The organism is Telluria sp. LT1R51-2, assembly GCF_059685775.1.
Genome location: NZ_JCASIM010000001.1, coordinates 4,009,212 through 4,065,078 on the forward strand (window position 1 = coordinate 4,009,212; position 55,867 = coordinate 4,065,078).

Genomic DNA, 55,867 nt, shown 5'->3' on the forward strand with positions numbered 1-55,867 from the left:
GTACTCGGTGATGCGCACGTAATACATCGGGATTTCGCGCTTTTCAATCAGCGCGCCCGAACGCCAGCCGCGGCCGTCGACGACCTGCTCGTTGGCCAGCACGGTCTGGTCGACCGGGTCCCAGTTCACGGTACCGGTCTTCTGGTAGATGATGCCCTTCTCGAGCATCTTGAGGAACATCCACTGGTTCCACTTGTAGTAGTCCGGCTTGCAGGCGGTCATCTCGCGCGACCAGTCGATTGCCAGGCCCATCGACTCCATCTGGCCACGCATGTGGGCGATGTTCGAGTAGGTCCATTCGGCGGGCGGCACGTTGTTGGCCATGGCCGCGTTTTCCGCCGGCATGCCGAATGCATCCCAGCCCATCGGCATCAACACGTTGTAGCCGTTCATCCGCAGGTAGCGGTACATCACGTCATTGATCGTATAGTTGCGCACGTGGCCCATGTGCAGCTTGCCCGATGGGTAAGGCAGCATCGAGCAGGCGTAATACTTGCCTTTAGGGAAACGCGGATCGTGTTCGACGGCTTTATAGGCGTCGATCGATTTCCAGTAGGCATGGGCGGCCTGTTCGACTTCGGCTGGACTATATTTTTCTTGCATGATTTCTGCAGACGTAATGTGGGAGATGGAACCGGTCATTATAACCTGTTGATTTTGCACTACGGCGTGGCGTGGTGCAGGAAGGATGGTGCGGTGAGACAGCGCTCGCTGAACGCTGCCCCGGGTAATTCAGCGCAGCACGAGTTTCAGTGCCGGCGTTTCGCCATAATCTTCATACCGCTCGTTGATGCCACCGATACAGAAGGCCAGCTCCTCGAACAGGTCCGGCACGGCGGCCTTCATGGCGGCAGCATCGACGATCACGACCTCGAGCACTTCGTCGGGCGCCAGCTGGAAGCGGGTCATGTTTTCGTCGTCGCGCAGGTAGCTCAGGCAATCCACCCAGGCGTCGATACTGTTCGCGTACGACGCCGGGAAACCGAACGCGGCCCGGCTTTGCGCATGAAACGACGCCTCGTCGACGATCGCAGCGCCGTTCAGTTGTGCAACGGCCATATCAAGCTTTCAGGCCCAGCACGTCCTGCATGTCGTACAGGCCGTGCGATTTGTCTGCCAGGAAGCGCGCGGCGCGCAGGGCGCCGTGGGCGTAGGTCACGCGGCTGCTGGATTTGTGGCTGATCTCGATGCGCTCGCCCGTGCCCAGGAACATGACGGTGTGGTCGCCCACGACGTCGCCACCGCGCACGGTGGCAAAGCCGATCGTCGACGGATCACGTTCGCCGGTGACGCCTTCGCGGCCGTACACGGCGCATTCCTTGAGGTCGCGGCCGATGGCGTCGGCAATGACTTCGCCCATCTTGAGCGCGGTGCCCGACGGTGCATCGACCTTGTGGCGGTGGTGCGCTTCGACGATTTCGATGTCGTAGCCTTCGGCGAAACTCTTGGCGGCCATTTCGAGCAGCTTGAGCGTGACGTTCACGCCCACGCTCATGTTCGGCGCGACCACCAGCCCGATTTTCTCGGCGGCGGCGGCGATCTCGGCCTTGCCGGCGTCATCGAAACCGGTGGTGCCGATCACCATCTGCTTGCCATTGGCGGCGCAGTACGCGAGGTGCGCCAGCGTGCCTTCCGGGCGGGTGAAATCGATCAGCACGTCGGCGTTATGCAGGCCGTGCCTGATACTGTCTTCGATCATCACGCCGGTGAGGAAACCGCCGAACGCGCCGGCATCCTGGCCGATGAACGGCGAACCGGGCATGTCGAGCGCGCCGGCCAGGCGGGCATCGGGTGCGTACTGGATGGCTTCGATCAGCATGCGGCCCATGCGGCCGCTGGCGCCGGCTACGGCGATATTCAACATCGTCATGGCAATCCTTACTGCTGGGTTGCCGGGGCGGTCACCGTGATCGGTGCGACGGGACGGCTTTCCGGCTTTTCTTTCTTGCTCGGCACCTTGGCGGGACCGGCGATACGGTCGATGTAATCGCGCTCGCTCGGCAGGTTGCCGCCTTCGAAACGCTCGACCACGTCATCCTTGAAGAACACGGTGACGCGGCTGGTGGTCAGTTCGCCATTGCCCCGGGCCAGGTAGAACGGGTAATCCCAGCGGCTGGCATGGAAGGCATCGACCAGCAGGGGCGAACCGAGCAGAAAACGTACCTGGTCACGCGTCTGGCCGACCTTCAACTGGTTCAACATCTCTTGCGAGACGAAGTTGCCCTGCTGGATGTCCGGGCGGTAAGGCGAAAAGATCCACAGGAACTTTTGCAGGCGCGAAGCCTGCACGGTCTGCGCGCCGGCATTGGCGATGGCGGCCGATTTGTCGGCGTCGGCCGCGGTGGCTGCCGTGTCCGTTGCCACCGGTGGCGCCGGACGGGTCTGGTTGCGCCAGGATGCGCAGCCGGACAACGTCAGCGTGCAGACGAGACCTGCCGCCAGCACCGCCTTGGCGGAAAATCGATGGGATACGGCTTGTTTGACGCGCATAGGTAACCTCAAATCGTTCGAGCGGGAGCTTTCAAAACGCTATATCATAAAGCACTCCGCCAATATGCGAGTAACAAACATGAGTAACAACCCGACCGACCTGAAGGCAAGCGGCCTCAAGGCCACGCTCCCGCGCCTGAAAATCCTGGAAATCTTCCAGAACAGCGCCGTGCGTCACCTCACCGCAGAAGATGTCTACAAGATCCTGTTGGCTGAAAACATGGACGTTGGCCTGGCCACCGTCTACCGCGTTCTGACGCAATTCGAGCAGGCCGGCCTGCTCAACCGTAACCACTTCGAAACCGGCAAGGCCATCTACGAGCTCAACGCCGGCTCGCACCATGACCACCTCGTCTGCGTCACCTGCGGCCGGGTCGAAGAATTCTACGACGAAGAAATCGAACAGCGCCAGAAGATGATCGCCGAAACCCACGGCTACACGATCGTCGACCACGCACTGGCGATCTACGGTAGTTGCCCGCAGTGCCAGGCGGCGCGTAAAGCAGGCTGAGTCATTTGTAGCCAACAAAAAGGGCGCACCGGAATTTCCCGTGCGCCCTTTTTGCGTCTGGTGAAAGGTAAAAAATCGTCAAGGCTGACTGAGCGCGTTCGACAGCAGTTTGGCGGTGATGTCGACGATGGGAATCACCCGCTCGTAGGCCATCCGGGTGGGGCCGATGACGCCGAGGGTGCCGACGATGCGGCCATCGACGGCATACGGCGCGGTGACCACGCTCATCTCGTCCATCGGCACCAGATTCGATTCGCCGCCGATGAAGATCTGCACGCCACCGGCCTTGCTCGACATGTCGAGCAATTGCATCAGGCCCGTCTTTTGCTCGAACATCTCGAACATCTGGCGCAGCGAACTCATATTCGAAGACAGGTCCGTCACCGACAACAGGTTGCGCTCGCCGGAAATGACGACGTCGTCGCTCTCGGCCATCGCCTCGCTGCCCGCCTCGACGGCCGCATGCATCAGGCGCCCCATGTCGTCGCTCAGTTGCCGCAGTTCGCCACTGAGGCGTTGGCGTACGCCGTCGAACGACTGGCCGGCAAAGTTCTGGTTCAGGTAATTGGCCGACTGCGACAATTGCGCCGGCGTGTAGTCGACATCGGTCAGCAGCAGGCGGTTCTGCACATCACCACGCGGATCGACGATCACGAGCAGGATGCGCTTTTCGGACAGACGCAGGAATTCGATCTGCTGGAACACCGATTCGCGGCGCGGGCTTTGCACCACCCCGGCAAACTGCGACAGCGACGAGAGCATCTGGGCCGCGTTGGCGATCAGCTTTTGCGGATGCTGCAGCGGCAGGCGCATGCGCTCGGCGCCGACCGTCGTTTCATCGAGCTGCTTGACGGTCAACAGGGTGTCGACGAACACGCGGTAGCCGCGCGGCGTCGGAATCCGGCCAGCGGAGGTATGCGGACTGGCGACGAACCCCATGTCCTCGAGGTCGGCCATGATGTTGCGGATCGTCGCGGGCGACAATTCCAGGCCCGACAGCTTCGACAGCGCGCGCGAACCGACCGGCTGGCCGTCGGCAATATAGCGTTCGACAAGCGCTTTGAGCAGGGTTTGGGCACGGTGATCGAGTTGCATGGTTCCGGGAAACGTCTTTTTCTGTGGTGCTGGGATGATCAGCAAATTGGGGCGCGACACGGCAGCGCAAGGGTTGCGGTCCGATCCCAGTGTTATACGCGCATCGGCGCGGATCCGTCTGGTGGCGCGTGTGGCGGCGCATGCGCGGCATCGAGCCAGTCGAGCAATGCATCGATGCTGTCCACCTCGACATCGGGCCGCACCTGATCAGCCAGATCGTTGATCTTGCCGCTGCGATTCATCCAGGCAGCGCGCATCCCCGCCTGCTGGGCGCCCTGGACGTCGAGCAGCAGATCATCGCCCACATACAGGGTATCGGCCGGCAGTACCCCGAGCGCGGCGCAGCCGGCCAGGAAAATCCCCGGATCGGGCTTGGCGCGGCCAAAGTCACGCGCTGCCACCGATGCCTGGAACTGGTCGGCCAGGCCGATCGTGGCCAGGTCGGCCACGCCATTGGTGACCGAGCCGAGCAACGCGCGCTGCCGGAGCCGCGCGAGGCCTGGCGCCACATCGTCATACAGTGTCACTGCATTGCGCGCGGCGACAAAGACGACCATGGCCTCGTCCACCCGCGCGACGTCTTCGCCCACCTGCTCGAACGCGGCAACCAGGCCGGCGTGGCGCAGCGCGCTCAGGTCGATCCCGTACCCGGGCTCGCGCGCCAGCAATTCCAGACGCGCCTGACGCAGGCTGTCGATCGTGAACTGGTCCGCCACCCGTGGTGCATGCTGCTGCAGCCACGCATACAAACGGGTTTCGGCGGCCCGGATCACGGGCACGATCGGCCACAGGGTATCGTCGAGGTCGAACAGTACGGCTTTGGGCCAGGGATGGCGGGTCATCGGCTTCCAGGAAACAGGCATGAAAAAACGCTACGCCAGCATAGCGATGCACACGGTCAAAAGCAAACCGCACGGCCTGCGCGTTGCTTATATGACATTGTGCTTACAACCTGATACACATGCAAATGGGACGCAAATGGACCGGTTGCCTAATAAATGAACTAAAATGTTGAGCGATTTTTTGATTCCAACCGCGCAGCCTGCGCTTTCCCGCTAGATTATTTGGAGAATATATGAAGAGTTCCTACCTGCGCGCGAGCGCAGCGCTGGCATGCGCGGCCGTGCTGACTGCTTGCGGTGGTGGCGATGGCCAACTGCTGCTGGGCGGCCAGATTTCCGGCGTGACCAAGCCGGGCATGGTCCTGACCAATAACGGCGGCTCCGACTATGAGATCCCGGTGCCATCCAATGGCACCGGCACGACCACGTTCTTCTTCCCGACCCGGATTTCGTCGGACGACAAGTATGACGTGCAGATCAAGAGCACGCCGACCAATGTCGATGCATCGACCTGCCAACTGCTCAACAACAAAGGCCGTGCAGGCTTCGACGTCACGACGATCCAGATCGCTTGCGCGTTCAAAACCCAGGCCCTGACGGGTACCGTCAGCAACCTCAAGAGCCAGCTGATCCTGGTCAACGGCGCTGACCGCGTGATCGTGCCGGCCGGCGCAACTGCTTTCAGCATGGCCCGCGTCGCACAGGATGCGCCTTATGGCGTGTCGATCCTGGCGAACCCTGCCGGCCAGAGCTGTACCATTGCCAATGGCGTGGGCACCATGGGCGCGGCCGATGTGAACAACGTGACTGTCACGTGCGAACCTTAATTTTTCCTGGAGTCAAACGCATGAAGTCTTCCCTGATCCGCCCAGCCATTGCGCTGGCGCTGGCTGCAAGCCTGGCCGCCTGTGGCGGCAGTGACAAAGCAGAGTTCACCGTTGCCGGTTCGGTCACCGGCATTGTTTATGATGGCCTGGTCCTGACCAATGCCGGCGTGCCATTGAAGGTCGCACCGCCCGCCACGGCTGGCACGCCGGCGCGCTTTGCTTTCCCGGACAAGCTGGAATACGGCGACACCTATGATGTCAAAGTCACCACGAACCCGGCGCACCAGAACTGCGCACCAGGCGTCCCGCAAGGCGGCATTTATGCCAACAACGCCGATACGGCAGGCCGCCTGAAGACGATCGACATCGCGATTGTCTGCGAGATCAACAAGTTCACCGTCGGTGGCACGATCACTGGCCTGACGGGTGCTGGCCTGGTGCTGGCCAACGGCAGCACCGGGGGCACCTATTCGGCCGCCACGCCGGCCACGCCGCCTTCCACGACCCCGATCGCCTACGAGCTGCCGGTCGTGCAATTTGGCACGACCTATGGCGTCACGGTCAGCAAGCAGCCGGCCGGTCAGGTCTGCACCGTCGCGAACCCGACAGGTACGATGGGTGATGAGCCGGTGAAAAACGTCAACGTGACCTGCGTCGCTGCATAGCATCGAACAGTTATACACAATTCTTATGTCGAGTATGCGAAAGGAAAATTGGACTTATATGCTGTAACGCAGCATACTGATCCTGTCTCCTCCAACTCTCCTCAGAAAAGAATTGGATTTCGGCCCGCTCTTGTAGCGGGCCTTTTTTTTGCCCGTCGCCAGCTGCCCCATGATGAAAACCGCGCCGTGGGGCACTTTGATGCAACCATGAAAAAAGCGCCTGTGAAGGCGCTTTGATCTGGGACCTGCTGACCGGACGGCCGCAGCAACTAAGCCTGGCTCGGCAGATTGGCCAGCGCCACATACTGCACCAGGCTCACCGCTTCGGGCCGCACGCTCGGGTCGATGCCCGCTTCCACCAGCTGTGCCTCGGTAAACATCCCGGCCACGCAATTGCGAATGACCTTGCGCCGCTGCGAGAAAGCCTTGGCCACCACGGCTTCGAGGCGCTTGGCGTCGCACGGCAACTGCTGTTTGACCGGCACCATGCGCACGATCGCCGATTCGACCTGCGGCGGCGGATCGAACGCGGTGGGCGGCACGATGAACATCAGCGACATGTCGTAGCGCCATTGCAGCATCACCGACAGGCGACCATAGGTCTTGCTGCCCGGCTCGGCCACCATGCGCTCGACCACTTCCTTTTGCAGCATGAAATGCTGGTCTTCGATCAGGTGCGCGAAGTCCGCCAGGTGGAACAGCAACGGGCTGGAAATGTTGTACGGCAGATTGCCCACCACGCGCAGCTTCTGTCCGTCGGCCACCGGGATCGCGCCGAAGTCGAACTTCAGGGCGTCGCCCGAATGCACAGTCAGGCGCTCGCGGGGATAGGCTTTTTCCAGGCGCGTGACCAGGTCACGGTCGAGCTCGACAACGTGCATGTGGTCGAGCTGCTTGAGCAGCAGCGCCGTCATCGCGGCCAGGCCCGGTCCGATTTCGACCATGGTTTCGCCCTGGCGCGGCGCGATGGCGTCGATGATGTCGGAAAGGACTTGCTTGTCGGTCAGGAAATTCTGACCGAAGCGCTTGCGTGCGACGTGTTTCATGAATGCTTTCTTAGATATTTGATGCGCCGGCTGCGCGCTGCGCCAGCACCATGTGCATGGCGGCGCGAATCGCTTCGATCATGCTCCCGCAATCGGCCAGGCCCAGACCCTGCGCGGCCAGATCGAGTGCGGTGCCATGGTCGACCGAGGTGCGGATCAGCGGCAGGCCGAGCGTGATATTGATGCCACGGCCGAAGGTTGCGTGCTTGAGCACCGGCAAACCCTGGTCGTGGTACATCGCCAGCACGCAATCGGCGTCTTTCAGGTACTTTGGCTGGAACAGCGTGTCGGCCGGATACGGACCACGTGCATCGATGCCGCGCGCACGCGCTGCTTCCAGCACGGGCGTGATGACGTCGATTTCTTCGCGACCCAGGTAACCGTTTTCGCCCGCATGCGGGTTCAGGCCCGTGACCAGGATGACGGGCGCGGCGATGCCGAACTTCGTGGTCAGATCGGCGTGCAGGATATCGAGCACCTGGGTCAGGTTCTCGCGCGTGAGCGCGCCCGGGACATCCTTCAGCGGCAGATGGGTCGTGGCCAGCGCGACACGCAGGTACGGCTGATCGCCGGCTGGCGCGCCGGCCAGCATCATCACTACCTTGGCGGTGCCGGTCTTCTCGGCCAGATATTCGGTGTGGCCGGAGAATGCGACACCGGCATCGTTGATCGTGCTTTTCTGTAGCGGCGCGGTGACGATGGCGTCAAACCAGCCCCGCTCGCAGCCTTCGATCGCCAGATCCAGCGTGGCCAGCACGGCGCGGCCGTTCTCGGGATCGAGCCGGCCCGGCACCACGTGGGCGTCGAGCGGCACGTCGATCACGGCCAGCCGCGCCGCGCCAAAGTGCGGCAGGCCGCCGTTGCGCAGCGCCTGGGTCGACAAGGCAGCCAGGCGGATGGCGGGATCGATCAGGCTGGCCGTGAGCGCCAGGAAGGCGGCGTCGCCCACCAGCACGCAGTTGGCCTCATCGCGCATGGCCCAGGCGGCGCGGATCGCGATCTCGGGGCCGATGCCGGCCGGTTCGCCGACCGTGATGGCCAGCGTAGGACGTTGGTGCGCCAGCGGCGCACTCATGGCTTACTGCTCCTCGCGGAATTCGACGTAGGCGCGGTCGCGCACCTGGCGCATCCAGTCTTCCATCGCTTCCTGCATCTTGCGGTCACGCAGGACCTGGCGTGCCACGTTGCGCTCTTTCTGCTGCGTCACGTCTTCGCTCTTGCGTTCGACGACCTGGATCAGGTGGAAGCCGAACGGCGACTGCACGATGTCGGACGTATCGCCCGGCTTGAGAGCGTTCATCGCGGTCTCGAATTCCGGCACGGTGTCACCCGGATACAGCCAGCCCAGATCGCCGCCCTTGCTGGCCGAACCATCCTGCGAGTACTGGCGCGCCAGCTCTTCGAAGGTGCCGGCGTTGTTGGCCATTTTTTCCTTGATTTCCAGCAGCTTGCGCTTGACCTCACCCTCGGTCATGGTCGGGGTGACCTTGAGCAGGATGTGGCGCGCGCGGGTCTGCTCGACCACGGCCTTGTCGGCCTCGCTGGCCAGTGAACGCTTGCCAGCCAGTTTCAGGATGTGAAAGCCAACGTTGGTCTTGAGGATCGGCGTGACCTGGCCGGATTCCAGCTTGCGCAGCTCGGTCGAGAAGTTCGGCGGCAGGCGGTCGGCATCGCGCCAGCCGATATCGCCGCCCTTGAGCGCGTCCGGCGCATCGGAATAGGTCGAGGCCATGCGCGCAAAGTCGGCGCCGGTGCGCAGCTGGCGCATCACTTCTTCGGCGCGCGCGGCGCGGGCGGCGATCTGCTCGGGCGACGCGTTCTCGGGCACACGCACCAGGATCTGGGCGATATTGACCTCGATACGGTCGGCAGCAGCGGCCTTGGCGGCAGCCATATAGGTATCGATCTCGGCTTCCGAGACCTGCACCTTGCTGTCGACTTCGTGCTCGCGCAGGCGCTGCATCATGATTTCGTTGCGGATGTCTTCGCGGAACTGCGAGAAGGGCATGCCTTCTTTTTCCATCTGGTTGCGCATGTCCTGCACCGACAGCTTCTGGTTCTCGGCGATGCGGCCGATCGTGGCGTCCAGGGTGCGGTCGTCGACCTTGACGCCCATCTCCTTGGCCAGCTGCAGCTGGGCGCGTTCGACGATCATCGCCTCGAGTACCTGACGTTCCATCGTGGCGGCGTCGGGCAACTGGGCGTTACGCGCCTTCATGTTTGCCGTCACCTGGACCATGCGGCCGGCCACTTCGTTGCGTGTGATGACTTCATCGTTGACGACGACCTGGATCGAGTCGACCACCTTGGCATTGGCCGAGGCGGGCGGCAGGAAGCCCGAGTTGGCGGCCGGCGTGGCGGCTGCCGGCGTCGTGGCGGCGGGCGCCCCGGCGGCCGGCGTACCGGCGGCAGGTGCTGCGGCCTGGGCCAGCGCCTGGCCGGCGCTGATCGCGCACAGCAGCGCGGCTGCCAACTGGAGAGACTGCAAACGGGTAGTACGCATCATCTGGAAAGCACTCATTTGAGGATTGTTCACGTCAGGTTGGACGACGAAGTATGGACACCGAGTCTGAAATTTGACTTAGGGGCGTCCAATGCCGGCATTCAGTCGCGTATAGCCCGGGACGCTCTTGTTGAACGACTCGAGCGGATTGCCCAGGCCCAGGCGCGACAAGCCATTGAGCTCGAGCTGGAAGAAGATCGGCGTCGACGTGGTCTGGGCTGCGGTCACGAAGCGCTGTGCGCCCATCCGGAACACCCAGCAATCGGCCTGGTATTCAAGGCCGATCAGACTCTCGATCAGCTTGCTGCCGGTGGACGGATTGACCGCCTGCCCCACGCCATACGAACGCAGCGCATAGCTGACGCGCGCCACGCCATACCAGCGCCGCGAGATCGGATACTGCGCCGACAGGTCGATATTGCGGAAGCTGTCACGCTGGTAACGATATTCGGCATTCACCGCCTTCATCTTGCCCGGACGCCATTGTGCGCTCACGTTCGAGCTGTACAAACTGCTTCCGGCCGCATCGTATTGTACGCCGCTATCGAAGGTCCAGGACTCGGAAATGGTGCCGCTGGCAGCCAGCAGCAGGTCGTACCGGCTTTGCTGCGCCGATTCGCCCGCGATGCGCACACGCGGCTCTTCGAAATACAGGCGCTGGCCGATCGCCAGGCGCAGGCGCTCGGAGCCGTCTTCCTGGATGAAGCGCGACACCACCGCCGCCGTCAGCTGATTGGCGTCGGACACGCGGTCCAGGCCAACGTAGCGGTTCTCGGAAAACAGCTGCGCATAATTGAAGCCAGAGCGCGCCGTATCGAACAGCGGGACATCGTCCTGGTTCTCGTACGGCGTGTACACATAGAACAGGCGCGGCTCGAGTGTCTGCGTGGTGGACTTGCCGAACAGTGACGTATCGCGCTCGAACACCAGGCCGCTGTCGAGCGACACCGTCGGAATCGTGCGCGTCAGCTTGGTGGGCTTGCCCGGGCGCGTGGCGTGAGCGTCGAGATCGTACTGGGCCGCGTTGTACATCAGTTTGGGTGTAACGAACCAGCCCGGACGCACGATCGGATAACTGACCTGGCCCTGGACCACGGCGCGCGAGCCCTCGACGTCCGTCGGGTGGGCGAAGCGGGTCGCTTCGGCGTCCACCGCCCAGTCGAAGCCGGCCACGTCGTAGCGCGCCGAGCGGAAATTAATCTGCGGCAGACGGTCGTATGGCCGCGGCACCGTCAGGCTTGGATTGGTGGCAGCAGCCGGATCTTGCAGCACCTGGTAATTCTGGGCGCGCGCAGACAGGCTCCAGTACTTGCCTGTGTAATTGGTACTCAGTTCGCGCAGCAGCTGGCGCTCGGCGCTGGCCGCCACGGTGCGCGAGAAGTCGGACGGGTATTCATCATCCGATGCGCCATGCAGGTTCCAGCCGTACGACCAGTTCGGCCTGATCACGCCGTTGTGCAGCGAGTCGGCGCGCCAGCGCGTGGTGCCCGTCTGGCGGTCGTCCGGCAGCACTTCGACGTGGGTTTCGCCTTTGTAGGTGCTGCCCAGATAGCGCCCGGTCGCCCCCATCTGGAAGCCGCGGTCAAACATCATGCGCGGGTACAGCGTCAGGTCGCGGTTCGGCGCGATGTTGACGTAGTACGGCACCATCACCTCGGCCTTGCCTTGCGAACCGAAGCCGACGGTCGGCGGCAGCCAGCCGGAACGGCGCTCGCCCGACAGCGAGAACGACATCGCCGGTGTGCCCAGGATCGGCACGTCCTTGAAATAGATGACCGTCTTGCCGGCAGTGCCGACATCGCGGCCCTTGTCCAGACGCAGCGTGCTCGACTTCAGGTACCAGTCGGGGTCCGGCCCTTCGCAGGTGCTGTAGGTACCATCGCGCACGACGGCCTGTTGTTCACCCAGGAAGTCGATCCGGCTCGCCTGGCCCTGGGCATTGTTCGCCGCCATGAAATAGGTCGGGTTGAGCAGGTAGCCCTTGCCGGTTTCGAGGTTCAGCTGCAGCTCGTCGCCCTTGTAGCGATCGCCAAAGCGCCACATGTCGACGTTGCCGGTGGCCGTGACCTGGTCTTCGACGATCAGGTAGCAGGCTGTGTCGGCGGTCATGCCGGTCTGGCCGCGCGTGATCTCGACATTGCGGGCGAGGTCAAGCCGGCGGTCGGGCCGGCCGGCGATATCCTCGGCCTTGACCGTGACGGGAAGCTCGTCTTCGGTCTGGACTGCTGGCGCCGGGGCGGTGACGTTGACGGTGGCGGGCGTCTGGGCGAACGCAGGCATCGCAGTGACCGAAGCCATTGCATACAGTGCGAGCACGTGTCGTGGTGGGAATGGTTGGGCCGAGGACCAGCTCATGGAAAATCGCAGCTCATGGAGAATCGACGTGCGCCATAAAGGGCGGTTTTTTTGGGATGAATCCCTTATTATAGGGGAATTAGTTCAACCAACCGGATTCATCAGGCTGCTTCATGTCATCTTTGTCTCAAAACCTTCCCGCCTCCGCCGACGCAGTGCCCGATACCCGGCTGTCGCAACTGAACGAATGGCTGGCCACGACCGGCCTGGTCGATGTCGCATCCGGCCGCCGCGCCTCCGTTGACGCCAGTTTCCGGCGCTATTTCCGCTACGACGTCGTCGCCAGCATGCAGGCCAAGCTGGGCGCGACGCTGGTCGCGATGGATGCCCCGCCAGAGCGCGAGAACGTGCCGGCCTTCATCCACGTGCAGGGCTTGCTGCTGGACGCCGGCGTGAGCGTGCCGGCGATCGCCGCGCGCAATGTCGAACAGGGCTTCCTGCTGCTGTCCGACCTGGGCAACACCACCTATCTGTCGCGCCTGTCGATTGACAACGCCGCCTTCATGTATTCGGACGCCGTCGACGCGCTGCTCAAGTTCCAGATGGCCAGCCAGCCGGACGTGCTGCCGGAATTCGACCGCGCCTTCATCATGCGCGAGCTGGGCATCTTCCCCGAGTGGTACTTGGGCAAGCACCTGGGCGTGACGCTCGACGACAAGCAGCAGGCGCAGCTCGACAAGGTCTTCGAAGCGATTGCCGCCAACGTGCTGGCGCAGCAGCAGGTGTTCATGCACCGCGATTTCCACTCGCGCAACCTGATGTTCCTCGACCAGCACAACCCGGGCGTGATCGACTTCCAGGATGCCGTGTATGGCCCGGTCACGTACGACCTGGCCTCGCTCCTGCGCGACGCCTACATCCAGTGGGACGAAGACATGGTGCTCGACTGGGTGGTGCGCTACTGGCAAAGCGCCAAGAGCGTCGGCCTGCCGGTCAATCCGGACATCGACGCGTTCTACCGCGACTTCGAATACATGGCCCTGCAGCGCCACCTGAAAATCCTCGGCATCTTCTGCCGTCTGAACTACCGCGACAACAAGGCCCACTACATGGGCGATCTGCCGACGGTGCTCGACTACGTGCGCAAGACCGCCAACCGCTACAACGAACTCAAGCCGCTGCTGCGCCTGCTCGACGCAATCGACGACAAGCCGCAACAGTTCGGCTACACCTTCTAAGGCAACCATCATGAAAGCGATGATTTTTGCCGCCGGCCGCGGCGAGCGCATGCGGCCACTGACCGACACCTGCCCGAAGCCCCTGCTCAAGGTGCGCGGCCGGCCCCTGATCACCTGGCACGTGCTGAACCTGGTGCGCGCCGGGATCGTCGACATCGTCATCAACCACTCGCACCTGGGTCACATGATCGAGGCCGAGCTGGGCGACGGCAGCCGCTACGGCGCGCGCATCGTCTATTCGCACGAACCGAGCCCGCTCGAGACGGCCGGCGGCGTGGCCAATGCGCTGCACCTGCTGGGCGACGAACCCTTCCTGGCCGTGTCGGGCGACATCTATGCGCCCTACTTCGACTTTACCGAGGCGCTCGACGCGCTCAAGGACAAAGATGCGGTGGGCCAGGTCTATGCGGTCGACCAGCGCGACATCGCCTGGCTGTGGCTCACGCCAAACCCATGGCACAACCCGGAAGGCGACTTCGCGCTCGACATGTACACGCTGCGTAACGAGGGTGAGACCAAGTTCAATTTCGCCGGCATCGGCGTGTACCGGCCCGAGATGTTCGATGGCATCCGCGCGGGCGAGTTCGTCAAGTTCGGGCCCCTGATGCGCCAGTACATCGAACAGGGTCGCATCGGCGGCGAGGTGTATCACGGCCAGTGGGTCAATGTCGGCACCGTCGGCCAGCTCGAAGAACTGAATGCGCCGCTGCGGCCGGCCAAGTCGGTGCCATGATGCCGGCCGGCGCCGCGCATGCGGATCGGCGCGCGCGCGTGCTGGCGCAGATGCAGCCGGGCGCAGTGGCGGTGCTCGGCACGGCGCCCGAGGTCATGCGCAATGGCGACAGCCCGTACCCGTACCGGCATGACAGCTACTTTTATTACCTGAGCGGATTCGCCGAGCCGGACAGCGTCCTCGTGCTGGTGGCAGCGCTGGGTGGGCGCGCTGCCCGCGCGATCCTGTTCTGCCGCGCGAAAGACCCCGACCATGAAATCTGGGACGGCTTTCGCTACGGGCCCGATGCGGCGCGTACGGCATTCGGGTTCGACGAGGCGTATCCGGTCGACGAACTCGATGCGCGCATGGTCGGCATCCTGTCGAATGCACCGGCGCTGTACTACACGCCGGGCCACAGCGCAGCACTCGATGCGCAGATCACCGGCTGGCTGAAGGGCGTGCGCGCGCTGGGCCGCACGGGCGTGACGGCGCCGGCAACGACGCATCACCTGCCAGCACTGCTGGACGAGATGCGGCTGTTGAAGGACGCGCACGAAGTGGACCTGATGGCGCGCGCTGGGGCCATCTCGGCTGCGGCGCATGCGCGCGCGATGCGCGCCACGCGGCCCGGCATGATCGAGTACGAGATCGAGGCCGAGCTGCTGCACGAGTTTCGCCGCAACGGCGCGCAGGCGCCGGCGTATTCGTCCATCGTCGCCTCGGGCCCGAATGCCTGCGTGCTGCACTACATTGCCAACGACCGCCGCATTCTGGACGGCGAACTGGTACTGATCGACGCCGGCTGCGAAGTCGATGGCTACGCGGGCGACATCACGCGCACCTATCCGGCCAATGGCCGCTTCACGGCGCCGCAGCGCACACTGTACGAACTGGTCCTGCACGCCCAGGCCGCAGCACTGGCGGCCATCCGGCCCGGGCAACCGTACAGCGGCATCCACGAGGCGGCGGTGCGGGTGCTGACCGAAGGCATGCTCGACCTGGGCCTGCTCGACAAACGCAAGGTCGGCTCGGTCGACGACGCGATCGACACACGCGCCTTCGCCCAGTTCTACATGCACGGCACCGGTCACTGGCTCGGGATGGACGTGCACGATGTGGGCGTGTACCGCGATCTGGCGCTGCCCGACAAGCCATCGCGCGCGCTGCAGCCGGGCATGGCGCTGACGGTGGAGCCGGGCATGTATGTGCGGCCGGCCGACGGCGTGCCCGAAGAATACTGGAACATCGGCATCCGGATCGAGGATGACGTCGTCGTCACCGGGATGGGCGCGCGCATCCTGACGGACGGCGTACCGAAAGACGTGGCGGAGATTGAAGCATGGATGAAGGCAGCGCGATGACGAACCAAACTTACGACGTCGATGTGGCGATCTGCGGCGCAGGCCCGGTGGGCCTGGCACTGGCAGGCTTCCTGGTCCGGCGCGGCATTGCCGGTGCGCGCATCGCGCTCATCGACGGCAAGTCGCTGGGCCAGGCGATTACAGATCCGCGCTCGATCGCGCTGTCGTGGGGCAGCGCGCAACTGCTGCAGGAGGTCGGCGCGTGGCCGCTGGCCGCCACGCCGATCCACGAGATCCACGTCTCGCGCCGCGGCCAGTTGGGCCGCAGCCTGATGCAGCGCGAAGACCACGACGTGCCGGCGCTGGGCTACGTGACGCGCTACGGCGCCGTCGTCGATGCGCTGGCGAAGGTGGGCGAGCAGGCCGGCGTCTTGACGCTGCGCCCGGCGCGCGTGGCGTCGCTCGATGAACAGACGGATGCAGCGCTGCTGCACCTGGACGACGGCAGCACGGTGCGTGCACGGGTGGCGGTGCAGGCCGAAGGCGGCCTGTTTGGCGCGCAGGACCAGCGCGCCCGCAGCCGCGACTACGAACAGAGTGCCGTCATCGCGCGCGTGACGACGGCGCTGCCGATCGCGCACCGCGCGTTCGAACGCTTCACCGACGAAGGCCCGCTGGCGCTGCTGCCCGAAGACGGCCTTGATGGCCACGGGTACGCGCTGGTCTGGTGCATGCGTCCGGAGCGCGCACAAGCGATCCTGGCACTGGACGACGCGCGTTTTCTGGCGCAGCTGGGCGAGGCCTTCGGCGCCCGTCTGGGCGCCTTCACGAAAGTATCGCCGCGCAGCGCGTTCCCGCTTGGCCTGAACGCCGAAGCGCGCGCCACGGCGCGCACGGTCGCCATCGGCAATGCCGCGCAAACGCTGCACCCGGTGGCCGGCCAGGGCCTGAACCTGGGCCTGCGCGACGCTGCCGTGCTGGCACGCCAGCTGGCGCGCGGGACGGACCCAGAGGCAATCGCCCGCTTCACAGAAGACCGCGCAGGCGACCGCCGCACGACCATCGGCCTGACCGACACGATGGCCCGCGCCTTCACCATCCCCGGTCCGCTGCAACCGCTGCTCGGCCTGGGCCTGGCCGCCCTCGACCTGACCCGCCCCGCCCGCACGCTGCTGGCCGACCTGATGATGTTCGGCCGCCGCTAACCCGGAGCAATTACCCAACAATTGGGGTCAGAGTCGAATTGTTTGACAACGTTTTGTTAAATGGCCGCCAATACATTGCCAACGGCAATTTATTGGCGGCCGCCATGTCAGTAGCGTAGCGCGGACGGCTACGTCATCCACGCGTTCAACTGAATCAATGCGAACGCGACAGCGCTTCCAGCAGCTTGGTGGCGGTGGCCGCCGACGAACCCGGATTCTGACCGGTGATCAGCAAGCCATCGGTGACCACATACGAACCCCAATCATCGGTGCGCGAATAGTTGCCGCCTTTTGCCTTGAGCTCGTCTTCCACCAGGAACGGCACGATGTCCGTCAGTTCGACAGCCGCTTCTTCGGTGTTGGTAAAGCCCGTGACGCGCTTGCCCTGCACGAGTGGCGTGCCGTCGGTATTCTTCACGTGGCGCAGCACGCCCGGTGCGTGGCACACCAGCGCCACCGGCTTGTTCGCGGCGATGAACGACTCGATCAGCGCGATCGAGTTGCGGTCTTCGGCCAGGTCCCACAGCGGGCCGTGGCCGCCCGGGTAGAACACGGCGTCGAAGTCAGCCTGCGAGACGGTGTCGAGACGTACGGTCGCGGCCAGTTGCGCGTTCGCAGCGGCATCGGCCTTGAAGCGGCGGGTGTCATCGGTCTGGGCCGATTCGTCATCACTCTTCGGGTCGAGTGGCGGCTGGCCGCCGGCAGGCGAGGCCAGCACGATGTTGGCGCCGGCTTCCTTCAGCGCGTAATACGGGGCGGCCAGCTCTTCGAGCCAGAAGCCGGTCTTGCGGCCGGTGTTGCCCAGTGTGTCGTGCGAAGTCAGTACGATCAGGATGTTCATGGTGTGGCTCCTTGTTGTTGATGTTAATAGACCAGTCGTCTAGATTGTGTGTCAAAAAAACGCTTCGTGTGAAGCGTTCGATATTCATGTTATTCGGGCAATTGCAACAGGCGCCGCGTGGTTGCCAGCGCCGCATCAAACGCCACCGCATCGCGCGCGATCTTGGCCATGAGGCTGGCGCCCAGCCAGAGCTGATACAGGCTCTGCGCCACCTGCCCTGCTTCGCCCTCCACATTCAGCGAACCGTCGGCGATACCGCCTTCAATGGCCTCGGCCAAACGGGCGACGATGCCGGCAGTACCTTGCTTGAGCGTCAAACGCATTGGCTCGGACAGATCGACCACTTCCGCGCCCAGCTTGACGGCCAGGCATTTGCCCTGGCAATCGTCAAACGACTGGTTCGTGCGCCATTGCCCGAAGTAGGTCAGCAATTTGCTGGCCATGGTCGCATCCGCGCTGCGCAGTGTGACGTCCATCTCTGCCAGATACGCCTCGAAATACCTGGCCAGCAGCGCTTCGCCAAAGGCATCTTTCGAACCGAAGTAATGGTAAAACGATCCCTTCGGCACACCAGCCGAGACCAGGATCTCGTTCAGCCCTACCGCCGAGAACCCTTTACCGGCCATGATGCGCTGCCCAACGTCGAGGATAGTGTCGCGAACGCCAGACGATTCAGAGGTCATTGCTTTTGCCATGAACCCACTATACAGCAAAATTAGACCAGTCGTCTAGAACTGTGCTCAAGCGGATCGCGAGGCTGGCTGACCAAGATTCCGCACGGCTATTAGCCAATAATTCGACTCTGACCCTAATTGTTGGGCTATTGCTTAGTCGACTGCTTTGACCATCGCTTCGATGACTTTTTTGGCGTCGCCGAAGACCATCATCGTGTTGGGTTGGTAGAACAGGTCGTTGTCCAGGCCGGCGTAGCCAGAGGCCATCGAGCGTTTGTTGACGATGATGCTTTTGGCCCGGTAGGCTTCCAGGATCGGCATACCGGCAATCGCCGATTTCGGGTCTTTCGCGGCCGGGTTCACCACGTCGTTGGCGCCCAGGACCAGCACCACGTCGGTCTGGCCGAATTCACCGTTGATGTCTTCCATTTCGGCCACCTGGTCGTACGGTACTTCGGCTTCCGCCAGCAGCACGTTCATGTGGCCCGGCATGCGCCCGGCCACCGGGTGGATCGCGTAGCGCACCGTCACGCCGTGCGCCGTCAGCTTGTCGACCAGTTCCTTGACCGTGTGCTGCGCGCGCGCCACGGCCAGGCCGTAGCCGGGGACGATGATCACCGACTCGGCATTCTGCAGGATGAACGCGGCGTCTTCGGCCGAGCCGGATTTGACGGGTCGCTGCTCCTTGGTACCGCCGGCATCGGCCACCGCTTCGCCGCCAAAGCCGCCCAGCAGCACATTGAAGAACGAGCGGTTCATCGCCTTGCACATGATGTACGACAGGATCGCGCCGCTCGAGCCGACCAGCGAGCCGGCGATGATCAGCATCGCGTTGTTCAGCGAGAAGCCGATGCCCGCCGCTGCCCAGCCCGAGTACGAGTTGAGCATCGAGACCACCACCGGCATGTCAGCCCCGCCGATCGGGATGATGATCAAGACGCCCAGCACGAACGCCAGCCCCGCCATCACGATGAACGCGCCCCATGCAGGCTCAAGACCGTCGGCGAAGCAGAAGACCAGCCCCAGCGCAACAATCGCGATGGCGACCAACAGATTCAGGATATGCTGGCCCGCAAAGCGCACCGGCGCACCCTGGAACAAGCGGAACTTGTACTTGCCCGACAGCTTGCCGAATGCGATCACCGAGCCCGAAAACGTCACCGCCCCGACAAACGTGCCGATGAACAGTTCGAGCCGGTTCCCGAACGGCAGCGGCGCGCCCCGCGTCGTGATGTTGAAGGCCCACGGCTCGGCCACCGCCGCGATCGCGATGCAGACAGCGGCCAGCCCGATCAGCGAGTGCATCGCCGCGACCAGCTCCGGCATCTTGGTCATCTCGACTTTTTTCGCGGCGGTCGCGCCGATCGCGCCGCCCACGACCACGCCCAGCAGCACCAGCGCAAATCCCAGTCCCCCGCCCTGCTGCAGCCGTTCCTGCAGCTTGAGCATCAGCGCGATGGTGGTGAGCACCGCGATCGCCATGCCGGCCATCCCGAATGTATTGCCCAGGCGCGCCGTCGATGGCGACGACAAGCCCTTGAGCGCCTGGATGAAGCACACCGAGGCCACCAGATAGAACAGCGTGACCAGATTCATGCTGATGGCGTTCATGCCGCGTCCTCCTGCTTGGGCGCTGCCTTGGGCGCCTTCTTGCGGAACATCTCCAGCATGCGCTGCGTGACCAGGAAGCCACCGAACACGTTTACGGCCGCCAGGGCGACGGCCAGCGTGCCGGCCACGCGCCCCGTCAAGCCTTCGGTCAGGCCCGCGGCCAGCATGGCGCCGACGATGACGATGGCCGAGATCGCGTTGGTGACCGCCATCAGGGGCGTGTGCAGCGCCGGGGTAACGGTCCAGACCACGTGGTAGCCGACGTAGATCGCCAGCACGAAGATGATCAGGTTGATGACGGTGTGGCTGATGTCCATGGTGTCTCCAGTCCGTTCTTGTCAACGATGCCAACGTCTTATTTGCCAACGTCTTACTTGCGCAGCAGTTCTCCGGCGCTGCACATCAGGGTCGCGCGCACGATCTCGTCGTCGCGGTCGATATGGAAATGGTCGTCGGCGTCGATCACCAGCTTGAGAAAATCGAGCACGTTGCGCGCATACAGGGCCGAGGCATCGGCCGGCACCAGCGTGGCCAGATCGGGTTCGCCGATGATATGCACGCCGTGCTTGAGGACAGTGGCGCCGATCTCGCTCAGGACGCAGTTGCCCCCCTGCGCCACGGCCATGTCGACGATCACGGATCCCGGCTTCATGGCCCGCACCGTGTCTTCGCCGATCAGCACCGGCGCGCGCCGGCCCGGAATCAGGGCCGTGGTAATGATGATGTCGGCCAGCTTCGCGCGCTCATGCACGAGCTGCGCCTGGCGCCGCATCCAGTCGGCCGGCATTGCGCGCGCATAGCCACCGCTGCCGGCCGCGATCTCGCGCTCTTCGTCGGTTTCATACGGCACGTCGATGAATTTTGCGCCCAGCGACTCCACCTGCTCTTTCACTGGCGGGCGCACGTCGGATGCTTCGATCACGGCGCCCAGCCGCTTGGCGGTGGCGACTGCCTGCAGGCCGGCCACGCCCACGCCCATGATCAGTACGCGCGCGGCCTTGACGGTGCCGGCCGCCGTCATCAGCATCGGCATGAAGCGCCCGTAGGTATTGGCGGCCAGCAGGATGGCCTTGTAACCGGCGATGTTCGCCTGCGACGACAGCACGTCGAGCGACTGCGCACGCGTGATGCGTAGCGCGGCTTCCAGGGCAAAGGCGGTGATGCCAGCGGCGGTCAGCGCAGCGAGATTCTCACCATCGAAGGGATCGAGCATCCCGACCAGCACCGCATCGCGGCGCATCATCGCCAGTTCGCCGGCGGCGGGACTGCGCACCTTGAGCACCAGGTCGGCGCCGAAGGCGCCAGGGGCATCGACGATGACGGCGCCGGCGGCTTCGAACGCGGCATCCGGCGCCGCCGCATGCAGGCCGGCGCCAGCCTGCACCATGACCTCATGGCGCGCGGCCAGCTTTTTCACGGTCTCGGGGGTGGCTGCAACACGGGTTTCGCCCGGCCGGGTTTCGGCCGGAATACCAATTCTCATGGATCCCTCCATTCGTTGAACTGCCGCGCCAGCAAATCTATCACGTCTTTACAGTGATTGTTCAAATATTAAATTTGCGTGGCCGATTTGATCCCTGGTAGACGCGGTGCAGGGCGCACCAGGCCATGATGGTTGTTTTTGCGACAGATCAAGCCCGATTAACCACATGCCAACGTTGCAGGAAGCGACCGGCTGAGCAAACACGGGCCTTGTCAAGGTAGAATACCGGCTCATTTTCAAGGACAGGCATGAGCGATATCTTCAAACCATCGGTTACCGTGGCAGCGATCATCGAGCACGAGGGCCGGTTCCTGCTGATCGAAGAAGAGACGAGCGAAGGTATCAAGCTGAACCAGCCCGCCGGCCATCTCGACCCGCACGAATCGCTGGAACAGGCGGTGGTGCGCGAAGCGCTCGAAGAAACGGCGCACGAGTTCATCCCGCGCTCGCTGGTGGGCATGTACATGTCGCGCTACCACTCGAAGTCGCGCAATGCCGACGTCACCTACCTGCGTTTTACCTTTGCCGGCAGCGTCGGGCGCCAGTTCGACCAGCCACTCGACGAAGGCATCCTGCGCACCATGTGGATGACGCGCGACGAAATCGCCGCCACCGTCGACCGCCACCGCAGCCCGATCGTGCTGCGCTGCGTGGACGATTACCTGGCCGGCCAGAGCACGCCGCTCTCGCTGCTGCACACCCACCCTTCGGTCTTCGAAGGCGGGATCTGAAGAATTCACTACGGACGTAACATGCGCAAGAAAAAAGTCGTGATCGGGATGTCGGGCGGAGTCGACTCCTCGGTCGCGGCCTGGATGCTCAAGGAACAAGGCTACGACGTGGTCGGCCTGTTCATGAAAAACTGGGAAGACGACGACGATTCCGAATACTGCTCGACGCGCCAGGACTGGATCGACGCGGCCAGCGTGGCCGACGTGGTCGGTGTGGACATCGAGGCGGTCAACTTCGCCGCCGAATACAAGGACCGCGTGTTCGCCGAGTTCCTGCGCGAATACCAGGCCGGCCGCACCCCGAACCCGGACGTGCTGTGCAACGCCGAAATCAAGTTCAAGGCCTTTCTCGACCATGCGATGAAGCTGGGCGCCGACCTGATCGCCACCGGTCACTATGCGCGCGTGCGCGAAAACACGGCCAGCGGCAGCTTCGAGCTGCTCAAGGCCTTCGACGCCACCAAGGACCAGAGTTATTTTCTGCATCGCCTGAGCCAGGCGCAGTTGTCCAAGTCGCTGTTCCCGCTGGGCGAAATCCCGAAAACCGAGGTGCGCAAGATCGCCGAAAAACTCCAGCTGCCCAACGCGGCCAAGAAGGATTCGACCGGTATCTGCTTCATCGGCGAGCGTCCGTTCCGCGACTTCTTGAACCGCTACCTGGCCTACAAGCCGGGTCCGATCCGGCTCGACGACGGCACGCAGGTGGGCGAGCACGTCGGCCTGTCGTTCTACACGCTGGGCCAGCGCAAGGGGATCGGCATCGGGGGCCTGAAGTCACGCAAGACCGCTGACGGCATCAGCGAGCCATGGTTCGTGGCGCGCAAGGACATCGAGGCCAACACGCTCTACATCGTGCAGGGCCACGACCATCCATGGCTGCTGTCGGACCGGCTCGAAGCCGGCCAGGCCAGCTGGATCGCCGGCCGCGCACCGGCGGCCGGCGCGCTGTCGGCCAAGACCCGCTACCGCCAGGCCGACATGGCCTGCCGCGTGCTGGCCGATGGCGACGCACGCTTCGCGCTCGACTTCGATGAAGCCCAGTGGGCAGTCACGCCGGGCCAGTCGGCTGTGCTGTACGACGGCGACGTGTGCCTGGGCGGCGGCATCATCGACGTGCGCTCAAGCGCCGCCTGACGACACATCAACGCTGGCGCGCCGCCAGCCACTCCACCAGCACGGCGGGCGCCAGCGGCCGCGCGTGCAGGTAACCCTGGACCTCGTCGCAGCCGGCCAGGCGCAGGAAATCTTCCACTTCCACCGTTTCGACGCCTTCGGCCACGACCTTGTGACCGAGGTCGTGCGACAGCTTGATCATCGTGCCCACCAGCGCGCGGCAGCGATCGTCCTGCACCAGGTTGCGCATGAAGCTCTGGTCGATCTTGACCACGTTCGCCGGCAGGCTTTGCAGGTACGACAGGCTGCTGTAGCCGGTGCCGAAATCGTCGATCGCCAGTTGCACGCCAGCGCGCCCGAGGCGTTCGAGCGTGGCCTGCGCGACCTTTGGATTGCGCATCAGCGCACTCTCGGTCAGCTCGATCACCAGGCACGATGGCGCCAGGCCGTGGTGCTGCAATTCCATCAGCACGCGATCGCAGAAATCCGGCTCTTCCAGGTTCACGGCCGAGACATTGACTGCCACCTGCAGTGCCAGACCGTCCCGGCGCCACGCGACCATCTGGCGCAGCGCCGCGCGCAAGACCCATTCAGTGGTGGCGCGCGCCAGTGACGTCGTCTCGATCACCGGCATGAATTCGCCGGGCGAGATCGCGCCGGCCGTCGGATGGTTCCAGCGCAGCAGCGCCTCGACGCCGACGCAGGCACCGTCGCGCAGGCTGACCTTCGGCTGGTACACCAGATGCAGTTCGTCCTCGCTCGCGAGCGCGGCGCCGAATTCGGTCACCAGCCAGAAGCGGCGCTGCAGGATTGCGTCGTGGTGCGACGAGAACACGCGCACGCAGCGTTCGGCCGCCAGCGCGTCGTGCGCGGCGCTGTGCATATTGCGCAGCAGGTCCAGGCCCTCGGTCTGGCCGACCGTGAACGGCGCAATGCCCACCGTCGTCGTCGTGATCAGGCGCGCCTGACCATAGCTAGCGCGCGCATCGAGCCACGACTGCATCTGCTCGCAGAACGGCTCGATCGACAGGCCGCGCGGCGCGAAGAACGCGAACTGCGTGCTGCCAACATGGTAGATCTTGCCGGCGCCGCCCAGGCGCAGCTGCGGCACCGTTTCACGCACCATGTCGTCGAGATAGCTCGACCCCATCACGCGCTGGGCATCGCTCAGTTCCTGCGGGCTGGCCAGGCTGATCAGGGCGGCGATGCGCACCTCGCCATTCGGCTCATGCAGTTCCAGGTCGTTGAAGTCGATAATGAACTGGTTGCGGTTCGGCAGGCCGCTGACCGGATCGACGCGCCCGAACGCATGCTGCAGTTCGATCTGCGCCATCACCATGGTCGCCAGGTCTGTCAGCGCCTGGCGCTCGGCCATGCTGACCTGGCGTGGTTCGGTACCGAGCACGCACATCGCGCCCAGGCAGAAGCCCTCGCTGGTCGTGAGCGGCGCGCCGGCATAAAAGCGAATCCCGCCGTCCGCCAGCGGGCTGTCGCGGAAATACGGGTCTTCCAGCAAATCGGGCACGACCAGTACTGCGCGCTCGTCGGCCACCATGGCGCACGGCGCTTTCATCCGCGGAATCGTATCGTGGGTAATGCCGACCTTCGACTTGAACCATTGGCGGTTGGAGTCGGTCAGCGAGACTGCAGCGATCGGCAAACCGAACAATTGCGCCGCCATGCGCGTGATGCGATCAAACGCCTCGCTTGGCGGGCTGTCGAGCAGCTCCAGGCGACGCAAGGCATCGAGACGGGCAGTCTCGTACTGAGGCGACGCACAGTGCGGTTGAGAGAGCGGAGAATTCATGGCAGCGGCACGCAAGCGCGTGTAAATATGACGAATATGACGAACAAGAATCTATTGTTGCTAATAACAAACTTAAGGTCAATCACTATTTTCAAACGAATCGTTGTATTCGTCATTTTTAGTTGCCTCGTGTAAAATAAAAGCAGCGAATTACACGAACGACATCATGAAAACACATGAATTTAACGATCGGATACTGACAACGCGTGAAGCAGCGCAGTTGCTCGGTGTTGCTGTCAGTACGGCGCAGGTCTGGATGGAGAGCGGCGATCTGCCGGCCTGGAAGACCCCTGGCGGCCATCGCCGGGTGCGTTACAGTGCCGTCATGCGTCTGGTGCGCGAGCGCGTCGCAGCAAAGGACGTCAACACGGCAGCTGGTGCGCCAATGGCTGCCGAGTTCCTGCCGGCGACGGCGCCTGGCTATCCGGTCCCGGCCAATGAAGCACAGCGGCTGGCAGCGCTTGCCCAAAGCGGCCTGATGGATTCGGAAGATGACGCCGCATTCGATCGCCTGACGTGGCTTGCCAGCCACGCGACGGGTTGCCCGATGGCCCTGATCGGCCTGTTGTCGGCCGAGCGCCAGTGGTGCAAATCGCGTGTCGGCGTGGAAAACCGCGAGACCATGCGTTCAATGGCCTTTTGCACTCACGTGCTGATGCAGGATGAGCCTTTCGTGGTCGAGGATGCCAGCACCGACCCGCGCTTTGCCGATAACCCGATGGTCATCGGCGCGCCGTTCATCCGCTTCTATGCCGGCTATCCGGTACGCACTGCGGAGGGGCTCACGCTGGGGTCGCTGTGCGTGCTCGATACCGAGCCACGCCGCCTGCGCGGGCGTGAGATGCGCGCGCTGCGTGAACTGGCCGTGCTCGCGTCGGACGAAGTGCAGCGGCGCGCGTAGTCCTTTTACACACGGGCGGCCAGGCGCCCTGCTATCATGCTGGTGATCAGTGCTCAGCCAGGCTTGGCCGGCGCCTGCTGCTGCTGTTTGACGAAGGCAATGACGGTATTGCGGATCGTCTTGAGCACGGTGTCGGCCTTGAACGGCTTGACGATGAAACCATGCACACCCCGCGCGAGCGCGCTCTGGACTGCCGGGGCGTCGAGCGTGCCCGAGACCAGGAACACGAGCGTCTTGGGCAGCGCCGCGCGCAGTTGCTCGACCACGTCGCTGCCGTCCTCGACCTGTTCGCGCGCGATGCAGATCACGTGCGGATGGTGCTTGACTGCCAGCGCCAACCCCAGCGCACTGGTGTGCGTGGCGCCGACCACGTCGTAACTGCCGTCGGCCAGGACAGTGCCGAGCGTTGCGCGCGAGACTGCATTTGCATCCACGATGACCGCCTTGAGCATAGCTTCACATTCCTTGTCAGTGCGCTGAAAAAATCAGCCTTCGTACGCCAGTGTCTTCCATGTCACGCCCAGACGCACGTCCAGTTTCAGCGACACCAGGCAGCGTGACATCTCCAGTATCTCACGCTCGGCGCGCAGTCTCTCGCCAAGTGGCGTCTTGAGAATGCCGGCGCCGGCCATCACGGCCTCGAGATTGCCATACGCACCCAGCAGCCGCGCCGCTGTCTTCATGCCGATCTTCGACACGCCCGGCACGCCGTCGGTCGGGTCGCCCATCAGCGCCAGCAGGTCGTGCAGTTGCTCGGGCGCCACGCCAAAGCGCGCACGCACCCAGGCGTCGTCGTGCCACTCGTTCTTGAAATGATCCCACACCAGCGCGCCGTGCGCGATCAAAGGATGCAGGTCCTTGTCGGTGGTGGCCACGACCGCTTCGCCGCGGCCTTCGGACAGCCAGCGCATCACGCCGGTGGCGATCACATCGTCGGCTTCGACCTCGGGCACCATCAGCACATGTACGCCGGCCGCGCGCAGGCGGTCGTGAAATTCGGGCAGCGCCGCGCGCAGCTCGGATGGCATCGCCGCCCTGCCCTCGCGATAGCGTGGATACAGCGCATGGCGCCAGGTCGGGCCGCCATAATCAAAAGCAGCCAGCACGTGCGTTGGCGCATGCGCCTCGAGCACGTTGCGAAACGACGAGAACGCATGGCGCAGCGCGATGCTGGCCTTCAGGTCGGAATCGGGCTCGGGGCTGGCTTCGTAGACGCGGCGCACGATGTTCAGGCCGTCGATCGCGAGCAGCTTTGCCGGGTTGGGCATGGGGTGTGGTCATGAAGAGACGTGGACGGCGCCCATCATAAACCGGTTGCACGGTCGCGGGAAGGTGGCGACCGTGGTGGCAACTGGCCCTACTTCGCGTACGCGTACTCGCCACCGCGCTCGAGCGCGCGGCGATACGCCGGGCGCGCATGGATGCGGGCCAGGAAATCGGTCAGGTTCGGATACTTGGCGTCGAGCCCGCCGCGCGAGGCAGCTGCTTCGAGCGGAAAGCTCATCTGGATGTCGGCGGCGCTGAACTCTTCGCCGGCGAACCACGGGTGCTTGCCCAGTTCGGCTTCGAGGTAACCCAGCTGCAGCGCAATCTGCGGCAGCACGAAGGTGCCCTTCACCTTGTGCGCGATGCCGCGCGCGATCGGCTTGGCAAAGAACGGCATCGGCGTGCTTTCGACCTTGTCGAACACGAGCTTGAGCAGCAGCGGCGACATCATCGAGCCTTCGGCAAAGTGCAGGAAGTGTGTGTAGCGCAGGCGCGCCGGCGTGCGGGCGGCGGGCACCAGGCGCGGGGCATCCGTGTCGGATGCGCGCGCAGTGAGGTATTCGACGATGGCGCCCGACTCGGCCACCACGAGGTCGCCATCGGTGATCACGGGCGACTTGCCCAGCGGGTGCACGGCCTTGAGTTCGGGCGGTGCCAGCATCGTCTTGGGATCGCGCTCGTAGCGCTTGATCTCGTATTCGAGTCCGAGTTCTTCGAGCAGCCAGAGGATGCGCTGCGAGCGCGAATTGTTCAGGTGGTGGACGACGATCATGGCGTGGACAGGAAAGTGGAGATGGCGGCCAGCTTAGCACCGTTGGCCATGCACCTGCAGCCCGCTAGGGCTAGCGCTAACGCTGGTGCAGCTTGATGACGCGGTGCTTGCCCGCGCCCTGCGGCGCCGGCGCCGCGGCTTTCGGGGCGCAGCTGCCGCAGCTGCCGCCACCGCAGGCGCCGCCGCTGCTGGTATCCAGCCAGCGCGCCAGCGCCGACTGGCGCCCGCCCTTGGTCAGCAGCAGCACCGCGCGCGCGCGCAGCGGGGCCGGCAGGTACTTCGCGCCCAGGTACAGCGCGGCGATGGCAACGATGACGATGACGGTCAGTTCTTGCATGGTCAGACTCCGGTGATGGCCAGCGTGACGCGGTAGACGATGAACGCCGCCACGTAGGCCAGCGCGAACATGTAGCCGGCCATGATCCAGGCGTATTTGCGGCTGCCCGTTTCGCGCGCCACGGTCGCCAGCGTCGGCAGGCAGTGCGGCGCATAGACATACCAGGCCAGCAGCGAGAGGCCGGTGGCCAGCGACCACGATTGGGCGACCAGCGGCGCCAGCGTATTGCCCACTTCATCGCCGCCCGACAGCGCGTACACGGTGCCCAGCGCGCCGACCGCTACTTCGCGCGCGGCCATGCCCGGCACCAGCGCAATGGCGATCTGCCAGTTGAAGCCGATCGGGGCCAGCACGACTTCGAGTGCGCGGCCGATCATGCCCGCCACACTGTAATAGATCGGCGGATGGGTCGCGCCTTCCGGTGCGCCCGGGAAGCTGGAGAACAGCCAGAGCAGGATCATCATGGCCAGGATCAGCGTACCGACGCGCATCAGGAAGATCTTGGCGCGTTCGAGCAGGCCCGAAGCCAGACCGCGCGGATGCGGCCAGTGATAGGCCGGCAGTTCGAGCATCAGCGCATGCTGCTTGTAGCCGTTGCGGCGCTTCATGAACCAGGCCACCGCCATTGCCGACAGGATGCCGGCCAGGTACAGCACGAACAGCACGATGCCCTGCAGGTTCATGAAGCCGCCCACGACGCGGTCCGGGATGAACGCGGCGATCAGCAGCGCATACACCGGCAAGCGCGCCGAACACGTCATCAAGGGCGCGATCATGATCGTCACCAGGCGGTCGCGCGGATTCTGGATCGTGCGCGCGGCCATCACGCCCGGGATGGCACAGGCAAACGACGACAGCAGCGGCAGGAACGAGCGGCCCGACAGGCCCACGCTGCCCATGATGCGGTCGAGCAGGAACGCCGCGCGTGGCAGGTAGCCCACGTCCTCTAACAACAGGATGAAGAAGAACAGGATCAGAATCTGCGGCAGGAACACGAGCACACTGCCCACGCCGGCGATGATGCCGTCGACGATGAGGCTGTGCAGCATGCCTTCGCCGATCCATGAACCGACCATCTGGCCAAAGGCGCCCATGCCCGCTTCGATCAGTTCGATCGGTGCGTCGCCCCAGCTGAACACGGCCTGGAAAATCACGAACATCAACAGCGCCAGGATGATCGGACCGGCGACCGGGTGCAGCACGACGCCGTCGATCTTTTCACTCAGGTTGCCGGTGTCCTTCGCCGATGAGACGGCAGCAGCCAGGATGCGGCGCACTTCGCGCTGGGTATCTTCGACCGACACTTCATCGATCGCCGACAGCGGCTTGGGCGTTACTGGCACGCCGAACGGCATGGCGTCGAGCTGGGCCAGCAAGGCCTTTTCGCCGCCGGACTGGATCGCGACCGTCTCGACGACCGGCATGCCCAGCTCTTGCGAGAGCTTGGCGGTGTCGATCTCGATGCCGCGCTTTTTGGCCACATCGACCATGTTCAGCGCCAGCACCATCGGCAGGCCGAGACGGCGCAGCTCGAGCACCAGGCGCAGGTTCAGACGCAGGTTGGTGGCGTTGACGACGCACAGGATGGCGTCGGGCGGGACTTCACCGGCGCGCAGGCCGGCCACCACGTCGCGCGTGATGCCTTCGTCGGGCGTCTGCGCATTCAGGCTGTAGGCGCCCGGCAGGTCGAGCACGCGAAACGCGCGCCCGGCAGGCGACGTGAAGCTGCCTTCCTTGCGTTCGATCGTGACGCCGGCATAGTTCGCGACCTTCTGGCGCGCGCCGGTCAGGCGGTTGAAGAGCGCGGTCTTGCCGCAGTTGGGATTGCCCAGCAGTGCGACCATTGGCGTGCGTGACGCGACGTGCGATTCCATGACTCCCATGCGACTAGTCCGCCTGGATCGAGACGAGGGCGGCTTCGAAGCGGCGCAGCGCAAAGGTGGATTCGCCGACCTTGACGGCCAGCGGCCCGCCCAGTACGCGCTTGAGCACGCGAATGCGCTCGCCCGGCACGAAGCCCAGCTCCATCAGGCGGCGCTGGACGTCGATGCCGCCCTCCTGCGCACCGGACGCAAGATGGACAACGGTGGCACTCTGGCCCGTCTTGAGCGAGTCGAGGGTTGGCAATGCGGCGTGGGTCATGGCGGCTTCCGAAAAATTGTGGCGCGTATGAGACAGCGACTGGAACGATCCCGGTATCATAAACCTAAATAGGAATTATTTCTATTTGCAGCTTGTCATTGCCAGACGGTCAAGTTCAAAAAAAGTGTGCTTCAACCGAAAATTTCGCTTGCGTTCACGGTCGAGTTTACAGAAAATAGCAACGCAAATGAGAATGATTCGCATTTTATAGACTAAACTGCAATGGTTGTTTCAAAAGGGTTGCCTCAATGATCGTCTGTGTCTGCAATAACATCTCCGACCGTGAAATCCGCCAGGCCGCCGAACTGGGCATCTCGTCGATTGCCGAACTGCGCAAGGAACTGGGCGTCGGCACCATGTGCGGCACCTGCGTCAGCTATGCACGCCAGGTGCTCCATGAGCATATCGACAGCAAGACCACCGTCACCGAAGTACGCCGCCTGCCGCAGGCTGCCTGAGCCTTCTTTGCTTGCAAGTACTGCTGGCCTCGCAATCTGTGCGGGGCTTTTTTTCGTCAATTGCGATGCGTTGACCGGGTAGTGAGAACCGTTCGCACAGTGAACTGAGAACGGTTGCTATTACGCGCAGAAATGGTACATTTCGCGTTATTTAATGCGCTTTTTCACCCGTTTTCGCGCAATTTCTAGCGTTTTAATGGCGCGCTGTTTGCTATCATGGAGGTCATTCAACACATTACCGAGGGCACCCCATGAAAGGCGATCCAAACGTCATCCGTCTGCTGAACGCACAGCTGACCAACGAGCTGACCGCGATCAACCAGTACTTCCTGCACGCGCGCATGTATCGCCACTGGGGCCTGGACAAGCTGGCGAAGAAGGAATACGACGAATCGATCGGCGAAATGAAGCACGCCGACAAGCTGATCGAACGCATCCTGATGCTCGACGCGCTGCCGAATCTGCAGGCGCTGCACAAGCTGATGATCGGCGAGTCGACGCAGGAAACGCTCGAATGCGACCTGAAACTCGAACGTGCCGCGCACGTGACGGTCAAGGAAGGCATCGGCGCCTGCGAAGCGGCGGCCGATTACGTGTCGCGCGACCTGCTGTTGATGATTCTCGAAGACACCGAAGAGCACATCGAATGGTTGGAGACGCAGCTGGACCTGATCGTCAAGATCGGTATCCAGAACTACCTGCAGACCCAGATCGGCGAGTAAGCTTTGCCGGCCGGACTCCCGCCCGGGAGTCCGGCGCTTCAGGCGCTAGCGCATCCTCAGCGCCAGCGCGTCATCCACTTGTCGTAAAACCCCATATCCTTTGGCACCGCTCCCGGCATCGCGCAGATGGCACCGGCGAATTCGTTCGCGCGCGCGAGCGTCACGTCCAGCGCCCAGCCGCGCGCTTTACCAAGCAGGAAGATGGCCGAAAAGGCGTCGCCCGCACCTACCGTGTCGATGACGAACGGCGGCGCCGGCGTGTCGTGATGCGTGACCACGCTGCCGTCGCTGCCGAAGTACACCGAACCGCGGTGGCCGAGCGTGACGATCAGCGCGTCGAGCGCAAACATTTTCAGCAAGGCCTGGCACGACGCGCGCACTTCGTCCGCCGCCAGCGCCGGAGCATCCGGCTGGATCTGGAAGTGCCAGCCGAACAGCGCCTGCAACTCTTCTTCATTGACCTTGACGATATTGGCTGCCTCGAGCGAACGGGTTACGCTGCGTTCGTCGTACTGGCCGTCGCGCAGGTTCAGGTCGAGAAAGCGTGGCGCGCTGCTTGCCGCCAGCACCGCCGTCAGGGCGGCGCGCGATTGCAGGTTGCGCTGGGCCAGCATGCCGAAATAGACCATGGCCGGCTGCACCTTCGCCAGCGCAGCGCCGGCCGTGGCCGCGTCGATGAAGTCGTAGGCCTGGTGCGGCAGGATCGTGAAGCGGTGGCCGCGCGGGCCGCGCGCGACCAGCACCCGGCCGGTCTCTTCGATCGGATCGACCTGCAGCCCGGCATCGCTCATCGCAAAGCGTTCGAATTCGGCGCGCACCAGCTGGCCGCTGCGATCGTCGCCGATGCGCGTGATCGCCAGGCACGGCGCCATGAAAGCGGACAGGTGGCGCGCCACATTGAACGGCGCACCGCCGACGATCTGCTCGTTGTTGAAGTCGTCGACCAGTGCTTCGCCAAAGACGACGGTGGCCGGCGCGTGGCTGGCCATCATGCGACGACCGGCACGGTGTCCTTGAACGACTGGCGCTCGGACAGTTTGTCGAACAGGCGCGCCAGGTTCGGGTAGTCGCCGCGCCAGTCGATCTCGGGGAAGCGGAACGCGAGCCAGCCCAGCGCGCAGCCCACGGCGACGTCGGCCAGCGTGTACTGGTTGCTGCGGCAGAAGGCGCCCTCGCCCAGGCGCTCGGACATCACGCGCAGGCCGGTAGTCACCTTGCCCATCTGGCGGGCGATCCATTCGGGACTTTGCTGCGCTTCTGGCCGCAGCGTTTTTTCAAGGCGCACCAGCACGGCCGCATCGAGCACGCCATCGGCCAGCGCTTCCCAGACCTTGACCTCGGCCCGTTCGCGCCCGTTCGGCGGCAGCAGCTTGCAGACCGGCGTGAGCGTATCGAGGTATTCGGCGATCACGCGCGAATCGTACAGGGCGCTGCCGTCATCCATCAGCAGGCACGGCACCTTGCCCAGCGGGTTGGTCTGCGCGATGGTGGTGTCGGCCGACCAGACGTCTTCGAGAATGAAGGCGCAGTCGAGCTTTTTCTCGGCCAGCACGACGCGCACCTTGCGCACGTAGGGGCTGGCAATGGAACCGATGAGTTTCATGGATGTACGCAAGTGGAAATTGGCCTTCAGTATAGCATCGGGCCCAGCCGCAAAACCTGCAGCGCCGCCGCTGCGGTGCGCTGCAACATCGCAGCATTGGCAAGAGGTGGATGGCCGGCCAGTGGTAAAATCCGCGTTTTTGACCGACACGCCCGCCATGACCTCTACTGCTCTGTCGCCGACCCTGTCGGCCCTGTCCCCGCTCGATGGCCGTTATGCCACCAAAACCGACAAGCTGCGTCCGATCCTGTCGGAAACGGGTTTCATGCACCACCGCGTGAAGGTGGAAATTGCGTGGCTGCAGGCGCTGTCGCAGGCCGGCTTCGCCGAGATCAAGCCATTCTCGAACGAAGCGATCGCTCACCTCGACGGTATGGCCGCCAACTTCGGTGAGAAGGACGCGGCCCGCATCAAGGAAATCGAAGCGGTCACCAACCATGACGTCAAGGCGGTCGAGTACTGGCTCAAGGAGCAGGTGAAAGACGTGCCGGAACTGGTCGCGGCCAGCGAATTCATCCACTTCGCCTGCACCTCGGAAGACATCAACAACACGTCGCACGGCATGATGCTCAAAGCGGCGCGCGATGGCGTGATGCTGCCGGCACTGCAGGCGATCATCGCCAAGCTGACCGAGATCGCGCACACCAATGCGGCGCTGCCGATGCTGTCGCGCACCCACGGCCAGACGGCCAGCCCGACCACGCTGGGCAAGGAGATGGCCAACGTCGTCGCCCGCCTGCAGCGCGCGATCAAGCGCATCGCCGACGTTGAAATTCTGGGCAAGATGAACGGTGCGGTCGGCAATTACAACGCGCACCTGTCGGCCTATCCGGGCTTCGACTGGCCGGCATTCTCGAAGGACGTGATCGAGACGCGTCTGGGTTTGAGCTTCAACCCGTACACGATCCAGATCGAACCGCACGACTACATGGCCGAGATGTTCGACGCCTTCGCGCGCGCCAACACGATCCTGCTCGACCTGAACCGCGACATCTGGACCTACGTTTCGCTGGGCTACTTCAAGCAGAAGCTGAAGGCCGGCGAAATCGGTTCGTCGACCATGCCGCACAAGGTCAACCCGATCGACTTCGAAAACTCGGAAGGCAACCTGGGCCTGGCCAACGCGCTGCTGCGCCACATGGCCGACAAGCTGCCGGTCTCGCGCATGCAGCGCGACCTGACCGATTCGACGGTGCTGCGCAATATCGGCGTGGGCTTCGGCTACACGCTGCTCGCCTACGACAGCTGCCTGCGCGGCCTGAACAAGCTGGAAGTGAACGCAGCGCGCCTTGAGCAGGACCTGGACGCGAACTGGGAAGTGCTGGCCGAGCCGGTGCAGACCGTGATGCGCCGCTATGGCATCGAGAACCCGTACGAGCAGCTCAAGGAACTCACGCGCGGCAAGGGCATCACCCGCGACGCACTGCGTGAATTCATCGGGACGCTGGCCGTGCCGCAGGAAGCGAAAGACCTGATGCTGGCGATGACGCCGGCAAACTACATCGGGTTGGCCGCCAAGCTGGCGGCAGAGATCTGATGTCAAGCGCGATGCCGCTACACGGCGGCATCGTGCATGCATCTGCATTCATGATGCGCCGGCTCCGGCGCGTCAGTAATCCCACCTGACCTTCACCCCGACACGTCGCTCGAACTCTGCCCAATAGGTGGTCGAGCCGAATTCCGCGTGCCCGCCATTCAGATTCTCGCCATACACCGACAAGGTCAGGCCCGGCCGCAAGCGCCAGCCGAAGCGTGCATCGAGCGCCGTCGCCGACGCGATGCGTGACGCGGGCATCTCACCGGTCCGGCGCAGCGTGACATCGATCTCGCGTGCATCGTCGATGGTGTAGTGCGACCGCAGTTGCAGCGTATGCGACGGATCGCGGCGCGCCGCGGCCACGCCCATCACGTCATTGCCGCCCGGCTTGAGGCGCAGGCGCTGATGCAGCGCCGTCCAGCCGGCCGACAGGCGCCAGCGCGGCAGTGCCTGCCAGTTGCCCCATGTTTCGATGCCGCTGGCGCTGCCTTCCAGCAGACTGGCAAACTCGGCATAGCTGAAAGTGGGATCGATCTGCTGCCCGCGCAGGTGGTCGTAGTCGTGGTGGTACAGCACGACCGTGTACGACAGCCCCGCCGCCGGCTGGCCGCGGTAGCCCAGCTCGAGCACGCGCGCCACTTCGCTGCGCACGTGCGGCCCGCCGCGCAGGATGAACGGCGGCTGGCCCGGTACAAAGGCATCGACATCCAGCCGCGCCGGCGAGCGCACCGTGCGCGCGGCCGACGCCCACAACGCATGCTGGGGCGAGAGGCGCCATGACAGGCGCGCGCTCGGCAGCCATTCGATGCCGGTGTAATGGTTGTATTCGACGCGCCCGCCCAGCGTCAGGCGCCAGTCGTCGTTCAGAAAGATGTCGTCCTGCACGAACACGCTGCCCCAGCGCAGCAGGGTGCGCGCGGGCAGGAACGCGACCCAGGGGCTGTTGGTGACCCGGTCACGCGTGCTGCGGTAGTTGGCGCCCCACATCAGGTTGTGGCGGCCTTGCGTGGCCAGCGTGTGCTGGAACTGCACGTCGGCAGTCGTCAGGCGCTCGGCAAACAACGGCGGCGATTCGCGCACCGTGTGATCCAGATAAGCTTGCAGCGACACGCTGGCGCCTGCGTCAAGCGTGCGCTGCCAGCGCGCCAGCAGGTTGGCGCCATCCGAGCGCACGCGGCCAAATGTGGACGGGCCGACCGGCGTGGCCAGTTCGCCCGGCGCCGGCTGACCGAGGCGCCCGCGATTGACATTGCCGATGACCGAGAAGGCATCGTCGCCCTGGTCCCAGTCGGCGCGCATGCCCACCAGCGCGCGCCGCTGACCGTCGTCGATGCGCCCGTCGCCAACGCGCTCGCTGTCGCTGCGCCGCGTTACCTTGCCATACGCGCGCCAGGCCACGCCGCCGTCGCTCGTGCCACCCTGGCGAAATGCGGCGCCGGCCGCGCCGTCGCTGGCCCCATGCACCGCCACCATGCCGCCCTGTGTGTCGCGGGCCGAGCGCGTGCTGATGTTGATGACGCCACTGACGGCGTTCAGGCCCCACATCACGCCGCCCGGCCCGCTGACCACCTCGATGCGCGCGATGTCTTCGAGCAGCACGTCCTGCGCATCCCAGAACACGCCCGAAAACAGCGGCGTATAGACCGAGCGGCCGTCGATCAGCACCAGGATCTTGTTGGACAGGACGCTCGGCCCGCTGTTCATCCCGCGCGCGCTGATCGAGTAGGCATAACCATTGATGCGCGCCACGTGCAGATTGGGGGCCAGACGCAATACCTCGGGCAGCGAATCGGCGCCGGAGCTGCGGATGTCGTCAGCGGTGATGACGAACACCGCCGCCGATGCGTCCTGCAGGCGCTCGGGGCGCTTCGAGACCGATGTTACCTGGATGTTGGCCAGTTCTTCGATCGACAGGTTGGCCAGGTCGGCCAGGTCGACAGAATTTGTCTGACCGTGTGCGGCCGCCACGACCGGCGTGGCGCACACAAGAGCAACCCAGACAGCAGCGACACGCGCTCTGGCGGCAAACGGCATGCAGGGTATGAATGCGCTCATAACCAGATATTACATTCGGCAGAACGCGGTGGTGTATCTTTTGCAATCCGGTGTGGCTTGTTGGACGTGAAAAACCGTGTCAACACCGCAACGGCCTTTTTTGCTATAGTGAGTTAGTTCTAGCCCGTACTAATTACTTATAAGAAAAATGCGCCGCTATTCGATTCCTGCAATCGTGCTGCACTGGCTGATGGCCATCGCGATCATCGGCACCTTCACCCTTGGCCTCGTGATGACCGACATCCAGGGCATCAGCATGGCCAAGCTGCGCTACATGAGCTGGCACAAGTGGGCCGGCGTGACGATCCTGGCGCTGGCTGCACTGCGCCTGCTGTGGCGCCTGTTCAACAAGCCGCCCGCCTACCCTGCCGGACTGCCGCGCTGGCAGCATGGCGCCGCCCACGGCCTGCATCTGACGCTGTATGTGTTGATGTTTGCCGTGCCACTGTCCGGCTATTTCTTCAGCCTGGCGGCCGGCTACCCGGTCGTCTATTTCAGCAAGTTCCCGCTGCCGGTGCTGATCGGCCCCGATCCCGTATTGCGCGAGATACTGCGCGGCCTGCACTACTGGCTCAATATGCTGCTGGCCGGCCTGGTGGCGCTGCACGTGCTCGCCGCGCTCAAGCACCTGCTCATCGACCGTGACGGCATCATGCAGCGCATGCTTCCCATCCCTACCCCGAAGGAAAAAACATGAATTCCATCAAGGCTCTGCTGCTGGCCAGTCTGGTTGCCGGCAGCGTCGCTGCCGTGCAGGCCGCGCCACTCAAGACCGACCTGGCAGCCAGCGGTGTTTCGGCTGTCTTCAAGCAGATGAACGTGCCGGTGGAAGCACCGTTTCGCACGTTTGCGGCGCAGATCGATTACGACGCCGCCAAGCCGGCGGCGGCCAGCGCCAGCGTCGAGATCACGACGGCCAGCTTCGATATCGGCGACGCCATGTACAACAAGGAAGTGGCCAAGAAAGAATGGTTCAATTCGGCGCAGTTTCCGAAAGCCACCTTCGTCTCCACCAGCATCGCACCGGCCGGCGCCGGCAAGCTAACCGTGTCGGGCAAACTGACGCTGAAAGGCAAGAGCGCCAACGTCACGTTCCCGCTGACGGTCAAGGCTGCCGGTGCAAAAACCGTGTTCGAAGGCCAGTTGCCAATCAAGCGTCTGGCGTTCAATATCGGCGAAGGCGAGTGGAAAGACACAAGCATGGTCGCCGATGAAGTTGTCATCAAGTTTCGCGTTACCGCAGCACCAGCTGTTGCAGCAAAATAAGCTGTTTCACTACCACTATAGGGTGGGCGGGTTTCCCGTCCACGCGCTCAACGAAGCCTGGTCAGTTTGAACGCGTGGGCGGCATAGCCACCCACCCTACGCAGAAAAAAAACCGTCCTTTCAACTTTTTTACAGGAATTTCACCCATGAACATCAAGCACCTGATCGCAGCAGCCGCCGCCTTTGCCGCCACGTCGGCCTTCGCCGCACCAGTCACGTATGACATCGAGCCAAACCATACTTACCCGAGCTTCGAAGCCGACCACATGGGTCTGTCGGTATGGCGCGGCAAGTTCAACAAGTCGAGCGGCACCGTCACAATCGACCGCGAAGCCAAGACCGGTTCGCTGGACATCACCGTCGACATCAACAGCATCGATTTCGGTCACGAAAAGATGAACGAACACGCGAAAAAGCCTGACATCTTCGACGCTGCCAAGTACCCGACCGCGACCTTCAAGTCGAAGGCAATCAAGTTCACGGGCGACGTGCCGACCTCGGTCGACGGCGAACTGACCCTGCACGGCGTGACCAAGCCGCTGACCCTGCAGATCAACAAGTTCAAGTGCATCATGCACCCGATGCTGAAGAAAGACGCCTGCGGCGCCGACGTGGTTGGCACCTTCAAGCGTGATGATTTCGGCATCAACTTCGGCCTGCCGAACTTCTCGCCGGAAGTGAAGCTGGCAATCCAGGTGGAAGCAGTGAAAAAGTAATCTGGTTCGACCATGAAAAATCCCCGCCGGTTCACACCGGCGGGGATTTTTTTTGATCAGCGCTCTGACGAATCAGTGCTGCTCAGTGCAGCTCAGTGCTGCTCAGTGCTGATTAACGGCCATCACGGTCAAAGTCGCCCGGGATCGCGCGCTCGACACGGTGCCAGCCGGCGCGGGTGGCCGACTTGGCCTGGTCCCAGCTCAGGCGCGAATTACCTTTCGAACGATCCCACTCGGTCGACAGACGACCTTCGTTGGCATCGTAGCCACCGTCGTACTTGTCATAGTTGTTGTAGCCCAGTGCGTAGGCTGGCTCGTAGTCGTCATAGGTGTAGCCTGGCGTGTAGTAAGGCTGGGTCTGGTACTCGTTGCGCCAGTAGTCATTCTCGGCCTTCGGATTGACCACGTGGCCCACGCCCTTGCCTGCTGCGCCGCCGACCATGCCGCCGATCGCTGCGCCTGCCGCCACGCCCAGTGGGCCGGCTGCTGCACCGATCACCGCGCCAACCGTCGCGCCGCCGCCAGCGCCGACGCCTTGCGCCAGGTTATGGTCGCTCAGTTCATCGGTCGCTTTTGGATTGACCACTTCGCCCGCGCCACGGCCGGCTGCACCGCCTGCCAGGCCGCCGACGACAGCGCCTGCTGCCATGCCAATCGGACCGCCAACAGCACCGACCAGTGCGCCCGCTGCTGCGCCCGAACCTGCGCCCACGCCCTTGGCCAGATGGTGCTCGGACAGGTCGTCATTGGCTTTTGGATTGACCACTTCAGCTGCGCCCTGGCCGGCGATGCCGCCAGCGATGCCGCCGACAACCGCGCCTGCTGCCATGCCGATCGGACCGGCAACGGTGCCGACGGTCGCGCCCAGTGCGGCGCCGCCTGCCACGCCCAGGCCAGCGCCCAGCACGTGCGAGCCACCCTGTTCGGTCCACGATTTGTGAATGTGCGCTGCATCTTCATCCGAACGTGCATTCACGCCCAGCAGGATGCCGCCACCCTTGATGCCTTCTTCATAGTGCTGTGCGCGTTCTTCAGGAATACCGGCACCGATCAGTGCGCCGATCAGGCCACCGGTGATACCACCCGCGCCAGCACCGGCCAGCGCCGCTGCCAGAGGACCGGCGACGACCAGGCCCAGGCCTGGCAGCACCAGCGTGGTGCCCACTGCTGCGATACCGGCCAGCACGGCGCCGATGGTGCCGCCGATACCGGCGCCAATGCCCGCGCCTTCAGCCGCCTTGGTGCCCAGTTCGGTGTCCGTGTCGGCGAAGTGGGTCTGACGGGTGGAGTCGGACATCATCAGGTTGACGTCATCGCGGTTGTAGCCGCGCTCGGACACGGTGCCATACGCACGCTCGGCGCTGGCACGGTCAGGGAACAGGCCAGTGACCATGCGCTGGTTATCCGTGGTGCGGGTGGTATCGAAGCTGCTCATGATGAATCCTTTGCTGGTTGGTTTCGGCAGCCGGCTACTGATGAGCTGTTGCTGCCAAGGACCTTCACCATAGGCCCCGTCTTCGCATGACTCTGTTCGATGACGCACGTTCGGATGACTGACAGCATCTTGCCGCAAAGAATTTTCATGGCGATGCAAATTCGTCATCGAAGGTACGCTGCCGCACCGACCCGCGTTTGTAGCGTCTTTAGACTTTTTCACATGGTCACGGCATTCGTTGGCCCTGGGGATCTGTCTTTTTACTTGAGGAGGAAGCACCATGTTATTCATTATCTGGATCGTCGTTGGCGGTATTCTGGGTTGGCTGGCCAGCATGGTCATGAAAACCGATGCCGAGCAAGGCATCATCCTGAACGTCGTGGTCGGTATCATCGGCGCCTTCCTGGGCGGCTGGTTGCTCTCGCCACTGTTCGGTACCGGCACCATCAATTCCGACGACTTCAGTGTTGCTTCGCTCCTGGTCTCGTTCTTGGGTGCAGTTATCCTGCTGGCCATCGTGAATCTGCTGCGTCGCGGTCGCGTTCGCTAATATGGTGGTTCGCCACCCATAAAAAACCAACGCCCTGTGCGTTGGTTTTTTTTCCTCTGCGATTTTACTGATGAGCTCAAAAAAGTTCTGGACACTGTTGCTGACAGTGGCCGCCACCCTCGTGCTGGGGGTGCTCGCATTGAATTTCATGCCGGGCGAAAAACAGATCGAACGCCAGCTGACACGGCAGTACGACACGGCCGATCCGCAGTTCCGCCGCTCGCTCGGCGTGTTGCTGGGTCCACCGATCATCGAAGGCAACCAGGTCGACGCACTGCTCAATGGCGACCAGATTTTCCCGGCGATGCTCGAGGCCATTCGTGGTGCGAAAAAAACGATCACGCTGGAAACCTACATCTACTGGTCGGAATCGATCGGCACCGAGTTTTCAGAGGCCCTGTCCGAGCGCGCGCGCGCCGGGGTCAAGGTGCACGTGATGCTCGACTTCATGGGCAGCATGAAGATGGACACCGCCCAGGTCGACAAGATGAAAGCGGCCGGCGTGCAGGTGCAGCGCTATCACAAGCCGGTCTGGTGGAAGCTGGCACGCATGAACAACCGCACCCACCGCAAGCTGCTGATCATCGACGGCACGGTCGGCTTTACGGGCGGCGTGGGCATTGCCGACCAATGGCGCGGCAACGCGCAGGACAAAGACCACTGGCGCGACAGCCACTTCCGCGTCGAAGGCCCGGTCGTCGGACAGATGCAGGCCGTGTTCAACGACAACTGGACCAAGGCCACGGGCGTCGTTCTCGATGGCCCGGCGTACTTCCCGCCGCTGCAGGCAAAAGGCACGATGCCGGCGCAGATGTTCTCCAGCTCGCCCACGGGCGGCAGCGAGAGCATGCACCTGATGTACCTGATGGCGATCACGTCGGCGCGCGAGACGATCGATCTGTCGGCCTCGTATTTCGTGCCGGATGAACTGACGGTGCGTACGCTGATCGCCGCCGCCAAGCGCGGCGTGAAGGTACGCCTGATCACGCCGGGCCACATCATCGATTCGGATCTGGTACGCGCCGCCTCGCGCGACCGCTGGCCCGAGTTGCTGGCGGCCGGCGTGCAGGTTTCGGAATACCAGCCGACGATGTACCACGTCAAAACGCTGATCGTCGACAAGCTGCTGGTGTCGGTGGGCTCGACCAACTTCGACAACCGCTCGTTCAGTATCAATGACGAGGCCAACCTGAACGTGCTCGATGCCGGGTTTGCGACGCAGATGACGGACGTCTTTGATGCCGACTGGAAGCTGGCCAAGCCGGTAACGCCGCAGGCCCTCGCCAAGCGGCCATGGTGGGAACACGTGAGCACGTGGTTCGCGTCGCTGTTCGAGGCGCAGTTGTAAGCGCCGTCGCAGGCGCCGTTGCAAAGGAGCCCGCGCCGGGACAGGCGCGGGCTTTTTCATTGGCGTGGCTGAAATACAGGTTGACGATCCGATAGCGGATTAACCATACTCACGAACACTCCCCGGAGTCCGTAACTATCCCTTCCCAACCAGACCAAAGCGCATGAAAAAGACCCTTCTCTCGCTCGCCATCCTGACCAGCTTCGCCGCCCAAGCGGACGAAGGCATGTGGATGCCGCAACAGCTGCCACAAGTAGCCAAGCAATTGAAAGCCGCCGGCCTCAAGCTGGATCCGGCAAATCTGACCAAGCTGACTGAATTCCCGATGGGCGCGATCGTGAGCCTGGGCGGCTGCTCGGCGTCGTTCGTCTCGCCGCAAGGTCTGGTCGTGACCAACCACCACTGCGTCTACAACAGCATCGCCGTCAACTCGACGCCCGAGCGCGACCTGCTGGCCAACGGCTTCCTGGCCAAGACCATGGCCGACGAGCTGCCGGCCTCGCCCGGCAGCCGCGTATATGTCACCGACGAAGTGGCCAATGTCAGCGCCCAGGTCATCACCCCTGAAGTCGCCAAACTGACCGGCAAGGCCCGCATCGACGCCATCGAAAAGAACCAGAAAACCCTGGTGGCGGCCTGCGAAAAAGATGCCGGCTACCGCTGCACCGTGGCCAGCTTCTACGGCGGCCTGGAATTCTATCGCCTGAAACAGCTCGAAATCCGCGACGTGCGCCTGGTGCATGCACCGGCGTCCGGCGTCGGCAAATTCGGCGGCGACACCGACAACTGGATGTGGCCACGCCACACGGGCGACTACGGCTTCTACCGCGCGTATGTCAGCAAGGATGGCAAGTCGGCCGAGTTCTCGAAGGACAACGTGCCGTACCAGCCAAAGCACATCATCAAGATCGCCAAGGACAACCCGAAAGAAGGCGACTTCGTGATGGTGCTGGGTTACCCTGGCCGCACCAACCGTCACCGCCTGCCGTCCGAAGTGGCGTTCACGTTCGACTGGAACTACCCGGCCTTCATTCAGGCCTCGAGCGAGACGCTGGCCATCATCGACCGCGAAACCAAGAGCGATCCGGCCGCCAAGCTGAAATACGCAGGCCAGATCGCGGGCGTGAACAACTACTACAAGAATCGCAAGGGTATGCTGGTCTCGTACCAGGGCAGCGACTTCCTGCAGCGTAAAACGGCCGAGCACAATGCGCTCAAGGCCTGGGTCAATGGCGACGCCGCGCGCAAGGCGCAGTACGCAGCCGACATCGACACCGCTGAAACCCTGATCGCCGAACGCGATGCGGGCACCAAGAAGAGCTTCTTCCAGACCTACGCACAACCGAAGTTCCTGTCGTCGGCACGCACGCTGTACCGCCTGGCCAACGAGCGCACCAAACCGGACGCCGAGCGCAAGACCGGCTACCAGGAACGCGACCTGCCACGCCTGACGTCGATCGTCGAAGGCCAGGACCGCACCTACGACGAAAAAGTCGACAAGGCGCTGGTGCTGAACTTCCTGACCAAGTACAACGCGCAACCGGCCGCCGAACACGACGCCGCCTTCGACGCCGCACTGGGCATCCGCGCCGGCATGAGCGAGGCCGAACTGAAAGCCGCACTGGACCGCATCTATGCAGGCTCGAAACTGGCCGACAAGGCAGCGCGCACCGCGTGGCTGAAAAAGACGCCAGCCGAGTTCAAGGCATCGAACGACAGCTTCATCAAGGCAGCGGTCGCGATGTACGACGCCGACATGAAGGATGAAGAAAAGCAGGAAGAGTCGGCCGGCAAGATCCAGCAAGCCTACGGCAACTACATGAAGGCCAAGATCGCCTACATGAACAGCCGCGGCCAGGCCGTCTACCCGGACGCCAACAGCACGCTGCGCGTCACCTTCGGCAAAATCGCCGGCCGCCCGCAAGGCGCCGACGGCACCACCGGCTGGACCGCATTCACCACCGTGGCCGGCGTCACCGCCAAGCACACGGGCGAAGGCGAGTTCGACGCACCGGACAACCAGCTGGCTGCGATTCAGGCGAAGAACTTCGGCAAATACGTCGACCCGAAACTGAAAACGCTGCCAGTGAACTTCCTGGCGACGCTGGACATCACGGGCGGCAACTCGGGTTCGGCTGCACTGAACGCCAAGGGCGAGCTGATCGGCCTGGCATTCGACGGCACGCTCGACTCAATCATTTCGGATTGGGACTTCAACAAGGCCATGACCCGCTCGATCCAGGTCGATACCCGCTACATGCTGTGGAATATGCAGTATGTCGACAAGGCCGATAACCTGCTGAAAGAAATGAACGCGCTGTAAATCTCGCGTCGTTAATTTTGCCGAAGGCCGCGCTACCGCAAGGAGCGCGGCCTTTTTAATACCCCAAACAAATCCCCAACAATTAGGGTCAGAGTCGAATTGTTTGACAACTTTTGCGGATGAGCCGTTAATTCGACTCTGACCCTAGTTATCTCTAGGGCAATTGGCCAATAATTCGACTCTGACCCTAATTAATTTTTATCTAAATTTGGCGGGTTTGGATAGCTGCAGGAAATTAATACCGAGAGTATTTGGATACGCCGTAACTTCTACCGAACTCAAGCAGAAAACCACCGCAAAAACAATTAGGGTCAGAGTCGAATTGTTTGACAACTTTTGCGGATGAGCCGTTAATTCGACTCTGACCCTAGTTATCCTGCGGGCAATTGGCCAATAATTCTACTCTGACCCTAATTGAAGGATGGCGGTGAGTTCAGTGGTGATTTGGGTAGCCAGGCGGTGGATGTGGAGGCCGTCGACGAAGCCGTGGTGGGCCTGGACCGAGAATGGCAGCGTCAGATTGCCGTTGGAGGCATCGCGGAAGCGGCCCCAGGCCAGCGAGGGGATGTCGGGCTGCGCCAGCACCGCGGTCGGGTGCTGGATCGATGTGAAGTCGAGCCAGGGGATGCAGGTGACGAAGACTTGCTCTTTCGCCTGACGCGGTGACAGGGCGGCGTACTGCGTGTTCAACGCGGTCATGCCGGCGGCTTCGGCGCCGGCGGCGCGGCTGCGAGCGACGAACGTGTGCAGGTCGTCGGACCACGCGAACATCGCGAAATTGAGGTCGTCGTTGGCGTTCGTGACCGTGAACGATGGGGTCAGGCGCTCGATGCGAATGACCTTGCCGTCCACGATGCGGTAGCAGAAGTTCTCGATCTTCAGCACCGCGCGCAGCGTGGCGCACAGCAGCACGTGGAATGGCGCCAGGCCCTGCGCGCGGCACCAGGGACGAAAGTCCGGCAGCGTCAGCGTGAAGCACAGGTTCAGCGCCGGGCTGTCCATGCTGTCGAACAGCGCGAAGCGGTCGCGCCGTCGTTCGAACTTGTCCATCGTGATCGCCAGCCGCTTACGCCTGCGGTTTGTTCAGGCGGCTGTTGCGCATGCTGTAGACGAAGTAGGTCACGACCGCCACGCCCATCCAGATGAAGAACACACGGAACGTCGTGCTCGACAAATCCTTCATGATGTACAGGCAGGCCAGAACCGACAGCCCCGGCACCACATACGGGCCGAACGGCACGCGGAAGCCCGGTGGCGCGTCAGGGCCCTGCTTGTGGCGGATCACCGGCACCGCGATCGATACCACCATGAACGCCGTCAGCGTTCCCATGCTGACCATGTCCCACAGGAAGGTCGAGTCGACCGTGCCCGCCACCAGACCCACGACGGTGCACACGATGATCGTATTGGCCACCGGCGCCTGCGTGCGCGGGCTGACTTTCTGGAACACCTTCGGGATCAGGCCATCGCGGCTGATCGCGTAGAGGATGCGGGTCTGGCCGTAGATCGTCACCAGCGTCACCGAGAACACCGATACCACGGCGCCGGCCGACAGGATCAGCGCCGGCCAGGCCTGGCCCGTCACGTTCTGCAGGATCACCGACAGGCCGGCTTCCTGGCCTTCGAACAGGTGCGCCGGCTGCGCGCCCATCGCGGCAATCGCCACCAGCATATAGAACACGGTCACGATGACCAGCGCCGACAGGATCCCGATCGGCACGTTGCGGCGCGGGTCCTTGACCTCTTCGCCGGCAGTGGCGATGGTGTCCAGGCCAATGAACGAGAAGAACACGGTGCCGGCAGCGGCGGTCACGCCGGCCATGCCCGCGTAACCCTTGCTCTCGTCCATATTGAAGAATGGCTGGAAGTTGTTGGCGTCAAAGCCGGTGAACGCGATCGCGGAAAAGAACACCAGGATCGCCAGCTTGATCATCACCATGATGGCGTTGGTCGTGGCCGATTCCTTCGTACCGCGCACCAGCATGATGCCGCACATGATCACGAGCAGGATCGGCGGCAGATTGATGTGGCCCGGATTGAACGAGACATTATGGTGGTCCGATACGAACATCGGCGAGCGCAACTCGATGGGTATCTGCCAGTGGAAGGCGTTGAGCAGGAAGTTGTTCAGGTAATCGGACCAGCCGATCGACGTCGCACTGGCCGCCAGCCCGTATTCGAGCAGCAGGCAGGCGGCGACGATGAATGCCGCGAATTCGCCCAGCGTCGCATACGCGAACGAGTACGAGGAGCCCGATGCCGGCACGCGCCCGGCCAGTTCGGCGTAGCAGAGCGCAGTCAGGCCGGCGGTGATCGCCGCGAGCAGAAACGAGAGGACGACGGCAGGACCGGCCTTCGGCACTGCTTCGACCATCGTGAAAAAGATGCCGGTACCAATCGTGGCGCCCACGCCGATCATCGTCAGCGGGAACAGCCCGAGCGAGCGATGCAGGCCGGGCAAGGCGCCGGCAACGCCAACGGATGTGCCCTCGTCGTGATGGCGTCCCGCCGGTTTGGTACGTAGCAGCTTTTGGCCCAGAGTCTGATTCACGGCGAGTCCTTCAGTACGCGGTTGCAATCGCGTTCGACGCCGCCGGTAAGCAGTCCCCAAACGCAGTCTCAAAACGAAGCTGCGATTATAGGGGACTCTGCTGTCGCTGAAGACATTTTGTTTGCACGCGCGACAAGACCTCAATCGAGCAGGTGGATGCGCTCGCCCGTCATGCTGCGCTGGGCCGGCTGGCCATACACGCGGATGCCGCCCGAGCCCGAGGTACGGGCAAACAGCGACTGCCTGACCGTGGCCCGGATGCTGCCGGCGCCGCTCGCACCCAGGTCGGCATCCTGCGTCGTCAGGCCCGCCAGATCGGCGCTGGCCGAGCCGCTCACGCGGGCGTTGAGCGAGCGCACCGCGCCGCTGGCCTCGAGCGAACTCGATCCACTCAGCTCCATGCGCGCAACCTCGCCGTTAACGGGTCCGACGCGCATCCGGCTCGACCCGGACAGCGTGACATCGATGCTGTTGCTGGTGAGCCGGGCCGCATCCAGCAGACCGGAGCCGCTCGCGCGCGCATGCAGGTTGCCCGCCGTACCGGCCAGCGTCACGCTGGCCGAACCGCTCTTGCGCACATCGAGCGGCGCCCCATTCAGGCCGCCCACGTCGACGCGGGTCGCGCCCGACGCGTGCACCTCGGTCAGGCGCGGCGTCGTGTAGATGATGCGTAGCAGCGTCTTGCTGCGCACGTTCTGCTCGGACCAGATGCGCAGCGTGTCGCCCTGCGTCTCGGTGCGAATCAGCGGCAGCAGGTTGCTGTCGGCTTCCACCACCAGCGACGCGACCGGCCCCACACGCACATCGACCGGCAGCGCGCCGCTCACGTCCAGTGCCGGCAGCGCCGCGATGGCGCGGGCATCGCGCGCCGCGATACCGTTGCCCTCTGTCGTCCCGCTGCTCCACGACGTATGAACGCGCATGTCGCTGCCATCCTGCGGCGCGACGATGATGGCGCAGCCGGCAAGGGCAGCAAGAGCGGCAGCAAGGGCGATGGGGGTACGCATGGCAGTCCTGACAGGTGGTTGTTCGATTGATGGCACTCTACCAACCGCCCTGCCCCCTAACGTGCTGGATGCGACAAACTGCAAAAACGGCGCCGTGGACTGCATGCCCCCGGCGCGAACCGTGTCAGCCCTTGCCTGGCCGCGTGGTATCGAACAGCGTCTTGAATTCGTGCGGCTGCGAGCGCCAGTACTGCGGCGGCGCGCTGACCTGCGCCTCCAGTTCGGCCGCCGCGTGCCACGGCCAGCGCGGGTCGTACAGCATCGCGCGCGCCAAAGCGATGACGTCTGCCTGGCCCGCCTGCAGGATGGCTTCGGCGTGGCGCGCCTCGGTGATCAGGCCCACGCCGATCGTCGGCAGGGCCGTGTCATGCTTGATGCGTTCGGCGAAGCCGATCTGGTAGCCCGGCTCCACCGGAATCTTCTGGGCAGGCGACACGCCACCGCTCGACACGTGGATGAAGTCACAGCCGATGCGCTCCAGTTCCTGCGCAAAGCGCACGCTCTGCTCGAGGTCCCAGCCGCCATCGACCCAGTCGGTGGCCGAGATGCGCATCCCGAGCGTCATTGACGGCACGGCGGCGCGCACGGCCGCGAACACCTCGAGCGGATAGCGCATGCGGTTCTCGAGCGAGCCGCCGTATGCGTCGGTGCGGTGATTGGCCAGCGGCGAGAGGAACTGGTGCAACAGGTAGCCGTGGGCGCCGTGCAGCTCGATCGCATCAAAACCCAGCGCGTGTGCGCGGCGTGCACCGGCAACAAAACCGTCGCGTACCCGCGCCAGGCCGGCGGCATCGAGCGCCAGTGGCGCGGCGTCGCCCTCGGTATGCGGTACAGCGGACGGGCCTTCGGTCTGCCAGCCGTTGGCCGCATCGGGGGCGATCTGCGCGCCACCTTCCCACGGCACGTTCGTCGATGCCTTGCGGCCCGCGTGGCTCAACTGGATGCCGATCTTGATCGGTGAATGACGACGCATCGCCGCCAGAATCGGCGCCAGCGCGTCGGCATGGGCGTCGGACCACAGGCCCAGGTCATTTGGCGAGATACGGCCTTCCGGCACGACGGCCGTGGCCTCTAACGTGATCAGCGCGGCGCCGGACAGCGCCAGGCTGCCCAGATGGATCATGTGCCAGTCTGTGGGCAGGCCATCGACAGCGGAATACTGGCACATCGGGGCGATGGTGATACGGTTGGACAGCTCGAGGGGGCCGAGCGAGTACGGCGAAAACAGCATGGTCATGGTGGCTCCTGCATATCAAGAGCACCAGTCTAGCCCGACATGAAAATTCGTGTCGTCAACCAAAAAAAGCTGGGGTCAGGTCTGACATTCGGACACGATCTCGACAATCGCGTAGTGGGAACCAGCTGGCACCGGGCCATGCTAATACTGGGCAAGACACTGTTGGAAGTGGCTAAGGCTGAGGTCGTGTCCGAATGTCAGACCTGACCCCGGCTGTAAGGCTGAGGTCGTGTCCGAATGTCAGACCTGACCCCGGCTTTGTTATGGAAATACGTATCATCGCCCAAAGAAAAAACGGGCCGCGGCCCGCTTGGTCTTACCCGATGCGTACCACCATGATTCCGGCGCGCAGGCCTACCCGCACATCCGGGTTCGGGAACACGACCAGTTCTTCGTCGTGCTGCACCGTGTAGGTCGTTGCGCCATCCTGCGCGATGACGTCACCTTTTTGCATCGGCGTGAAGTTCCAGGTCTCGCGCCCTACCCGCATGCTGAACGCGTCGGAGAGCTTGATGATCGACTGCGCTGTTGCGAATACGCGCGGTGGCGACGTTGCTGGCTGCGCCGGCTGCCCGCGCAGCAGGCGATCCAGCGCGCTGGACGCAGCGGCGAACTGCGACAGGTCATTCTGCCCCAGCGTGCCGACACGACCCAGTTCGACCGTGCTGCTGGCCGCGCCGAGATGCTCGGCCGTGAAGTAGCTGTAGGTGCCGGCCGATTCGGGATTCATGATGATCGCTTCGATCCCTGCCTCGCCCAGCCACCCCATCAAGCTTTCGCGCGCGGCATCCGCAATCAGTTCCGGCACGATCGCGAACATCGGATAGTGCGACGGCCTGATCGCCGTGTGCAGGTCGAGGTGCCAGCGCGCCGGGCCGCTGCCCTCGAAAAACGCGCGGGTCGCCTCGATCAGCACATCGGCGCGCCCTGCCTCGAACGTCCCGGCGAGCGAGCCGCGTTCGGTGCGGAACATCCGGTTCAGGTCGGCGTCGATGAAACGCTTGCCGGCGCGGATGGCGTCGATATGCCCGACACACAGCATCAGGTCCACCGCCAGCGCGCTGGCAGAGCGTGACAGCGCATCGACCAGATACGCCACCATCTCGATCGGCCCCGTCTCGTCGCCATGCACGCCGACCGACACCAGCACGCTGGGGCGATCGGCGTCCGGCGTTGCGGCGCGCACCGTCAGGATGCCCGATGCCGGCAACCCGACGACAAAGCCGACATCACGAAAACGCTGCGCGACCGCGCCGAAGTCCGCTTCGGCCAGCGCGCGCACCGCTTCCGGCAATCCTGCTGCGGCTGGGGTGCTCATCTCACTGCTCATCTCAGTGCGCACCTTATGCAGCCAGACGCTCTGGCGAGAGGCCTTCCGACAGCGCCCACACGTCCAGCATCGCCTGCTCCAATTCGGTCGGCGGGACAAAGCCCGTCAGGCCGCGCGCGGCGGTCACTTCGTCCACCGCTGCCTGCATGTCGTTGCCGTTGTGGCCCGCATGCTCGATCACCTGCAGCAGCAAGCGCTGTTGCGCGCGGCGCAGCGATTGCAGCGCGTAGTTGCGCAGCTGTTCCTGCGACTTGCTCTGCGCCGGCAGCTTCAGGCCCAGTTCCAGCGTGTCGATGCCGACCTGCTGGCGCAGCAGCGTGCCGACCTGCAGGAACTGCAGCAGCGACATGCCTTCTGGCCGTGGCACCGAGACCGCCGCGAACAGGAACGAAGCTTGCGACTCGATGATCTCGACCGCCTTCCACGCCGCTGCAAACTGCGGTGGCAGGCCGGTGTGGCCATCGGCCTCGGAGCGGAACTTGGCGGCCGCGCTTTCGTCAGCTTCGGCGAACAGCGTCGAGAGCTCGTCCAGACCTTGCGAGCCTGGCGGCAGCGACAGCACGCCTTCGATCGTGGCGCGTTGCAGCGCGCGGGTGCGGTTGTCGACCGAGACCGACACGTCGCGCGGCACCACCAGGGCGTCAGCGTCGAGCGCATCGAACACCGGCGCCAGGTGCAGCGCAGCCCAGGCCTTGGCCCACGCCTTAACGACTTCGGTGTCGTCGATGCGGTGTTCCAGCGCCAGGTCGCGCAGCATCAGCGGGCCGCAACGATTGACGGCTTCGTTGGCCAGCACGGTGGCGAGGATGGCGTTGGCGAGCGGATGGTCCAGCGGATCGCGGGTGGCGACCAGCTGCGCCGGGAAGTAAGGCCGCAGCAATGCATCGGCCCAGACTTCGTCGGTCAGCGGCAGCGCAGCCAGCGTGCGCTTGAAGCGGTTCTTAACGTTGGCAATGACCACCGCCAGTTCCGGCGCCGTCAGGCCCAGGCCCAGCGCCTTGCGGCGCAGCAGTTCGGCGTCGCTCGGGAGCTGTTCGAGCTCGCGCGAGACGGCGCCTTCGGCCTCCAGGTTGGCGATCAGGGCGATGTAGCCGTCGACCACCGCGCCTGTGGCTTGCGCCTGTACTTCGCGCGTCAGCAAATGGGTCTGCAGCGTGTTGTCGCGCAGGACCAGGCGCTCGATCTCGCCCGTCATTTCGTTCAGCGTGCGATTGCGGTCGGTTTCCGACAACTGGCCGGCATTGACTTCGGTATCGAGCCAGATCTTGACGTTGACTTCATGGTCCGAGCAATCCACGCCGGCCGAGTTGTCGATCGCATCGGTGAAGATGCGGCCACCGGCGAGCGCGAATTCGATGCGACCGGCCTGGGTCGCGCCCAGATTGCCGCCTTCGCTCACCACCTTGCAGCGCAGCTCATTGCCGTTGACGCGGATCTGGTCGTTGGCGCGGTCCTTCACTTGTGCGTGCGTCTCGGTCGAGGCCTTGATATAGGTGCCGATGCCGCCGTTGTAGAACAGGTCGACCGGCGCCTTGACGATGCGGTGCATCAGTTCTTGTGGTGCCAGCGATGTCTCTTCGATCTGCAGCGCTTCGCGGATCTGCGGCGAGAGTTCGATCGAGCGGGCATTGCGCGGATACACGCCGCCGCCTGCCGAGATCAGGCTCTTGTCATAGTCTTCCCACGACGAGCGTGGCAGCGCGAACATGCGCTCGCGTTCCTTGAACGAGACTTCGACGTCCGGCGTCGGGTCCAGGAAGATGTGGCGGTGGTCGAACGCCGCCACCAGTTTCAGCTGGCGCGACAGCAGCACGCCGTTGCCGAACACGTCGCCCGACATGTCGCCCACGCCGGTCATCGTGATCGGGTTGTTGGCCAGGTCGTGGCCCAGTTCATAGAAGTGGCGCTTGACCGCTTCGAACGCGCCCTTGGCGGTGATACCCATCTTCTTGTGGTCGTAGCCGTTCGAGCCACCCGACGCAAACGCGTCGCCCAGCCAGAAGCCACGCTGCACGGCGATGCTGTTGGCGATGTCCGAGAACGTCGCGGTGCCCTTGTCGGCTGCCACCACCAGGTACGGATCGTCCTGGTCGTGACGCACGGTTGCCTCTGGCGGCACGATCTCGCCGCGCACGCGGTTGTCGGTCACTTCCAGCAGGCTCGCAATGAACAGGCGGTAGACGGCTTCGCCCTCGGCGGCGACCACGTCGCGCGCTGCATCCTTCGGCATCTGCTTGCAGACAAAGCCGCCTTTCGAGCCAGCCGGCACGATGACAGCATTCTTGACCATCTGCGCCTTCACCAGGCCCAGCACCTCGGTGCGGTAGTCTTCCATGCGATCCGACCAGCGCAGGCCGCCGCGGGCGACCGGGCCGCCGCGCAGGTGCACGCCTTCGAAGCGGCGCGAGAACACATAGATTTCGCGGAACGGTCGTGGCTCCGGCGCCAGCGCCAGGTCGCTCGTGTCGACCTTGAAGATGATCTTTTCGCCGCTGTTCTGGAAGTAGTTGGTGCGCACGGTGGCCAGCGCCAGGTCGATCAGCGCCGCCATAATTTCTTCGGTGTCGGCGTGATTCACGCCCGGCAGGCTGGTTTTCAGCAGGTACAGCGCGCTGCTGCCTTCATTGCGTTGTTCTTCAGTCAGCGCCGGATCGAAGCGCTGCATGAAGCCGTTGACGAATTCCTTGACCAGGCCAGGCTGGGCGCGCAGCGTTTCGGCCATGTAGCGCACCGAGAACTTCGAGCCGAGCTGACGCCAGTAGCTGATGTACGCGCGTACCAGCTGTACTTCGCGCAGCGAAAGGCCGCCTTCGATCGTCAGGCCGTTCATGCGGCCATCTTCGGCCTCGTCGTTGAACAGGGCAGAGAACAGTTCTTCAGCCACTTTGCCGATGCCCGGCTTGGTGAGTTTGGCGGCGCTTTCGGCGTCGACCGACAGCGCGGTCACGTAACGGCGCACGCCATCCAGACCCGTGTGGCGGAAGGTCTGCTCGCGGTCGACCGCGATGCCGGCGTTCTGCAGCGCTGGCAGGATGCGCGACAGCGACGGCACGGTCTCGCTCGAGTACAGGCGGATCGAGGTACCGGCAGCGTCATCCTGCTCGATGCGCGCAGTCACGCGGTCCGGACGGCAGCGCGTCAACAGCGCGTGCACGTCGCGGAACGCCGTTTCGGGCGCCGTGGCGGAGACAAAACTCACCGGCAGCGTTGGCACCACCTTGCGCATCAAGCTGCGCAGGCGGCTTTCGTCGACGCTGTTGGTCAGCTGGGCAAAGCGGTCATGCCAGCCATCGAGCACGCCCAGCAGCGGCGCCTGCAGATCGGTTTCCAGGTCGAGCGGATAGCGGGCCGCATGCGCGATCAGGTACACGCGCGCCAGCGGGCCATCGGCCACCAGGGTCTGGACGTCGACGTCGCGCGCGCCCGAGCTTTCCTTCAGGGCGGCTGCCAGGCTCGCGGCCACGGCAGCGCTGAAGCGCTCGCGCGGCAGGTACACCAGCACGTTCAGGTGACGGCGATACACGTCGCGGCGTGCGAACACCTTGGCGCGCGGCTGCTTGTACAGCGACACCACGGCGCTGCAGACTTCGGCCAGCCATTCCGGCTCGGCTTCCAGCGCTTCGTTGCGCGGCAGCGATTCGAGGATTTCGATGAATTTCTCGGCGCGGAAACCTTCCTGGCGCACGCCGGCAATGCCGAGCACCTTGGCCACGCGGCCACGGGCGAACGGCAGGCGCGCCAGCGGGGTCGAGGTGGCGGCGCGGGTGAACAGGCCGATGAAGCAATGCTCGCCCAGGATGCGGCCCTGCGCGTCGGTGTCGCGCACGCCGATGAAGTCCAGCGGCTGGTCGCGGTGCAGCGTACCGCCCACGTCGGCCTTGACGATCGACAGCGTGTCAGCGCGGCGCGACAGCGTATCGAGGTCGCCCGGGATGCTGGCCAGGCAATCGCCATACACCGGATGCGCGGTGTCTTTCAGCACGCCGATGCGGCTGCCCAGATCGCGTTCGAGTTCGCGCTCGCCTGCCTTGACGACGTAGTAGGCGTAGCCGAACGGCTCGAAGCCTTCGTTCTTGGCCCACTCGAGGAAGGCAGCGGCTTCCTGGCCGTCCGGCGTGCCGGCGGCGGCAGCGGCTGCTGCCACGGCGGTCATGCGGTCGCCCATGGCGACGGCGTCGCGCTGCACGGTGGCGGCGTCGTTGGCGACCATGCGGATGCGCGCGGTGAGCTTGTCGAGTTCTTCGTACTGCAGTTCGTCGTTCAGCAGGCACAGGACGATGGATTCGAGCGGGCTGCCCGCTTCGCCGATGGCGGCCAGCGCGCCCGTGGCGTCGCGGCGTACCGGCAGCACGGCGTTCATGACGCCGGCGGCGACGATGCGCTCGCGGCGCAACGCCATGACGAACGAGTCGACCAGGTACGGGCGGTCATCGTTGAGAATCAAGAGTGCGGTGGCCTTGCCGCCGCGGCCGTCCGAGTAACCCATCGTGGCGATCTGCGCGCCAGGGCCGGTGCGCTGGGCCAGTTGCGAGAAACCGTCGACCAGCACGGGCGCCAGGCTGTGCGGCGCGGTGCCGGCCAGGTCTTCGTCGTCGAGCGACCCGAGCCAGGCGGCGATCAAGGCATTGACCTGCGCGCTGCCGGCCGATTGATTGGCCGAACCGTTCTCGTTGATCAGCGCCAGCGTCTGGCCGCGCAAATCGTTGGGCATATCTTTCATCTTGCTTCTCCAAAGTTGTGTGCCTGGTGCGCCGCAGCTCGTGGCATGGCGCTGCCCTGCTTTATATGGACAGGGATTACCCGCCCGAATCCTGCTGTTACAAGTCGTACAGCCCCGGCAAGCCGAGGATGCGTGTAAGTTCTTCCAGCGCAGCGGCGCATTCCAGCGCCAGCTGCGGGTCCATCAGATCCTGCGTTTCGATGCGGTCGCGATAGTGGCGTTCGACCCACGCAACCAGTTGCGCGTACAGCGCCTCGGTCATGATCACGCCCTGGTGCATCGCGGCTGCCTCGGCATCGGTCAGCGCTACGCGCAGGCGCAGGCACGCCGGCCCACCGCCGTTGCGCATGCTCTGGCGCAGATCGAATTCGATCAATTCGTCGATCGCACCGCGCCCAGCCAGCAAGCCTGCCAGATAATCGGCAACTGCGGCGTTCTCGCGGCATTCGTGCGGCACCACCAGCGCCATGCGGCCATCTGCCTTGGACAGCAGCTGGCTGTTGAACAGGTAGCTGGCGACAGCGTCGCCCACCGCCACCTGGCTCGTCGCCACGCGCACCGGATGCAGCTCGGTGCCGGCAACGGCCAGCGCGCGCCG

Annotated in this window: 53 protein-coding genes (2 of these 53 only partly in view); 20 read left to right on the plus strand and 33 right to left on the minus strand. The window is 63.9% G+C overall.

The annotated features are described in order from the left end of the window. The 4 genes from leuS to AC56LH_RS17730 all read right to left on the minus strand — a co-directional run. Positions 1 to 603 carry the 5' end (the start) of a leucine--tRNA ligase gene (gene leuS, locus AC56LH_RS17715; RefSeq protein ID WP_499648193.1) on the minus strand. It extends 2,040 nt beyond the left edge of the window, so only the first 603 of its 2,643 coding nucleotides appear in the window; it begins with the start codon at positions 601 to 603; its stop codon lies beyond the left edge, outside the window. Between the two features lie 129 nt (positions 604 to 732). After that, positions 733 to 1,059 (minus strand): barstar family protein, encoded by a 327-nt coding sequence (locus AC56LH_RS17720; protein ID WP_499648195.1) that lies wholly within the window; start codon positions 1,057 to 1,059, stop codon positions 733 to 735. A 1-nt stretch (position 1,060) separates the two neighbouring features. After that, a complete protein-coding gene (dapB, locus tag AC56LH_RS17725) occupies positions 1,061 to 1,870 on the minus strand; it encodes a 4-hydroxy-tetrahydrodipicolinate reductase (protein ID WP_499648197.1) in 810 nt (269 codons plus the stop codon). An 8-nt stretch (positions 1,871 to 1,878) separates the two neighbouring features. Continuing rightward, on the minus strand, positions 1,879 to 2,490 hold the full coding sequence (locus tag AC56LH_RS17730) for an outer membrane protein assembly factor BamE (RefSeq protein WP_499648199.1): 612 nt from the start codon (positions 2,488 to 2,490) through the stop codon (positions 1,879 to 1,881). A gap of 79 nt (positions 2,491 to 2,569) precedes the next feature. Here AC56LH_RS17730 and fur point away from each other — a divergent pair, with 79 nt between their 5' ends. Then, positions 2,570 to 3,001, plus strand: a complete 432-nt coding sequence (fur, locus tag AC56LH_RS17735; RefSeq protein WP_499648201.1) for a ferric iron uptake transcriptional regulator — start codon at positions 2,570 to 2,572, stop codon at positions 2,999 to 3,001. A 78-nt stretch (positions 3,002 to 3,079) separates the two neighbouring features. Here the strand turns inward: fur and hrcA are convergent, their stop codons facing one another. Then, entirely contained in the window at positions 3,080 to 4,096 is a 1,017-nt protein-coding gene (gene hrcA / locus AC56LH_RS17740) for a heat-inducible transcriptional repressor HrcA (RefSeq protein WP_258835901.1), read from the minus strand. 92 nt (positions 4,097 to 4,188) lie between these two features. After that, entirely contained in the window at positions 4,189 to 4,938 is a 750-nt protein-coding gene (locus tag AC56LH_RS17745; RefSeq protein ID WP_499648203.1) for an HAD family hydrolase, read from the minus strand. A 19-nt stretch (positions 4,939 to 4,957) separates the two neighbouring features. Between AC56LH_RS17745 and AC56LH_RS17750 the strand changes: the two genes are divergently transcribed. The 3 genes from AC56LH_RS17750 to AC56LH_RS17760 all read left to right on the plus strand — a co-directional run bounded on the left by AC56LH_RS17750 (position 4,958) and on the right by AC56LH_RS17760 (position 6,430). After that, on the plus strand, positions 4,958 to 5,098 hold the full coding sequence (locus AC56LH_RS17750; RefSeq protein ID WP_499648205.1) for a hypothetical protein: 141 nt from the start codon (positions 4,958 to 4,960) through the stop codon (positions 5,096 to 5,098). Between the two features lie 73 nt (positions 5,099 to 5,171). After that, positions 5,172 to 5,765 (plus strand): hypothetical protein, encoded by a 594-nt coding sequence (locus AC56LH_RS17755; RefSeq protein ID WP_499648207.1) that lies wholly within the window; start codon positions 5,172 to 5,174, stop codon positions 5,763 to 5,765. 20 nt (positions 5,766 to 5,785) lie between these two features. Further along, positions 5,786 to 6,430, plus strand: a complete 645-nt coding sequence (locus AC56LH_RS17760) for a hypothetical protein (RefSeq protein WP_499648209.1) — start codon at positions 5,786 to 5,788, stop codon at positions 6,428 to 6,430. Between the two features lie 269 nt (positions 6,431 to 6,699). Here AC56LH_RS17760 and rsmA read toward each other — a convergent pair whose 3' ends face one another. The 4 genes from rsmA to AC56LH_RS17780 all read right to left on the minus strand — a co-directional run bounded on the left by rsmA (position 6,700) and on the right by AC56LH_RS17780 (position 12,334). Further along, positions 6,700 to 7,476 carry a 16S rRNA (adenine(1518)-N(6)/adenine(1519)-N(6))-dimethyltransferase RsmA gene (rsmA, locus tag AC56LH_RS17765; RefSeq protein ID WP_499648211.1) on the minus strand — a complete coding sequence of 259 codons (777 nt, stop codon included), beginning with the start codon at positions 7,474 to 7,476 and terminating at the stop codon, positions 6,700 to 6,702. A gap of 10 nt (positions 7,477 to 7,486) precedes the next feature. Further along, the gene (gene pdxA / locus AC56LH_RS17770; RefSeq protein WP_499648213.1) at positions 7,487 to 8,551 is read right to left on the minus strand and encodes a 4-hydroxythreonine-4-phosphate dehydrogenase PdxA; all 1,065 of its coding nucleotides are present in this window, start codon (positions 8,549 to 8,551) and stop codon (positions 7,487 to 7,489) included. A 3-nt stretch (positions 8,552 to 8,554) separates the two neighbouring features. Then, a complete protein-coding gene (locus AC56LH_RS17775; protein ID WP_499648215.1) occupies positions 8,555 to 9,982 on the minus strand; it encodes a peptidylprolyl isomerase in 1,428 nt (475 codons plus the stop codon). A 75-nt stretch (positions 9,983 to 10,057) separates the two neighbouring features. Beyond that, on the minus strand, positions 10,058 to 12,334 hold the full coding sequence (locus AC56LH_RS17780) for an LPS-assembly protein LptD (protein ID WP_499648217.1): 2,277 nt from the start codon (positions 12,332 to 12,334) through the stop codon (positions 10,058 to 10,060). Between the two features lie 113 nt (positions 12,335 to 12,447). Here AC56LH_RS17780 and AC56LH_RS17785 point away from each other — a divergent pair, with 113 nt between their 5' ends. From AC56LH_RS17785 to AC56LH_RS17800, 4 genes are read left to right on the plus strand one after another with little or no spacing between them, the layout of a single operon-like run. Continuing rightward, a complete protein-coding gene (locus AC56LH_RS17785; RefSeq protein WP_499648219.1) occupies positions 12,448 to 13,512 on the plus strand; it encodes an aminoglycoside phosphotransferase family protein in 1,065 nt (354 codons plus the stop codon). Positions 13,513 to 13,522: 10 nt separating this feature from the next. Beyond that, positions 13,523 to 14,245, plus strand: a complete 723-nt coding sequence (murU, locus tag AC56LH_RS17790; protein WP_499648221.1) for an N-acetylmuramate alpha-1-phosphate uridylyltransferase MurU — start codon at positions 13,523 to 13,525, stop codon at positions 14,243 to 14,245. Next, positions 14,242 to 15,588 (plus strand): Xaa-Pro aminopeptidase, encoded by a 1,347-nt coding sequence (gene pepP, locus AC56LH_RS17795; protein WP_499648223.1) that lies wholly within the window; start codon positions 14,242 to 14,244, stop codon positions 15,586 to 15,588. Before murU ends, pepP begins: the two co-directional genes overlap by 4 nt. After that, positions 15,585 to 16,733: an FAD-dependent monooxygenase gene (locus tag AC56LH_RS17800; protein WP_499648224.1), complete on the plus strand. Its 1,149-nt coding sequence runs from the start codon at positions 15,585 to 15,587 to the stop codon at positions 16,731 to 16,733. The genes pepP and AC56LH_RS17800 overlap by 4 nt, the downstream gene beginning before the upstream one ends. A 154-nt stretch (positions 16,734 to 16,887) precedes the next feature. Here the strand turns inward: AC56LH_RS17800 and AC56LH_RS17805 are convergent, their stop codons facing one another. The 5 genes from AC56LH_RS17805 to AC56LH_RS17825 form a co-directional block, all read right to left on the minus strand. After that, positions 16,888 to 17,574 (minus strand): type 1 glutamine amidotransferase domain-containing protein, encoded by a 687-nt coding sequence (locus tag AC56LH_RS17805; RefSeq protein ID WP_499648225.1) that lies wholly within the window; start codon positions 17,572 to 17,574, stop codon positions 16,888 to 16,890. An 89-nt stretch (positions 17,575 to 17,663) separates the two neighbouring features. After that, positions 17,664 to 18,257: a TetR/AcrR family transcriptional regulator gene (locus AC56LH_RS17810; RefSeq protein ID WP_499648227.1), complete on the minus strand. Its 594-nt coding sequence runs from the start codon at positions 18,255 to 18,257 to the stop codon at positions 17,664 to 17,666. A gap of 144 nt (positions 18,258 to 18,401) precedes the next feature. Next, positions 18,402 to 19,859 (minus strand): NAD(P)(+) transhydrogenase (Re/Si-specific) subunit beta, encoded by a 1,458-nt coding sequence (locus AC56LH_RS17815; protein WP_499648229.1) that lies wholly within the window; start codon positions 19,857 to 19,859, stop codon positions 18,402 to 18,404. Next, a complete protein-coding gene (locus tag AC56LH_RS17820; RefSeq protein ID WP_332533242.1) occupies positions 19,856 to 20,176 on the minus strand; it encodes an NAD(P) transhydrogenase subunit alpha part 2 in 321 nt (106 codons plus the stop codon). Before AC56LH_RS17820 ends, AC56LH_RS17815 begins: the two co-directional genes overlap by 4 nt. A 53-nt stretch (positions 20,177 to 20,229) precedes the next feature. After that, on the minus strand, positions 20,230 to 21,342 hold the full coding sequence (locus AC56LH_RS17825) for a Re/Si-specific NAD(P)(+) transhydrogenase subunit alpha (protein WP_499648231.1): 1,113 nt from the start codon (positions 21,340 to 21,342) through the stop codon (positions 20,230 to 20,232). Positions 21,343 to 21,590: 248 nt separating this feature from the next. Between AC56LH_RS17825 and AC56LH_RS17830 the strand changes: the two genes are divergently transcribed. Next, positions 21,591 to 22,073: an NUDIX hydrolase gene (locus AC56LH_RS17830; protein ID WP_258835919.1), complete on the plus strand. Its 483-nt coding sequence runs from the start codon at positions 21,591 to 21,593 to the stop codon at positions 22,071 to 22,073. Between the two features lie 21 nt (positions 22,074 to 22,094). Continuing rightward, positions 22,095 to 23,207, plus strand: a complete 1,113-nt coding sequence (mnmA, locus tag AC56LH_RS17835; protein ID WP_499648233.1) for a tRNA 2-thiouridine(34) synthase MnmA — start codon at positions 22,095 to 22,097, stop codon at positions 23,205 to 23,207. Positions 23,208 to 23,214: 7 nt separating this feature from the next. Here mnmA and AC56LH_RS17840 read toward each other — a convergent pair whose 3' ends face one another. Then, positions 23,215 to 24,993 (minus strand): sensor domain-containing phosphodiesterase, encoded by a 1,779-nt coding sequence (locus tag AC56LH_RS17840; RefSeq protein WP_499648235.1) that lies wholly within the window; start codon positions 24,991 to 24,993, stop codon positions 23,215 to 23,217. Between the two features lie 166 nt (positions 24,994 to 25,159). On the opposite strand from AC56LH_RS17840, the gene AC56LH_RS17845 reads away from it, so the two are divergent. Further along, a complete protein-coding gene (locus tag AC56LH_RS17845; protein WP_499648237.1) occupies positions 25,160 to 25,894 on the plus strand; it encodes a GAF domain-containing protein in 735 nt (244 codons plus the stop codon). A gap of 53 nt (positions 25,895 to 25,947) precedes the next feature. On the opposite strand, the gene AC56LH_RS17850 is transcribed toward AC56LH_RS17845, so the two are convergent. The 6 genes from AC56LH_RS17850 to AC56LH_RS17875 form a co-directional block, all read right to left on the minus strand. Next, positions 25,948 to 26,346: a response regulator gene (locus AC56LH_RS17850; RefSeq protein WP_499648239.1), complete on the minus strand. Its 399-nt coding sequence runs from the start codon at positions 26,344 to 26,346 to the stop codon at positions 25,948 to 25,950. Positions 26,347 to 26,379: 33 nt separating this feature from the next. Next, entirely contained in the window at positions 26,380 to 27,162 is a 783-nt protein-coding gene (locus AC56LH_RS17855) for a 5'-3' exonuclease (RefSeq protein WP_499648241.1), read from the minus strand. A gap of 89 nt (positions 27,163 to 27,251) precedes the next feature. Next, positions 27,252 to 27,932 carry a glutathione S-transferase gene (locus AC56LH_RS17860; protein ID WP_499648243.1) on the minus strand — a complete coding sequence of 227 codons (681 nt, stop codon included), beginning with the start codon at positions 27,930 to 27,932 and terminating at the stop codon, positions 27,252 to 27,254. A 76-nt stretch (positions 27,933 to 28,008) separates the two neighbouring features. Then, complete coding sequence (locus AC56LH_RS17865) at positions 28,009 to 28,269, minus strand: DUF6587 family protein (protein WP_499648244.1); 261 nt, start codon at positions 28,267 to 28,269, stop codon at positions 28,009 to 28,011. A 2-nt stretch (positions 28,270 to 28,271) separates the two neighbouring features. Continuing rightward, positions 28,272 to 30,152, minus strand: coding sequence for a ferrous iron transporter B (gene feoB / locus AC56LH_RS17870; protein ID WP_499648246.1), 1,881 nt, complete (start codon positions 30,150 to 30,152; stop codon positions 28,272 to 28,274). 4 nt (positions 30,153 to 30,156) lie between these two features. Next, positions 30,157 to 30,411, minus strand: a complete 255-nt coding sequence (locus AC56LH_RS17875) for a FeoA family protein (RefSeq protein WP_499648248.1) — start codon at positions 30,409 to 30,411, stop codon at positions 30,157 to 30,159. Between the two features lie 248 nt (positions 30,412 to 30,659). Here AC56LH_RS17875 and AC56LH_RS17880 point away from each other — a divergent pair, with 248 nt between their 5' ends. Together AC56LH_RS17880 and bfr are read left to right on the plus strand one after the other, a co-directional pair. Then, positions 30,660 to 30,869, plus strand: coding sequence for a (2Fe-2S)-binding protein (locus AC56LH_RS17880; RefSeq protein WP_499648250.1), 210 nt, complete (start codon positions 30,660 to 30,662; stop codon positions 30,867 to 30,869). Positions 30,870 to 31,120: 251 nt separating this feature from the next. After that, positions 31,121 to 31,591 carry a bacterioferritin gene (gene bfr, locus AC56LH_RS17885; protein WP_183556014.1) on the plus strand — a complete coding sequence of 157 codons (471 nt, stop codon included), beginning with the start codon at positions 31,121 to 31,123 and terminating at the stop codon, positions 31,589 to 31,591. 56 nt (positions 31,592 to 31,647) lie between these two features. Here the strand turns inward: bfr and AC56LH_RS17890 are convergent, their stop codons facing one another. Together AC56LH_RS17890 and AC56LH_RS17895 are read right to left on the minus strand one after the other, a co-directional pair. Beyond that, positions 31,648 to 32,583, minus strand: coding sequence for a PfkB family carbohydrate kinase (locus AC56LH_RS17890; RefSeq protein WP_499648252.1), 936 nt, complete (start codon positions 32,581 to 32,583; stop codon positions 31,648 to 31,650). After that, positions 32,580 to 33,194, minus strand: coding sequence for a glutathione S-transferase N-terminal domain-containing protein (locus tag AC56LH_RS17895; RefSeq protein WP_499648254.1), 615 nt, complete (start codon positions 33,192 to 33,194; stop codon positions 32,580 to 32,582). The genes AC56LH_RS17890 and AC56LH_RS17895 overlap by 4 nt, the downstream gene beginning before the upstream one ends. 157 nt (positions 33,195 to 33,351) lie before the next feature. On the opposite strand from AC56LH_RS17895, the gene purB reads away from it, so the two are divergent. Further along, a complete protein-coding gene (purB, locus tag AC56LH_RS17900; RefSeq protein WP_499581805.1) occupies positions 33,352 to 34,731 on the plus strand; it encodes an adenylosuccinate lyase in 1,380 nt (459 codons plus the stop codon). Between the two features lie 72 nt (positions 34,732 to 34,803). On the opposite strand, the gene AC56LH_RS17905 is transcribed toward purB, so the two are convergent. Next, the gene (locus AC56LH_RS17905) at positions 34,804 to 36,786 is read right to left on the minus strand and encodes a TOL_0244 family TonB-dependent receptor (RefSeq protein ID WP_499648256.1); all 1,983 of its coding nucleotides are present in this window, start codon (positions 36,784 to 36,786) and stop codon (positions 34,804 to 34,806) included. A 148-nt stretch (positions 36,787 to 36,934) separates the two neighbouring features. Here AC56LH_RS17905 and AC56LH_RS17910 point away from each other — a divergent pair, with 148 nt between their 5' ends. The 3 genes from AC56LH_RS17910 (at position 36,935) to AC56LH_RS17920 (ending at position 38,768) form a co-directional block, all read left to right on the plus strand. After that, entirely contained in the window at positions 36,935 to 37,483 is a 549-nt protein-coding gene (locus AC56LH_RS17910) for a cytochrome b (protein ID WP_499648258.1), read from the plus strand. Then, a complete protein-coding gene (locus tag AC56LH_RS17915) occupies positions 37,480 to 38,052 on the plus strand; it encodes a YceI family protein (RefSeq protein ID WP_499648260.1) in 573 nt (190 codons plus the stop codon). Before AC56LH_RS17910 ends, AC56LH_RS17915 begins: the two co-directional genes overlap by 4 nt. A 146-nt stretch (positions 38,053 to 38,198) precedes the next feature. Further along, positions 38,199 to 38,768 (plus strand): YceI family protein, encoded by a 570-nt coding sequence (locus tag AC56LH_RS17920; protein ID WP_499648262.1) that lies wholly within the window; start codon positions 38,199 to 38,201, stop codon positions 38,766 to 38,768. A 112-nt stretch (positions 38,769 to 38,880) separates the two neighbouring features. Here AC56LH_RS17920 and AC56LH_RS17925 read toward each other — a convergent pair whose 3' ends face one another. Further along, positions 38,881 to 40,203, minus strand: a complete 1,323-nt coding sequence (locus AC56LH_RS17925) for a hypothetical protein (protein ID WP_183556008.1) — start codon at positions 40,201 to 40,203, stop codon at positions 38,881 to 38,883. Between the two features lie 280 nt (positions 40,204 to 40,483). Here AC56LH_RS17925 and AC56LH_RS17930 point away from each other — a divergent pair, with 280 nt between their 5' ends. From AC56LH_RS17930 to AC56LH_RS17940, 3 genes are all read left to right on the plus strand, one after another. Beyond that, the gene (locus AC56LH_RS17930; RefSeq protein WP_123067791.1) at positions 40,484 to 40,753 is read left to right on the plus strand and encodes a GlsB/YeaQ/YmgE family stress response membrane protein; all 270 of its coding nucleotides are present in this window, start codon (positions 40,484 to 40,486) and stop codon (positions 40,751 to 40,753) included. A gap of 70 nt (positions 40,754 to 40,823) precedes the next feature. After that, positions 40,824 to 42,101 (plus strand): phospholipase D-like domain-containing protein, encoded by a 1,278-nt coding sequence (locus AC56LH_RS17935; protein ID WP_499648264.1) that lies wholly within the window; start codon positions 40,824 to 40,826, stop codon positions 42,099 to 42,101. Positions 42,102 to 42,264: 163 nt separating this feature from the next. After that, positions 42,265 to 44,424: a S46 family peptidase gene (locus AC56LH_RS17940; RefSeq protein WP_499648266.1), complete on the plus strand. Its 2,160-nt coding sequence runs from the start codon at positions 42,265 to 42,267 to the stop codon at positions 44,422 to 44,424. A gap of 399 nt (positions 44,425 to 44,823) precedes the next feature. Here the strand turns inward: AC56LH_RS17940 and AC56LH_RS17945 are convergent, their stop codons facing one another. The 7 genes from AC56LH_RS17945 to astB all read right to left on the minus strand — a co-directional run. Further along, entirely contained in the window at positions 44,824 to 45,474 is a 651-nt protein-coding gene (locus tag AC56LH_RS17945) for a CatA-like O-acetyltransferase (RefSeq protein ID WP_499648268.1), read from the minus strand. A 16-nt stretch (positions 45,475 to 45,490) separates the two neighbouring features. Continuing rightward, positions 45,491 to 46,975, minus strand: coding sequence for an APC family permease (locus AC56LH_RS17950; protein ID WP_183556004.1), 1,485 nt, complete (start codon positions 46,973 to 46,975; stop codon positions 45,491 to 45,493). A gap of 140 nt (positions 46,976 to 47,115) precedes the next feature. Further along, on the minus strand, positions 47,116 to 47,982 hold the full coding sequence (locus AC56LH_RS17955) for a head GIN domain-containing protein (RefSeq protein ID WP_499648270.1): 867 nt from the start codon (positions 47,980 to 47,982) through the stop codon (positions 47,116 to 47,118). A gap of 124 nt (positions 47,983 to 48,106) precedes the next feature. After that, the gene (locus AC56LH_RS17960; protein WP_499648272.1) at positions 48,107 to 49,219 is read right to left on the minus strand and encodes an NADH:flavin oxidoreductase/NADH oxidase; all 1,113 of its coding nucleotides are present in this window, start codon (positions 49,217 to 49,219) and stop codon (positions 48,107 to 48,109) included. 316 nt (positions 49,220 to 49,535) lie between these two features. Further along, positions 49,536 to 50,537, minus strand: a complete 1,002-nt coding sequence (locus AC56LH_RS17965; protein WP_499648274.1) for a succinylglutamate desuccinylase — start codon at positions 50,535 to 50,537, stop codon at positions 49,536 to 49,538. Between the two features lie 25 nt (positions 50,538 to 50,562). After that, complete coding sequence (locus AC56LH_RS17970) at positions 50,563 to 55,269, minus strand: NAD-glutamate dehydrogenase domain-containing protein (RefSeq protein WP_499648276.1); 4,707 nt, start codon at positions 55,267 to 55,269, stop codon at positions 50,563 to 50,565. Between the two features lie 97 nt (positions 55,270 to 55,366). Continuing rightward, positions 55,367 to 55,867, minus strand: the final stretch of a protein-coding gene (gene astB / locus AC56LH_RS17975) for an N-succinylarginine dihydrolase (RefSeq protein ID WP_499648278.1). The gene runs 840 nt beyond the window's last position; the window shows 501 of its 1,341 coding nt (coding positions 841–1,341); the start codon falls outside the window, past its right edge — the gene reads right to left on this strand; it ends in the stop codon at positions 55,367 to 55,369.

Excerpts from the sequence above, each read along its gene's own strand:
- AC56LH_RS17780 (WP_499648217.1), bottom strand. The coding sequence starts at position 12,334 with ATGAGCTGGTCCTCGGCCCAACCATTCCCACCACGACACGTGCTCGCA.
- AC56LH_RS17880 (WP_499648250.1), top strand. The coding sequence starts at position 30,660 with ATGATCGTCTGTGTCTGCAATAACATCTCCGACCGTGAAATCCGCCAG.
- AC56LH_RS17840 (WP_499648235.1), bottom strand. The coding sequence starts at position 24,993 with ATGAATTCTCCGCTCTCTCAACCGCACTGTGCGTCGCCTCAGTACGAG.
- AC56LH_RS17925 (WP_183556008.1), bottom strand. The coding sequence starts at position 40,203 with ATGAGCAGCTTCGATACCACCCGCACCACGGATAACCAGCGCATGGTC.
- dapB (WP_499648197.1), bottom strand. The coding sequence starts at position 1,870 with ATGACGATGTTGAATATCGCCGTAGCCGGCGCCAGCGGCCGCATGGGC.
- AC56LH_RS17755 (WP_499648207.1), top strand. The coding sequence starts at position 5,172 with ATGAAGAGTTCCTACCTGCGCGCGAGCGCAGCGCTGGCATGCGCGGCC.
- AC56LH_RS17805 (WP_499648225.1), bottom strand. The coding sequence starts at position 17,574 with ATGAACATCCTGATCGTACTGACTTCGCACGACACACTGGGCAACACC.
- AC56LH_RS17750 (WP_499648205.1), top strand. The coding sequence starts at position 4,958 with ATGAAAAAACGCTACGCCAGCATAGCGATGCACACGGTCAAAAGCAAA.
- murU (WP_499648221.1), top strand. The coding sequence starts at position 13,523 with ATGAAAGCGATGATTTTTGCCGCCGGCCGCGGCGAGCGCATGCGGCCA.
- AC56LH_RS17875 (WP_499648248.1), bottom strand. The coding sequence starts at position 30,411 with ATGACCCACGCCGCATTGCCAACCCTCGACTCGCTCAAGACGGGCCAG.
- mnmA (WP_499648233.1), top strand. The coding sequence starts at position 22,095 with ATGCGCAAGAAAAAAGTCGTGATCGGGATGTCGGGCGGAGTCGACTCC.
- AC56LH_RS17920 (WP_499648262.1), top strand. The coding sequence starts at position 38,199 with ATGAACATCAAGCACCTGATCGCAGCAGCCGCCGCCTTTGCCGCCACG.
- AC56LH_RS17915 (WP_499648260.1), top strand. The coding sequence starts at position 37,480 with ATGAATTCCATCAAGGCTCTGCTGCTGGCCAGTCTGGTTGCCGGCAGC.
- AC56LH_RS17810 (WP_499648227.1), bottom strand. The coding sequence starts at position 18,257 with ATGACCTCTGAATCGTCTGGCGTTCGCGACACTATCCTCGACGTTGGG.
- hrcA (WP_258835901.1), bottom strand. The coding sequence starts at position 4,096 with ATGCAACTCGATCACCGTGCCCAAACCCTGCTCAAAGCGCTTGTCGAA.
- AC56LH_RS17945 (WP_499648268.1), bottom strand. The coding sequence starts at position 45,474 with ATGGACAAGTTCGAACGACGGCGCGACCGCTTCGCGCTGTTCGACAGC.
- AC56LH_RS17720 (WP_499648195.1), bottom strand. The coding sequence starts at position 1,059 with ATGGCCGTTGCACAACTGAACGGCGCTGCGATCGTCGACGAGGCGTCG.
- feoB (WP_499648246.1), bottom strand. The coding sequence starts at position 30,152 with ATGGGAGTCATGGAATCGCACGTCGCGTCACGCACGCCAATGGTCGCA.
- AC56LH_RS17775 (WP_499648215.1), bottom strand. The coding sequence starts at position 9,982 with ATGATGCGTACTACCCGTTTGCAGTCTCTCCAGTTGGCAGCCGCGCTG.
- AC56LH_RS17960 (WP_499648272.1), bottom strand. The coding sequence starts at position 49,219 with ATGACCATGCTGTTTTCGCCGTACTCGCTCGGCCCCCTCGAGCTGTCC.
- AC56LH_RS17845 (WP_499648237.1), top strand. The coding sequence starts at position 25,160 with ATGAAAACACATGAATTTAACGATCGGATACTGACAACGCGTGAAGCA.
- AC56LH_RS17820 (WP_332533242.1), bottom strand. The coding sequence starts at position 20,176 with ATGGACATCAGCCACACCGTCATCAACCTGATCATCTTCGTGCTGGCG.
- AC56LH_RS17860 (WP_499648243.1), bottom strand. The coding sequence starts at position 27,932 with ATGATCGTCGTCCACCACCTGAACAATTCGCGCTCGCAGCGCATCCTC.
- fur (WP_499648201.1), top strand. The coding sequence starts at position 2,570 with ATGAGTAACAACCCGACCGACCTGAAGGCAAGCGGCCTCAAGGCCACG.
- AC56LH_RS17785 (WP_499648219.1), top strand. The coding sequence starts at position 12,448 with ATGTCATCTTTGTCTCAAAACCTTCCCGCCTCCGCCGACGCAGTGCCC.
- AC56LH_RS17905 (WP_499648256.1), bottom strand. The coding sequence starts at position 36,786 with ATGAGCGCATTCATACCCTGCATGCCGTTTGCCGCCAGAGCGCGTGTC.
- AC56LH_RS17760 (WP_499648209.1), top strand. The coding sequence starts at position 5,786 with ATGAAGTCTTCCCTGATCCGCCCAGCCATTGCGCTGGCGCTGGCTGCA.
- AC56LH_RS17970 (WP_499648276.1), bottom strand. The coding sequence starts at position 55,269 with ATGAAAGATATGCCCAACGATTTGCGCGGCCAGACGCTGGCGCTGATC.
- AC56LH_RS17825 (WP_499648231.1), bottom strand. The coding sequence starts at position 21,342 with ATGAGAATTGGTATTCCGGCCGAAACCCGGCCGGGCGAAACCCGTGTT.
- pdxA (WP_499648213.1), bottom strand. The coding sequence starts at position 8,551 with ATGAGTGCGCCGCTGGCGCACCAACGTCCTACGCTGGCCATCACGGTC.
- pepP (WP_499648223.1), top strand. The coding sequence starts at position 14,242 with ATGATGCCGGCCGGCGCCGCGCATGCGGATCGGCGCGCGCGCGTGCTG.
- AC56LH_RS17865 (WP_499648244.1), bottom strand. The coding sequence starts at position 28,269 with ATGCAAGAACTGACCGTCATCGTCATCGTTGCCATCGCCGCGCTGTAC.
- AC56LH_RS17910 (WP_499648258.1), top strand. The coding sequence starts at position 36,935 with ATGCGCCGCTATTCGATTCCTGCAATCGTGCTGCACTGGCTGATGGCC.
- AC56LH_RS17830 (WP_258835919.1), top strand. The coding sequence starts at position 21,591 with ATGAGCGATATCTTCAAACCATCGGTTACCGTGGCAGCGATCATCGAG.
- AC56LH_RS17965 (WP_499648274.1), bottom strand. The coding sequence starts at position 50,537 with ATGAGCACCCCAGCCGCAGCAGGATTGCCGGAAGCGGTGCGCGCGCTG.
- AC56LH_RS17935 (WP_499648264.1), top strand. The coding sequence starts at position 40,824 with ATGAGCTCAAAAAAGTTCTGGACACTGTTGCTGACAGTGGCCGCCACC.
- rsmA (WP_499648211.1), bottom strand. The coding sequence starts at position 7,476 with ATGAAACACGTCGCACGCAAGCGCTTCGGTCAGAATTTCCTGACCGAC.
- AC56LH_RS17745 (WP_499648203.1), bottom strand. The coding sequence starts at position 4,938 with ATGACCCGCCATCCCTGGCCCAAAGCCGTACTGTTCGACCTCGACGAT.
- AC56LH_RS17895 (WP_499648254.1), bottom strand. The coding sequence starts at position 33,194 with ATGAAACTCATCGGTTCCATTGCCAGCCCCTACGTGCGCAAGGTGCGC.
- AC56LH_RS17955 (WP_499648270.1), bottom strand. The coding sequence starts at position 47,982 with ATGCGTACCCCCATCGCCCTTGCTGCCGCTCTTGCTGCCCTTGCCGGC.
- purB (WP_499581805.1), top strand. The coding sequence starts at position 33,352 with ATGACCTCTACTGCTCTGTCGCCGACCCTGTCGGCCCTGTCCCCGCTC.
- AC56LH_RS17800 (WP_499648224.1), top strand. The coding sequence starts at position 15,585 with ATGACGAACCAAACTTACGACGTCGATGTGGCGATCTGCGGCGCAGGC.
- AC56LH_RS17855 (WP_499648241.1), bottom strand. The coding sequence starts at position 27,162 with ATGCCCAACCCGGCAAAGCTGCTCGCGATCGACGGCCTGAACATCGTG.
- AC56LH_RS17940 (WP_499648266.1), top strand. The coding sequence starts at position 42,265 with ATGAAAAAGACCCTTCTCTCGCTCGCCATCCTGACCAGCTTCGCCGCC.
- bfr (WP_183556014.1), top strand. The coding sequence starts at position 31,121 with ATGAAAGGCGATCCAAACGTCATCCGTCTGCTGAACGCACAGCTGACC.
- AC56LH_RS17730 (WP_499648199.1), bottom strand. The coding sequence starts at position 2,490 with ATGCGCGTCAAACAAGCCGTATCCCATCGATTTTCCGCCAAGGCGGTG.
- AC56LH_RS17850 (WP_499648239.1), bottom strand. The coding sequence starts at position 26,346 with ATGCTCAAGGCGGTCATCGTGGATGCAAATGCAGTCTCGCGCGCAACG.
- AC56LH_RS17815 (WP_499648229.1), bottom strand. The coding sequence starts at position 19,859 with ATGAACGCCATCAGCATGAATCTGGTCACGCTGTTCTATCTGGTGGCC.
- AC56LH_RS17930 (WP_123067791.1), top strand. The coding sequence starts at position 40,484 with ATGTTATTCATTATCTGGATCGTCGTTGGCGGTATTCTGGGTTGGCTG.
- AC56LH_RS17890 (WP_499648252.1), bottom strand. The coding sequence starts at position 32,583 with ATGATGGCCAGCCACGCGCCGGCCACCGTCGTCTTTGGCGAAGCACTG.